At 60.1% G+C, this 43,700-nt stretch carries 27 protein-coding genes; 16 read left to right on the top strand and 11 right to left on the bottom strand.

The features are described from left to right. Positions 1 to 422 precede the first annotated feature (422 nt). The 3 genes from DW49_RS0106525 to DW49_RS0106515 form a co-directional block, all read right to left on the bottom strand. The gene (locus DW49_RS0106525) at positions 423 to 1,322 is read right to left on the bottom strand and encodes a hydroxymethylglutaryl-CoA lyase (protein ID WP_005617991.1); all 900 of its coding nucleotides are present in this window, start codon (positions 1,320 to 1,322) and stop codon (positions 423 to 425) included. A gap of 30 nt (positions 1,323 to 1,352) precedes the next feature. Continuing rightward, on the bottom strand, positions 1,353 to 1,745 hold the full coding sequence (locus DW49_RS0106520) for a MerR family transcriptional regulator (RefSeq protein WP_004396282.1): 393 nt from the start codon (positions 1,743 to 1,745) through the stop codon (positions 1,353 to 1,355). A gap of 167 nt (positions 1,746 to 1,912) precedes the next feature. After that, complete coding sequence (locus DW49_RS0106515; RefSeq protein ID WP_005617993.1) at positions 1,913 to 2,842, bottom strand: LysR family transcriptional regulator; 930 nt, start codon at positions 2,840 to 2,842, stop codon at positions 1,913 to 1,915. Between the two features lie 185 nt (positions 2,843 to 3,027). Here DW49_RS0106515 and DW49_RS0106510 point away from each other — a divergent pair, with 185 nt between their 5' ends. Further along, complete coding sequence (locus DW49_RS0106510) at positions 3,028 to 4,257, top strand: acyl-CoA dehydrogenase (RefSeq protein WP_005617995.1); 1,230 nt, start codon at positions 3,028 to 3,030, stop codon at positions 4,255 to 4,257. Positions 4,258 to 4,286: 29 nt separating this feature from the next. Here DW49_RS0106510 and DW49_RS0106505 read toward each other — a convergent pair whose 3' ends face one another. Both DW49_RS0106505 and xthA read right to left on the bottom strand, forming a co-directional pair. Then, positions 4,287 to 5,630 carry a substrate-binding domain-containing protein gene (locus DW49_RS0106505; protein ID WP_024419726.1) on the bottom strand — a complete coding sequence of 448 codons (1,344 nt, stop codon included), beginning with the start codon at positions 5,628 to 5,630 and terminating at the stop codon, positions 4,287 to 4,289. A 130-nt stretch (positions 5,631 to 5,760) separates the two neighbouring features. Continuing rightward, complete coding sequence (xthA, locus tag DW49_RS0106500) at positions 5,761 to 6,573, bottom strand: exodeoxyribonuclease III (RefSeq protein WP_005617997.1); 813 nt, start codon at positions 6,571 to 6,573, stop codon at positions 5,761 to 5,763. A 190-nt stretch (positions 6,574 to 6,763) separates the two neighbouring features. On the opposite strand from xthA, the gene DW49_RS0106495 reads away from it, so the two are divergent. From DW49_RS0106495 to DW49_RS0106445, 11 genes are all read left to right on the top strand, one after another. Continuing rightward, complete coding sequence (locus DW49_RS0106495; RefSeq protein WP_024419727.1) at positions 6,764 to 7,435, top strand: GNAT family N-acetyltransferase; 672 nt, start codon at positions 6,764 to 6,766, stop codon at positions 7,433 to 7,435. A 59-nt stretch (positions 7,436 to 7,494) separates the two neighbouring features. Beyond that, positions 7,495 to 9,219, top strand: a complete 1,725-nt coding sequence (locus DW49_RS0106490) for an autotransporter assembly complex protein TamA (RefSeq protein WP_005618001.1) — start codon at positions 7,495 to 7,497, stop codon at positions 9,217 to 9,219. A gap of 5 nt (positions 9,220 to 9,224) precedes the next feature. Continuing rightward, a complete protein-coding gene (locus tag DW49_RS0106485; protein ID WP_005618003.1) occupies positions 9,225 to 12,905 on the top strand; it encodes a translocation/assembly module TamB domain-containing protein in 3,681 nt (1,226 codons plus the stop codon). A 105-nt stretch (positions 12,906 to 13,010) separates the two neighbouring features. Next, complete coding sequence (locus DW49_RS0106480; protein WP_005618005.1) at positions 13,011 to 13,928, top strand: LysR family transcriptional regulator; 918 nt, start codon at positions 13,011 to 13,013, stop codon at positions 13,926 to 13,928. A 90-nt stretch (positions 13,929 to 14,018) separates the two neighbouring features. Continuing rightward, complete coding sequence (tpx, locus tag DW49_RS0106475) at positions 14,019 to 14,519, top strand: thiol peroxidase (protein WP_005618006.1); 501 nt, start codon at positions 14,019 to 14,021, stop codon at positions 14,517 to 14,519. A gap of 152 nt (positions 14,520 to 14,671) precedes the next feature. Then, entirely contained in the window at positions 14,672 to 15,973 is a 1,302-nt protein-coding gene (locus DW49_RS0106470) for an MdtA/MuxA family multidrug efflux RND transporter periplasmic adaptor subunit (RefSeq protein ID WP_024419729.1), read from the top strand. After that, the gene (locus DW49_RS0106465; protein ID WP_024419730.1) at positions 15,970 to 19,080 is read left to right on the top strand and encodes an MdtB/MuxB family multidrug efflux RND transporter permease subunit; all 3,111 of its coding nucleotides are present in this window, start codon (positions 15,970 to 15,972) and stop codon (positions 19,078 to 19,080) included. The genes DW49_RS0106470 and DW49_RS0106465 overlap by 4 nt, the downstream gene beginning before the upstream one ends. Then, positions 19,077 to 22,184 (top strand): efflux RND transporter permease subunit, encoded by a 3,108-nt coding sequence (locus tag DW49_RS0106460; protein WP_005618011.1) that lies wholly within the window; start codon positions 19,077 to 19,079, stop codon positions 22,182 to 22,184. The genes DW49_RS0106465 and DW49_RS0106460 overlap by 4 nt, the downstream gene beginning before the upstream one ends. Further along, positions 22,181 to 23,653, top strand: coding sequence for an efflux transporter outer membrane subunit (locus DW49_RS0106455; RefSeq protein WP_005618013.1), 1,473 nt, complete (start codon positions 22,181 to 22,183; stop codon positions 23,651 to 23,653). Before DW49_RS0106460 ends, DW49_RS0106455 begins: the two co-directional genes overlap by 4 nt. Before the next feature lie 168 nt (positions 23,654 to 23,821). Next, complete coding sequence (locus DW49_RS0106450) at positions 23,822 to 25,933, top strand: putative bifunctional diguanylate cyclase/phosphodiesterase (RefSeq protein ID WP_024419731.1); 2,112 nt, start codon at positions 23,822 to 23,824, stop codon at positions 25,931 to 25,933. Positions 25,934 to 26,045: 112 nt separating this feature from the next. Then, complete coding sequence (locus tag DW49_RS0106445) at positions 26,046 to 26,792, top strand: SDR family oxidoreductase (protein WP_017701406.1); 747 nt, start codon at positions 26,046 to 26,048, stop codon at positions 26,790 to 26,792. Positions 26,793 to 26,839: 47 nt separating this feature from the next. Here the strand turns inward: DW49_RS0106445 and DW49_RS1000000133055 are convergent, their stop codons facing one another. Both DW49_RS1000000133055 and DW49_RS0106435 read right to left on the bottom strand, forming a co-directional pair. Then, positions 26,840 to 26,995 carry a hypothetical protein gene (locus tag DW49_RS1000000133055; protein WP_005618016.1) on the bottom strand — a complete coding sequence of 52 codons (156 nt, stop codon included), beginning with the start codon at positions 26,993 to 26,995 and terminating at the stop codon, positions 26,840 to 26,842. Positions 26,996 to 27,064: 69 nt separating this feature from the next. Next, positions 27,065 to 27,250, bottom strand: coding sequence for a hypothetical protein (locus tag DW49_RS0106435; protein WP_005737676.1), 186 nt, complete (start codon positions 27,248 to 27,250; stop codon positions 27,065 to 27,067). 329 nt (positions 27,251 to 27,579) lie between these two features. Between DW49_RS0106435 and DW49_RS0106430 the strand changes: the two genes are divergently transcribed. Genes DW49_RS0106430 through glgB form a run of 3 tightly spaced genes read left to right on the top strand, consistent with a single transcriptional unit; the run spans position 27,580 to position 35,166 of the window. Next, positions 27,580 to 29,598, top strand: a complete 2,019-nt coding sequence (locus DW49_RS0106430; RefSeq protein ID WP_005618017.1) for an alpha-1,4-glucan--maltose-1-phosphate maltosyltransferase — start codon at positions 27,580 to 27,582, stop codon at positions 29,596 to 29,598. A gap of 19 nt (positions 29,599 to 29,617) precedes the next feature. Next, positions 29,618 to 32,944, top strand: a complete 3,327-nt coding sequence (gene treS / locus DW49_RS0106425) for a maltose alpha-D-glucosyltransferase (RefSeq protein WP_005618018.1) — start codon at positions 29,618 to 29,620, stop codon at positions 32,942 to 32,944. Next, complete coding sequence (glgB, locus tag DW49_RS0106420; RefSeq protein WP_024421139.1) at positions 32,941 to 35,166, top strand: 1,4-alpha-glucan branching protein GlgB; 2,226 nt, start codon at positions 32,941 to 32,943, stop codon at positions 35,164 to 35,166. Before treS ends, glgB begins: the two co-directional genes overlap by 4 nt. A 40-nt stretch (positions 35,167 to 35,206) precedes the next feature. Here glgB and DW49_RS0106415 read toward each other — a convergent pair whose 3' ends face one another. Both DW49_RS0106415 and DW49_RS0106410 read right to left on the bottom strand, forming a co-directional pair. Beyond that, positions 35,207 to 37,846: an autotransporter family protein gene (locus tag DW49_RS0106415; RefSeq protein WP_024419733.1), complete on the bottom strand. Its 2,640-nt coding sequence runs from the start codon at positions 37,844 to 37,846 to the stop codon at positions 35,207 to 35,209. Between the two features lie 297 nt (positions 37,847 to 38,143). After that, the gene (locus DW49_RS0106410) at positions 38,144 to 39,337 is read right to left on the bottom strand and encodes an MFS transporter (protein ID WP_005618021.1); all 1,194 of its coding nucleotides are present in this window, start codon (positions 39,335 to 39,337) and stop codon (positions 38,144 to 38,146) included. Between the two features lie 227 nt (positions 39,338 to 39,564). Between DW49_RS0106410 and DW49_RS0106405 the strand changes: the two genes are divergently transcribed. Then, positions 39,565 to 40,698: a lactonase family protein gene (locus DW49_RS0106405; RefSeq protein ID WP_005618023.1), complete on the top strand. Its 1,134-nt coding sequence runs from the start codon at positions 39,565 to 39,567 to the stop codon at positions 40,696 to 40,698. A 62-nt stretch (positions 40,699 to 40,760) separates the two neighbouring features. Here the strand turns inward: DW49_RS0106405 and DW49_RS0106400 are convergent, their stop codons facing one another. Both DW49_RS0106400 and DW49_RS0106395 read right to left on the bottom strand, forming a co-directional pair. Next, on the bottom strand, positions 40,761 to 42,350 hold the full coding sequence (locus DW49_RS0106400; RefSeq protein WP_005737669.1) for an ABC-F family ATPase: 1,590 nt from the start codon (positions 42,348 to 42,350) through the stop codon (positions 40,761 to 40,763). A gap of 371 nt (positions 42,351 to 42,721) precedes the next feature. Continuing rightward, positions 42,722 to 43,585: a hypothetical protein gene (locus DW49_RS0106395; protein ID WP_005618028.1), complete on the bottom strand. Its 864-nt coding sequence runs from the start codon at positions 43,583 to 43,585 to the stop codon at positions 42,722 to 42,724. Between the last annotated feature and the right edge of the window lie 115 nt (positions 43,586 to 43,700).

The raw sequence follows: 43,700 nt of genomic DNA, 5'->3' as shown, positions 1-43,700 counted from the left end.
TGTCCAAGTGGACGTGGGGCAGGTGTCCAAGTGAGCTTGGAATGAGTGTCCAAATGATCGTGGGCTGAGTGTCCAAGTGTCGTGGAATCCGCAGGGCAAGTGGTTCAGAAAAGCTATCCACTTCAAAAAAATCTGTTAGCTACGTCTCTGTCCGTGTTGTTCTTGTTATGTCAGAGCCGGTACGTATTGTTTTTATTGGTGTGCTGCGTGCTTTTATTCTTGTTGTACAAGAGATATAGCAGGACCCGTGCCAGTTTTTCAGAAAGCCCGCAAACACGAGGTTTTCCGGGTTTTTGCTGGCACCGAACCGTCTGGTTTAGGCGTCGATTGTTTCCGTGTTACCCGTTTGCCTCGACAACCTGCGGGGGAGAGTAACACTCTGTGACAAGTTGTCGCACCCTGTTACCGACCGGTGACGTTTGTCACGCTGACAGCCGAGCCTTGGCCACGCGCGACCCATTACTGCGTTGCAATACGTCACAGATACGCTGACCGGCCTTGATGACCAGATCCAGGTCTACGCCTGTTTCGATGCCCAGGCCTTGCAGCATGTACAGCACGTCTTCGGTGGCGACATTGCCACTCGCGCCCTTGGCATAAGGGCAGCCGCCAAGGCCCGCGACAGAGCTGTCGAAGATCTGCACACCTTCTTCAAGGCTGGCGTAGATGTTCACCAGCGCCTGGCCATAGGTGTCGTGAAAATGCCCGGCCAGCTTGCTACGCGGGATCTGCGCAGCCACGGCGTTGATCAGCGCCCGGGTGGCCCCCGGTGTGCCGGTGCCGATGGTATCGCCCAACGAAATTTCATAGCAGCCCATTGCATAAAGCTCGTTGGCAACGGCGGCCACCTGTTCAGGTGCAACAGTCCCTTCGTAAGGGCAGCCCAGCACGCAGGACACGTAACCCCTGACCCGCACACCGTGCAGGCGCGCCGCTGCCATGATCGGCGCGAAGCGCGCCAGGCTTTCGCTGATCGAACAATTGAGGTTGCGCTGCGAGAACCCCTCGGTTGCTGCCGCAAACACCGCAACTTCTCTGACGCCAGCCGCCAGCGCGTCTTCAAAGCCACGCAGATTGGGCGCCAGGGCCGAGTAGATGACACCCTCGCGGCGCTGAATCTGCTCGAACACCTTGGCGGACCCCGCCATCTGCGGAACCCATTTGGGCGAGACAAAGCTGCCGACCTCGATGTGCATCAGGCCCGCAGCCGTCAGCTCATCCACCAATCGCACCTTGTCTGCGATGCTGATGGGCTGCGCTTCATTCTGCAGGCCGTCACGCGGGCCGACTTCGACGATATTCACCTTTTGCGCAAGGGGCATGGCAGGGGCCTTGTAGTCAGTACGAATGGGTCAGTGTGAGGTGGCAGCGGTCTTGTCGAGTTCAGCCCGGCAGCGCTCTTCAGCGGTGTCCAGCTCCAACTGCATCTGCTGGATGTCGAGCAACTGCTGCTCCAGCTGCCCGCGGCGCTCGGCGATCTTGCCGAGCATGGTCTGCAACTGCTTTTGATTGCCGCCGCTGGGGTCGTACAGCGAAATAAGCTCCTTGCACTCGGCCAGCGAGAAGCCGATACGTTTGCCGCGCAGGATCAGTTTCAAGGTGACTTTGTCACGGGCCAGGTAGATACGTTCCAGCCCCTTGCGTTCAGGGCTGAGCATGCCTTGCTCTTCGTAAAAGCGAATGGCGCGAGTGGTGATGTCCAGCTCACGGGCAAGCTCGGAAATGCTGTAGGTCTGACTGCTCATGGCGTGGCTCGGCGGCTGGATACACCCCGCTAAGCTAAAGCTTGCTTTACGTAAGCGTCAAGCGATCCGGATCACGTCAACACCCCGGTAGTCGTATCTTAGAGGCTAGAAACAACTTTAAGTTTGTTAATTAAATTGATTTATATCAATTGCTTAAAGGAGAAATATCATACTGTTTCTATGCTGTTTTCCCGAGCAATCACCCGCTGGGATAGCTCGATGATCTGCTCGCGCATCCAGCGGTTGGCCGGGTCCTGGTCGGTGCTTTCGTGCCAGTAGAGGTGAGTCTCAACCGAAGGCACATCGTTGATCGGCAGGTATACATAGTGCAGGTCGTTGCGTCGGGCGAAGCGTTCCGGGATGGTCATGACCATGTCGGTCTGCTGCAGTACCTGCGTCGCCATCAGGTAATGCTGCGAGCGCAGCGCGATGCGGCGCTGGATGCCCATCTTGCCCAGCGACAGGTCGACGAGGCCCAGCCCGCTGCGACGGCTGGAAATATGAATATGGGCCTGCGCCAGATAATCATCCAGGGTCAGCGCCTGTTTGTTGGCCAGAGGATGGCCCTTGCGCATGGCACACACGTAGAGGTCCTCCAGCAGCTTGACGTGGCGCACCTGCGGGTCGGTGTTGAGCGGCGCATCCACGGCGAAGTCGAGGCGGCCGGCAGCCAGTTCCTTGGTGGTTTCACGGCGTTTGGACAGAAAGCTCTCGATGGTGACCGCCGGCGCAAGACGCCGCAGACGCTGGAACAGTACCGGCAGGATGACCGCCTCGGTCAGGTCGGTCATGCTGATGCGGTAATTCTTGTTGGCCTGCAACGGATTGAAAATCCGGCTTTCCTGCACCGACACCCTGAGCAACGACAGGGCGTTGCGCACCGGGCCGATGATGTTCTGCGCCATCGGTGTCGGGACCATACCCTGTGCCGTTCGCACAAACAGCGGGTCGTTGAAGGTTTCGCGCAAGCGCGCCAGTGCGTTGGACACGGCGGGCTGGGTAATGCCGACGATCTGCCCGGCGCGGGTCAGGTTGGCTTCGGTGTAGATGGCGTCGAAGACAATGAAAAGGTTGAGATCGACCTTGCTCAGGTTCATCGATGGAGCGCCTCGTGCTGTTGTTGTGATGGGCTTTTCGGCGGGCTTGAGAATACCGCAGCGTGGGTGAATCATATATCGGTTATGAATGTTTATACACGCTGAGAATAGATTAGATAAATGGCCTGAGGTTCTTTAGCATCCCTTTCATGACTACGACAACCTGATCGAGAAGGTAGCGGCCCATGGATTTCGCGTATTCCCCGAAGGTGCAGGCACTGCGTGAGCGCGTCACCGCGTTCATGGACGCATACGTTTATCCGGCCGAAGCGGTTTTCGAGCAGCAAGTGGCCGAGGGCGATCGCTGGCAGCCCACGGCCGTCATGGAAGAACTCAAGACTCGCGCCAGGGCCGAGGGGCTGTGGAACCTGTTTTTGCCGGAGTCCGAGCGGGGTGCCGGGCTGACCAACCTGGAATACGCGCCGCTGGCGGAAATCATGGGCCGTTCGCTGCTCGGGCCGGAACCGTTCAATTGCTCGGCGCCCGACACCGGTAACATGGAGGTATTGGTCCGTTACGCCAACGAGGAGCAGAAAACCCGCTGGCTGGAGCCGCTGCTGCGCGGCGAGATTCGCTCTGCATTTGCCATGACCGAACCTGACGTGGCGTCATCGGACGCCACCAACATGGCGGCTCGCGCCGACCGTGAGGGTGACGAATGGGTGATCAATGGCCGCAAGTGGTGGACCTCTGGTGCGTGCGATCCACGCTGCAAGATCCTGATATTCATGGGCCTGACCAACCCCGACGGGCCGCGCCATCAGCAGCACTCGATGATTCTGGTGCCGGTCGACACGCCGGGTGTGAAAATCGTCCGGCCGCTGCCAGTGTTCGGCTACGACGATGCGCCGCATGGCCATGCCGAAGTGCTCTTCGACAACGTTCGTGTACCGTTCGAGAACGTGCTGCTGGGTGAAGGCAGAGGCTTTGAAATTGCGCAGGGTCGACTGGGCCCGGGGCGCATCCATCACTGCATGCGCTCGGTCGGCATGGCTGAGCGGGCGCTCGAGCTGATGTGCAAGCGTTCCATCGACCGCATTGCGTTCGGTAAACCGCTGGCGAGTCTGGGCGGTAATATCGACAAAATCGCGGACTCGCGCATGGAAATCGACATGGCCCGTTTGTTGACGTTGAAAGCGGCCTACATGATGGACACCGTCGGTAACAAAGTCGCTAAAAGCGAAATCGCGCAAATCAAGGTGGTGGCGCCCAACGTCGCCCTGAAGGTCATCGACCGGGCGATTCAGATGCATGGCGGGGCCGGGGTTTCCAATGACTTCCCGCTGGCTTACATGTATGCCATGCAGCGCACCTTGCGCCTGGCGGACGGCCCGGATGAGGTGCATCGCGCCGCCATCGGCAAGTTTGAACTGGGCAAGTACCTGCCCGCAGACATGCTTCGCAGCAGGTACTGAGCACGGCGGTTACGGCTTCCAGACCTCGACTACTGCACCCAGACCTCGACGCGGCGGTTCTTGATCCGGCCGTCGTCGATGTCGTTGGTTGCGACGGGCATTTCGTCGCCCAGGCCAAGGATGTCGCGAAAGGTCACGCCGCTTTTTATCAGCTCGCGACGCACCGCCATGGCGCGCAGCCGGGAGAGCAGGGCCGCGCGTGCCGGATCGCTCTTGGCGTCACCGAAGCCGACCAGTGTCACCTGCTGGTTCAGCTTGCCGCTGGCTTTCAGGTACTCGGCGACGCGCTTGAGGTCTTGCTGCGCCTTGTTGTCCAGCCTGGCGCTACCCTGTGCAAAACGAAAATTGACCGAGAGGCGCTCGGCCTTGCGCGCCAGCGCCTGATAATCCGCAGGCATCTGTGCCGTCGGCGGCACCTTGAGCGCCTGCACGGTCTGCGAGACAAACCCGCTCTGCGCCACAATGGCCTGACCCTCGGCACTTTGCGTGAAGCGCACCAGCGCTTGCGCCCAGCGCTGGTGAGCCGCCGGCGGCACATACAGGTACAGACGGCGTGACAGCGGATAATCCTCGGTGGCAATCAGGCTTATGGTCGGCAGCATGGGCCGCGAGTCACCGTCGGCTATCGCCACCGCCTTGGCGCGCCTGACCGATGGCAGGCCACTGAAACCGATACCATTGAGGTCTTTGCTGACCTCGTCGGAAAGTTGCTCGCCGGACTCGAAGCGTAGCGCTGTGGCGGAGAGGTTCTTGCCGTATTTGGCAAGCACCAGTTCCTTGAAGGTTTCGTAGGTGCCGGACTTTTCATCGCGAGCGTAGATGTGAATCGCACCTGGATTGCCGCCCAGTTCGCTCCAGTCCTTGATTTCGCCGCTGAAAATGCGCGCCAGTTGCAGGGTGTCCAATTGCCGCAGCGGGTTGCCCGGATGCAGGATCACGGCAACGCCATCGATAGCAATGACTTGCTCGCCAACAGCGCTTTTCAGGTCGCCGAAACTGCTCAATTCCTTCGCCTCCTGGTCTTTGATTGGTCGGGAGGAGGCGGCAATGTCCGCGTTACCGGCTTTAAGGGCCGCGAAACCGGTGCCCGAGCCGTGGGCGGCGACCTCGACGCTGACCAACTGGCCTGTCGCGCTGGTGCCGACGACGCGTTGTTCATTGGTCACGTTGCCGGCAACGGTCTGCACCGCTTGCAAGCCTTGCTGGCGCATCAGCCCTTCAGCCAGCGCCGGCCCCAACTGAGCATTGATGGTATTGGAGCCCTGAATGCGCAAGGCAGGCCCATCGCCGGCAGGCGTTGGCAGGGCCGCCAGAACGGCAAGGGGCAGGGTGGCGCTCGACAGGATCAGCGCCGTTAGCAGAGCGCGCAGCATCAGCGTCACCATGAATCACGGAAAGGTGACGGGAGAATAAGTCAGAAAGATTGCCGGAATATGACGGTTGCTCGACCGTTGCGCCCGTCTTTGCACGCAATGCAGACGGGGCGCGCAACGGCAGGCCTTGTCAGCTCAATTCAAGCCAGATCGGCGCATGGTCAGAGGGTTTTTCCATGCCGCGCAAATCGTAATCCACGCCGGCTGCCTTGATTCGCGGCTGCAGGCCGGTCGAGGTCATGATCAGGTCGATGCGCAGGCCGCGTTTGGGTTCATCCTCAAAACCGCGGCTGCGATAGTCGAACCAGCTGAAGCGGTCGCTGACCTCTGGATACAGATACCGGAAGCTGTCCACCAGCCCCCAGTTTTTCAGGCGTTCCATCCACTCGCGCTCTTCGGGCAGGAAGCTGCATTTGCCGGTTTTCAGCCAGCGTTTGGCATTGTCGGCACCAATACCGATGTCGCAATCCTGGGGAGAGATGTTCACGTCGCCCATGACAATCAGCGGCTGCTCATTACTGAAGTGGCCTTCCAGCAGCGCCTGGAGGTTCTCGTAGAAACGCTGTTTGGCCGGAAACTTGGTCGGGTGGTCGCGGCTTTCGCCCTGCGGGAAGTAGCCATTCATGATCGTCACCGGCTGGCCATTGCTGTCAGCGTAGGTGCCCCAGATGAAGCGCTTCTGGGATTCCTCGTCGTCACCTTCAAAACCCTTGTGCAGGGCCAGTGGTGGATTGCGCGAGAGCAGAGCGACGCCGTAATGGCCTTTCTGACCGTGAAAGTGCACGTGATAGCCGAGCGCTTCGACGTCCGCGAGAGGGAATTGCTCGTCCGAGACCTTGGTTTCCTGCAGGCCGATCACGTCAGGCTGGTGTTTGTCGATCAGCGCCGCCAACTGATGCGGTCGAGCGCGCAGACCATTGATGTTGAACGAGACGATTTTCATAAAACAGCGGTCCTGAGCAAAAACAAACGGCGATGCTAGCCGACCTGCCGGTTGAGGACCAGCCTTGCGTCAGGTGCGTGCCAAACGGATGGTTGGACAATTTATTGGAACTGTTATCAATGGCCATCACTCGAAAGCCTGCTTGCAAAAACCGCTGCGCCAGACGCATTCCGTTAACACGAGGCCCTTTATGTCCCTACCTGCTGCCATCACGGGCGAAATCCGCCAACTCGACAGTGGTTACTCCCGTGAAACCCGTGCCTTGCTGTTCAGGGCCTATCGGCACGACCCGACGTTCGCTTATCTGTTCAATGCCGAACGCGAAGGGTACGAGCAACGTGTACTGGCGACCATTCGCCAACTGGTCAAACAACACTTTCTGCAGAACCAGCCTGCCTTGGGCCTGTTTCTGGAAGATCGTCTGGTGGGTGTCGCGCTGATCGCGCCGCCACTGCGTCGTCTTGGCGTCACCGAGAGCTGGGCCTGGCGCTTGCGCATGGTCATGGACACCGGCCTGGGCTGCACTCAGCGGTATCTGGCTTACTACAATGCCGTGCTGGCATGCCTGCCTTCCGAAACTGTCCATGTGCTGCCGCTCATCGGGCTGGACCCGGAGTTTCAGGGCCAGAAACTGGGCCAGGACCTGAGCGAGCAATTGCTTGCAGCGCTGCACGACTGGTGCGCCGTGGACGAAAATTCGCAAGGTATCGTCGTTGATACCGGGAACCCTCGTTATCTCGAGTTCTATAAACGACAGGGCTATGAGGAAATCGGAGAGATAGCGGTAGGACCCGTCCGAGAGCACGTGTTTTTTCACCCAAACCCTCAGGTTTCACTGCCGGTGCCTGACGTAACGTTTTGAATCTCCGACTATTCGTGGGCTTCCAGTGCAGCCCGTCGATCGTGTTAGCATCCACGCCCATGAAGCTTTTCAGACTATTCAGCAGCCTGTTTCTGATGACCGTCAGTGCTGCGGCGCTTGCCCAGGCCCGCCTTGACGTCAGGATCAAGCCCGCCAACCCGGACCTCAAGACCAATGTCGAAGGGTATGTAGGCGATCTCGGCGATCGTGATGCCAAGGCGCTGCGCAATTTCAGTCTGGGCGCCGAGCAGCAGGCCGAGAAAGCCGCGCAGGCGCTCGGCTACTATCAGGCGCAGATCGACAGCGAGATCAAGGACGGTGAAGACCTGCGCCTGATCATCAATATTCAGCCGGGTGAGCCCATTCACCTGCGCAATGTGGTCATCCGCGTCGATGGCCCGGCGGCGTCGCTCCAGGCGTTCAAGGTGCCGAAAAGTGATGCGCTGAAGACCGGTGCGGTGCTCAACCATGGCAACTACGAGGACGCCAAGCGCCTGATCCAGAATCAGGCGTCTCGCTATGGCTTTTTCAGCGGTCGTTTCACCCGCCAGCGTCTGGCTATCGACCCGCGGGCCGGGGTTGCCGACATCGAACTGGTGTATGACAGCGGTCCGCGCTATTCACTGGGCAAAGTCATGTTCAGCGGTAACACACCGTTCGATGAAGACCTGCTCAAGCGCATGGTGCCGTTCAAGGAAAATACCCCTTACGACTCACAGATGATCGCCGAACTGACTCAGGCCATGCAGGCCAGCGGCTATTTTGAAGGCGTGCGGGTGGACGCTGCACCGACTGCGGCCGAAAATCAGGTCATTCCGGTGACAGTCCAGCTGGAAACCCGCAAGCCCCGCACCATGGGGCTCGGCCTTGGCTATTCCACTGACGTTGGGCCGCGCGGCAAGGCCAACTGGACCCGGCACTGGGCCAATCCGCAAGGCCACAGCTACGGCTTCGAATCGGAGATTTCCGCGCCACGGCAAAACGTCGGGTTGTGGTACGACGTGCCGCTCGATCCACCGCTGACCGACAAATTGCGTTACGCCGGTGGTTATCAATATGAAGAGATTGCCGGCACCGACAGCCTCAGCAAGCTGCTCACCGCAGGCCCCGAATGGCACAGCAAGCTGCCCAGCGGCTGGGAGCGGGTCATTTCCCTTAAATGGCAGCGTGAAGAGTACCGCCTGGGTGACGACGAGGGCTTGAGCACGTTGTTGATGCCGGGCATCAGCTACTCGTACCTGCGCAGCGACAATCGTATCGACCCGCATCAGGGCTACCGTCTGCAATTCGACACGCAAGTAGCCAAAGAGGGCCTGTTGTCGGACGCCAACCTGGTGCATGCCAATGTGTTGCTCAAAGGCTTGACGACCGTCGCCCAGAACCACCGCTTTCTTGGCCGTGTGCAGTTCGGCGGCAACCTCACAGACGGTTACACCTCGATTCCACCGTCGTTGCGCTTTTTTGCCGGTGGCGATCAGAGCGTGCGCGGTTATGACTACCAGAAGCTTTCACCGACCAATTCCGACGGCGACCGCATTGGCGGGCGTTACATGTTTGCCGGGAGCGTCGAGTACCAGTACTCGATTGCCGAAAAGTGGCGACTGGCGACGTTTGTCGATCAAGGCAACTCGTTCAACACCCTGGACAAACCGGACCTTAAGACAGGGGTCGGTTTCGGCGTGCGCTGGGTATCACCGGTAGGCCCGCTGCGTCTCGATCTGGCCCACGCGCTGGACGATGACGGCGGCATTCGCCTGCACTTCTCGATGGGGCCGGAACTGTGAACAGGATGAACATCAAGCGCACCGCGAAGATTGTCGGGGTGAGCCTGATCGCATTATTGCTGCTGGTGATCGTCAGTGTTTCGCTGCTGCTCGGCACTCAGGCCGGCAGCCGCTGGGCGCTGGCGCGCGTGCCGGGCCTGCAACTGGAAAACTTTCAGGGCCGGCTGGGCGGGCAGTGGAACGCTGAGCGGTTGGTGTGGCAGCAGGGCGAAGACCGTGTCGAGGTGCAAGCTGTCGCCTTTGCCTGGACGCCAGCCTGCCTGCTGAAAATGACCCTGTGCATCGACCGCTTGCACGCCGGTCAAGTGCTGTTGCGCTTTCCCCCAAGCGGTGCGCCGAGCGACGAAGGCCCTGTCAATTTACCCGCGCTCAAGCTGCCGCTCGCGCTGCAACTGGGCGATGTACAACTGGGCAGCCTGCAACTCGATGGCGTCGAGCAATTGCGCGACCTCAAGCTGGCGGCACACTGGACCGCCGCAGGTTTGCAGATCGACAGCGCGCACCTGCAACGCGATGCGCTGATTCTGGACCTCAATGGCCTGCTGAAGCCGGAAGGCGACTGGCCACTGACCGCAAAAGGGCAATTGCAGCTTCCGCCGCAGGACGGCCAGCCGTGGACGCTGGCCCTGGATATTCAGGGCGACGTGCTCAAGACCCTGCAGCTCAAGGCTGACAGCAGCGGTTACCTGTCCGGTGTATTGAGTGGCGAGCTGCAGCCGCTGGCAGAGCACCAGCCAGCCCGGTTGAAGCTGACGGCCGAGCACTTCAAACCCAGCGCCGCCTTGCCCGACACCCTGCAACTGGACCAGTTGCTGCTGACCGCCGAGGGCAATCTCGACTCGGGCTACCTGATCAACGGCTCGGCCAGTCTGCCTGCGGAAAAAGGCCCTGTGGCCCTTGCGTTGCAGGGGCGCGTAGATGCCAACGGGGCAAGCATTGCTGCGCTGGACCTCGCCGCCGACGATCAACAGCGTTTAGCCATCAATGGCAAATTGAACTGGCAGAACGGTTTTTCGGCCGATGCGAACATCGACTGGCTGGACTTCCCCTGGCAGCGTCTGTACCCCGTGGCGTCCGAACCTCAAGTGGCGTTGCACGCCTTCAAGGGCGAGGTTTCCTACACTGACGGCAATTATCTGGGCAATTTCAACGCCAGCCTCAAAGGGCCTGCCGGCGCGTTTACAGTGGTCAGCCCGTTCAGTGGCAACCTGCAAGCGATCCACCTGCCGCAGCTGGAAGTGGTTGCGGGGCAGGGCAAGGCCAGCGGTCACCTGGACCTGCAATTCGCTGACGGTATCGGCTGGGACACGGCGCTGGACCTGAGCGCGCTGGACCCTTCGTTCTGGGTCGCCGAGCTGCCCGGCACGCTGGCAGGTCCGTTGCGCAGCAAGGGCCAGTTCAGAAACGAGCAGCTTGAACTCAACGCAGACCTGGATTTGAAAGGGCGCTTGCGGGGTCAGCCAGCTGTGTTGCAGGCCAAGGCTGACGGTCGCGATCAGCAGTGGACTGTCAGCAGCCTGAATATTCGCCTGGGTGATAACCGTATCCAGGGCACCGGCAGCCTGCAGGAGCGCTTGAAAGGTCAACTTGACCTCGATCTGCCGCGGCTGGGCCAGTTGTGGCCACGTTTGCAGGGGCAGGTCAAAGGCCGGCTGGATCTGGCCGGAACACTACAAACGCCGCAGGGCCAACTGGCCTTGCAGGGCAGCCAGCTCGCGTTGCAGGACAATCGTCTGCAAAACCTTGCGCTCACTGCCCGGCTGGATCAGGCGCAACGTGCGACCCTCAATGTGAAAGGCGTCGGTATTCAGGCTGGCGACACTGCGCTGGGTACCCTGCTGATCGATGCTCAGGGCACGCTCAAGGCGCAGCAGTTGAAGCTGGATCTTCAAGGCCCGCTGCTCAAACTGGCCATCGCACTTGACGGCGGGCTGGACAACGGCAATTGGCGTGGCCGACTGGCCAGCGGTACGGTGCAGAGCGGCGGGCAGAACTGGCGCTTGCAACAGCCAGCGAAAATCGAACGGCTGGCCGACGGCAGGCTGAGTTTCGGCGCGCATTGCTGGCTGTCCGGGGCCGCCAGTCTGTGCGGTGGCGATCAGCGTCTGATGCCTGACCCACGTCTGCGCTACCAACTGAAGAATTTCCCGCTCGACAGTCTGGCGCAATGGATGCCGAAGGACTTCGCCTGGAAGGGCACATTGAATGCCGACGTTCAGCTTGATATACCGGCGGCAGGCCCCAGCGGCCAGATCAGTATTGACGCAGGAGGCGGCACATTACGGGTTCGTAACAACGACCAGTGGCTGGATTTCCCCTACCAGACGTTGAAGCTCGCCAGCACCCTGACACCCAAGCGCATCAACTCGCGTCTGGATTTTGAAGGCGGCAAACTGGGCCGCTTGCTGTTGAATGCGCAGATTGATCCACTGGCCAAGGACAAGCCCCTCGCGGGCGACTTCAATCTGTCCGGCCTGGACATCTCCGTGGCACGGCCGTTTGCGCCGATGGTGCAGAAGCTCAACGGGCGCTTGAACGGCAGTGGTCGACTGTCCGGCAGTTTGCTGGCACCGCTGGTCAATGGCAGCGTGACCCTGGAGGGTGGCGAAGTGGCGGGTGCCGAATTGCCGATGGAGCTGCACGACCTCAAGGTCCAAGCGTTGATTGCCGGCGAAAGCGTGCAGATCAACGGCGGCTGGAAAAGCGGCAGTACCGGACAGGGCGCCATCGGCGGTCAGGTCGCCTGGGGTCAGAGCCTGCTGGTCGATGTGAGCCTCAAGGGCTCGCGCCTGCCGATCAATGTCGAACCCTACGCGGCGGTAGAGGCAGCGCCTGACCTGAAGATTTCCATGCAGGGCGAGCGGCTGGCCATCTCCGGCAAGGTGCTGGTACCCAAGGGCGCGATCACCGTGCGTGAGCTGCCGCCGTCTACTGTCAAACTGTCGGGCGACACCGTGATTGTCGGGCAGCAGACCGAGGAGGGCGCTCCACCGCTGGCCGTGGCCATGGACATCAATGTCGAAGTCGGCCAGGAAAAACTCAGCTTCAGCGGCTTCGGGCTGACCGCCAATCTGGTCGGTCGTGTGCACATTGGCGACAATCTGGATACCCGTGGCGAACTGAACCTCAATGACGGCCGTTACCGTGCCTACGGGCAACGGCTGACGATTCGCAAGGCACGCCTGCTGTTCGCCGGCCCAGTGGACCAGCCTTATCTGGACATCGAGGCTATCCGCCAGACCGACGACGTGATTGCCGGTATCCGACTGACCGGCAGTGCCGAGCAGCCCACCACCGAAGTGTTTTCCGAACCGGCCATGAGCCAGGAGCAGGCGCTCTCCTACCTGGTCATGGGCAGGCCGTTGAGCACTTCCGGTGAAGACAACAACATGGTTGCCCAGGCTGCGCTGGCGCTGGGTGTGGCAGGCAGCTCATCGACCACCGGCAAGTTGGCCGATAACCTCGGCATCAAGGACTTCGAGCTGGACACCTCAGGCACCGGCGACAAGACCAATGTGGTGGCCAGCGGCAAAATCACCGAAAAACTCAGCCTGCGCTATGGGGTGGGTGTGTTTGAACCTGCCAATACCATTGCGTTGCGTTACCTGCTGAGCAAGCGTGTATACCTTGAGGCGGCCAGCGGGGTTGCCAGTTCGCTGGATATTTTCTATAAAAGGGACTTCTGAGCACTGGCCAGCTGCTGTGATGGCACCGGCCTGTTTTCAACCGGTTTAACCTGTTAAAACAGTGTGACCCTTCACACGCTCTCTCTATTCAGGCTGCCGGTAATCATGGATCGATTCAACGCCATGCGCGTGTTCACCCGTATCGTCGAGCTGGGCGGCTTTGCCAGGGCCGCCGACAGCCTGCACATGCCTCGCGCCTCAGTGACCATTCTGATCAAGCAGCTCGAAGCTCATCTGGGCGTCCAGCTTTTGCAGCGCACCACGCGTCAGGTCAGCACCACACCCGACGGCAAGGCGTATTACCTGCGTTGCGTGAGCCTGCTGGCCGATCTGGATGACGCCGAGGCTGCATTTTCATCAACCGGCGCCGAGCCCAAGGGCTTGCTGCGCGTCGACCTGCCGGTCAGTCTGGGGCGCATGGTGGTCATTCCTGCGTTGCCTGAATTCACCCGGCGCTACCCGCAAGTGCGGCTGGAGATCGGCATGAGTGACAGGCCGGTCGATCTGATTCGCGAGGGCGTGGACTGCGTGCTGCGCGCAGGTGCTGCACTGGACGAGGTGCTGGTCGCCAGACCGTTGGGCAGCCTGACCCAGATCACCTGCGCCAGTCGCGAGTACCTGCAACAGCACGGTACGCCGCTGCAACTGGAGGACCTTGCGCACCATCAGGTCATCGAATATTTTTCGGCCAGCACCAGCAAACGCTATGGTCTGGAGTTTGTGGGGGAAGGCGGGGCGCCTGATCACGGCCTGGCCTGTTCGATCTCGGTCAACAGCGCCGATGGCTACGTGGCTGCCTGCGAGGCCGGCTTCGGCCTGATACAAGTGCCGCGCTACCACATTGCCGGGCAATTGCGCAGCGGCACGCTGGTCGAGGTGCTGCGCAGGCACCGTCCACCGCCATTGGCGCTGACGGCGCTTTATCCGCCGCACAGGCAGCTGTCACGACGCGTCAGGGTGTTCGTCGATTGGCTGGTGGAATTGTGTGACCACCCTGATATCCGGGACAGGCTGGTTTCCTGAGCAAATTCGGAATTATCCGATATAGGCCGCGGCACGCTTTCGTGGTTAACTTCCGGCTCTTTATATTCATTTCAAGAAGGAACGTGTTTCATGGCTCAAGTGACCCTTAAAGGCGGCCCCGTTCAAGTCAATGGCACCCTGCCTGAAGTCGGCAGCAAAGCCGCAGCTTTTACGCTGGTGGACGAAGGTCTTGCCGACAAGACCCTGGCTGACTTCGCTGGCAAGCGCAAGGTGCTGAACATCTTCCCAAGCGTCGATACGCCGACCTGCGCAACATCGGTACGTAAGTTCAACGCCCAGGCCAACGAGCTGAACAACGCCGTTGTGCTGTGCATCTCCGCCGACCTGCCGTTCGCCCAGGCGCGCTTCTGCGGCTCCGAAGGTCTGGAAAACGTCAAGAACCTGTCTTCGTTCCGCAGCGCCGATTTCAGCGAGCATTATGGCGTTGCCGTTGCCGACGGTCCGTTGAAAGGCCTGACCGCTCGCGCAGTGGTTGTTCTGGACGAAAACGACACTGTGCTGCACAGCGAACTGGTATCGGAAATTGCCGAAGAGCCAAATTACGACGCTGCACTGGCTGTACTGAAGTAACTTTCTGCAACACTTCGACGGTCTGAATCTGTTCAGGCCGTTTTTTATTTGTGCTTCATACGGTTATCGAAAGTAAGCGCTTGGTAAAGGCGCTTTGCTTGTCACACATCTGTGCTTATTGTTCAGCCTTCTGAAAGAAGCCCCCACCTGTAATGGTTGATTTATTCATGCAATCGTCTGGCTCCCGTAAATCCCGCCGCTGGTTGATCAGTGTGTTGATCCTGTTGGTCATTGTCGTCCTGTGCTGGTGGTTCTGGCCTGCGTCCACGCCCGGCAAAGGGGCCGAGAGCAAGCGGGCGAGCGCCAGTGGCATGGGCCGGCCGGGCTTTGGTGGGTCGGCTATCGCCGTGCCGGTGCGTGTGGCTCCGGCCACAGAGGGCGAATTTCCCATTTTTTACAAGGCGCTCGGCACGGTCACGGCGACCAATACCATCAATGTGCGTAGCCGGGTGGCGGGCGAACTGGTCAAGCTTTATTTCCAGGAAGGCCAGAAGGTCAAGGCCGGTGATCTGTTGGCGGAAATCGACCCGCGCAGCTATCAGGTCGCCTTGCAGCAGGCCGAGGGCACGCTGGCAACCAATCAGGCGCTGCTCAAAAATGCCCAGCTCGATGTGCAGCGTTATCGCGGTCTGTTTGCCGAGGACAGTATCGCCAAACAGACGCTGGACACCGCCGAGTCGCTGGTGAGCCAGTATCAGGGCACCATCAAGACCAATCAGGCCGCTGTGGCTGACGCGAAACTGAGCCTGGACTTCACGCGGATCCGCGCGCCTATTGCCGGTCGCGTCGGCCTCAAACAACTGGACGTCGGCAATCTGGTTGCCGCCAATGACACCACCGCGCTGGTGGTGATTACCCAGACCCAGCCGATCTCGGTTGCTTTCACGCTGCCGGAAAAAGACCTGTCGGCGGTTATTTCCCGCTATCGCACCGGGGATAAGCTGCCCGTCGAAGCCTGGGACCGTGGCGATACGAAAATGCAGGCGACCGGCGTTCTTGCCAGCCTCGACAACCAGATCGACGTGGCCACCGGCACACTGAAATTCAAGGCCCGTTTCGAGAACAGCGACGAAATTCTGTTCCCCAATCAGTTCGTCAACGTGCGTCTGCGCGCCGATACCCTGAAACAGGCGATTCTGGTCCCGACTGCCGCTGTGCAGTTCGGCACTGACGGCACCTTTGGCTATGTGCTGGACGGCGACAAGAAGGTCAAACTCAAACTGCTGAAAACCGGTCCGAGCGACGAGACGTCTACGGTGATCACCGAAGGCCTGGCTGCCGGTGAGCGGGTCGTGCTTGAGGGCACTGATCGCCTTCGTGATGGCGCCGAAGTCGAGGTCGTCAACGACAGCAAGGACGTACCGGCAGGTCCGGGGCAGAAGTTGCAGGGCAAGCCTGACAGCAAGACAGACAAGTCGGCCGTACTTGGCAAGGTGGAAAAACCAAACGTATGAACATGTCGCGCCTGTTCATCCTGCGTCCGGTCGCCACCACGCTGAGCATGCTGGCGATCGTGCTGGCGGGGCTGATCGCTTACACCCTGCTGCCGGTCTCGGCTCTGCCTCAGGTCGACTACCCGACCATCCGCGTGATGACGCTGTACCCCGGCGCCAGCCCGCAAGTGATGACCAGTTCGGTGACCGCGCCGCTTGAGCGCCAGTTCGGGCAGATGCCCGGGCTGACCCAGATGGCCTCCACCAGCTCCGGCGGCGCGTCGGTGATTACCCTGCGTTTCAGCCTCGAAATCAATATGGACGTTGCCGAGCAGCAAGTGCAGGCGGCGATCAACGCCGCCACCAACCTGCTGCCGACCGACCTCCCGGCGCCGCCGGTATACAACAAGGTCAACCCGGCCGACACGCCGGTGCTGACGCTCGCCATTACCTCGAAAACCATGTTGCTGCCCAGGCTCAATGATCTGGTCGATACACGGATGGCGCAGAAGATCTCGCAAATCAGCGGCGTCGGCATGGTCAGCATCGCCGGCGGACAGCGTCAGGCGGTGAGGATCAAGGTCAATCCGGAGGCGCTGGCTGCCAACAGCCTCAACCTGGCGGATGTGCGCACCTTGATCAGCGCCTCCAACGTCAATCAGCCCAAGGGTAACTTCGACGGCCCGACCCGTGTTTCGATGCTGGATGCCAATGATCAACTGCGCTCTCCAGAGGAATACGCCAATCTGATCCTGGCCTACAAAAACGGCGCGCCGTTGCGCCTGAAAGACGTGGCCCAGATCGTTGACGGTGCCGAAAACGAGCGTCTGGCAGCCTGGGCCAATCGCAATCAGGCGGTGTTGCTGAACATTCAGCGTCAGCCGGGTGCCAACGTGATTGATGTGGTGGACCGCATCAAGGCCCTGCTGCCGGGCATCACCGACAACCTTCCGGCCGGGCTCGATGTGGTGGTGCTGACTGACCGCACGCAGACCATTCGGGCGTCCGTCACTGACGTTCAGCACGAGCTGCTGATTGCTATCGTGCTGGTGGTACTGGTCACGTTCCTGTTTCTGCGACGTTTCAGCGCCACGATCATCCCCTCGATTGCGGTGCCGCTGTCGCTGGTAGGCACATTCGGGGTCATGTACCTGGCCGGTTTCTCGATCAACAACCTGACCTTGATGGCGTTGACCATTGCCACCGGCTTCGTTGTCGACGACGCCATCGTGATGCTGGAAAACATCTCCCGGCATATCGAAGAGGGTGAAACCCCCTTGCAGGCCGCGCTCAAGGGCGCAAAACAGATCGGTTTCACGCTGATTTCCCTGACCCTGTCGCTGATTGCGGTGCTGATCCCGCTGCTGTTCATGGCCGACGTAGTGGGGCGTCTGTTCCGCGAGTTCGCGATCACCCTGGCGGTCGCCATCCTGATCTCGCTGGTGGTATCGCTGACCCTGACCCCGATGATGTGCGCGCGTCTGCTCAAGCGAGAGCCGAAAGAGGAAGATCAGAGCCGTTTCTACCGGGCCAGCGGTGCGTGGATCGACTGGCTGATCGATATCTATGCAGGCCGGTTGCGCTGGGTGCTCAAGCATCAGCCGCTGACCCTGCTGGTCGCGCTGGCGACGCTGGTGTTGACCGTGCTGCTGTATATCGCGGTGCCCAAGGGCTTCTTTCCGGTGCAGGACACGGGAGTGATTCAGGGTATTTCCGAAGCACCACAGTCGGTTTCGTTCGCCGCCATGAGCAAGCGCCAACAAGCGCTCGCCGACATCATTCTCAAGGACCCGGCGGTGGTCAGCCTGTCGTCCTATATCGGTGTCGATGGCGACAACGCAACGCTCAACAGTGGCCGGTTGCTGATCAACCTCAAGCCGCACCGGGAGCGCGACCTGACCGCGACCGAAGTCATCCAGCGCCTGCAACCGGAGGTCGACAAGCTTTCGGACATCCGCCTGTTCATGCAGCCGGTACAGGATTTGACCATCGAAGACCGGGTCAGCCGTACCCAGTATCAGTTCAGCATGTCATCGCCCGACGCCGAGCTGCTGACGCTGTGGAGCGAAAAGCTGGTAGACGCGCTTGGCAAGCGGGCTGAACTGACCGATGTGGCCAGCGACCTGCAGGACAAGGGCCTGCAGGTGTACCTGAACATTGATCGCGATGCGGCCAGTCGGGTCGGTGTCACAGTGGCCAATATCACCGATGCCCTGTACGACGCCTTCGGGCAGCGGCAGATTTCCACCATCTACACCCAGGCCAGCCAGTACCGGGTGGTCTTGCAGGCTGCGTCCGGCAGTGACTTGGGTCCGGCGGCGCTGGAGCAGATCCACGTCAAGACCACCGATGGCGCGCAGGTGAAACTGTCGAGTCTGGCGCGCATCGAGCAGCGTCAGGCACAACTGGCCATTACTCACCTGGGGCAGTTTCCGGCGGTCATGATGTCGTTCAACCTGGCCCCAGGTGTCGCTTTGGGCAAGGCCGTGCAGGTGATCGAGCAGGTCCAGCAGGAAATCGGCATGCCGATTGGCGTGCAGACGCAATTCCAGGGCGCTGCCGAAGCGTTTCAGGCGTCGTTGTCCAGCACGCTGCTGCTGATTCTGGCGGCAGTGGTGACCATGTACATCGTGCTGGGCGTACTCTACGAGAGTTACATTCACCCGATCACCATCCTCTCGACACTGCCGTCGGCGGCGGTCGGTGCCTTGCTGGCGTTGCTGATCAGTGGCAACGATCTGGGCATGATCGCGATCATCGGCATTATTCTGCTGATCGGCATCGTCAAGAAAAACGCCATCATGATGATCGACTTCGCCCTGGACGCCGAACGCAACCGCGGCGTCGCACCCGAAACGGCCATTTACGAAGCGGCGCTGCTGCGCTTCCGGCCGATCCTGATGACCACGCTGGCCGCGTTATTCGGTGCTTTTCCACTGATGCTGGCGAGCGGTTCCGGTGCCGAATTGCGTCAGCCGTTGGGCCTGGTAATGGTCGGTGGTCTGTTGCTCAGCCAGGTGCTGACGCTGTTTACCACGCCGGTCATCTATCTGTACTTCGATCGTCTGGGCAGGCGCTGGAGCCGCAAGCCGGCTGCCCCGGATCGCATCGAACGGGCTGACGCATGAACCTCTCTGCGCCCTTTATCCGTCGTCCGGTCGCCACCGTTCTGCTGAGCCTGGCGATCATGCTGCTGGGCGCGGTCAGCTTTCGCCTGCTGCCGGTCGCACCTCTGCCGAACATGGATTTCCCGGTCATCGTGGTGTCGGCAAGCCTGGCCGGGGCCAGCCCGGAGGTCATGGCGTCTACCGTGGCGACGCCGCTGGAACGTTCGTTGGGCAGCATTGCCGGGGTCAACACCATGACCAGCAATTCAAGCCAAGGCACCACGCGGATCATTCTGCAGTTCGATCTGAACCGCGACATCAATGGCGCGGCGCGGGAAGTGCAAGCGGCCATCAATGCGTCACGCAACCTGCTGCCCAGCGGCATGCGCAGCATGCCGACCTACAAGAAGGTCAACCCGTCCCAGGCACCGATCATGGTCCTGTCGATGACGTCGACCGTGCTGGAAAAAGGCCAGCTTTACGATTTGGCCTCCACCATTCTGTCGCAGAGCCTGTCGCAGGTTTCCGGGGTCGGCGAGGTGCAGATTGGCGGCAGCTCGCTGCCCGCGGTGCGTATCGAGCTCGAACCACAGATGCTGTCCCAGTACGGCGTGTCGCTTGACGATGTACGTACCGCGATCACCAATGCCAACGTGCGACGGCCCAAGGGCTTCGTCGAGGACGACCAGCACAACTGGCAGGTTCAGGCCAACGATCAGCTGGAAAACGCCGAGGATTACGCGCCGCTGATCATCCGCTATCAGGACGGCGCAACGTTGCGTCTCAAGGATGTCGCCAAGGTCAGCGATGCAGTGGAAGACCGCTACAACAGCGGCTTTTACAACAATGATCGTGCGGTACTGCTGGTCGTCAACCGCCAGGCCGGTGCCAACATCATTGAAACCGTGGCGCAGATCAAGGCGCAGTTGCCGGCCCTGCGCGCAGTGCTGCCGGCGAGCGTGAGCCTGAACATTGCGATGGACCGTTCGCCAGTGATCAAGGCGACCCTGCACGAAGCTGAAATGACCCTGCTGATCGCCGTGGTTCTGGTGGTGATGGTGGTGTTCCTGTTTCTCGGCAGCTTCCGTGCCTCGCTGATTCCCACCCTGGCGGTGCCGGTATCGCTGGTTGGTACGTTTGCGATCATGCACCTGTTCGGCTTTTCCCTGAACAACCTGTCGCTGATGGCACTGATCCTCGCCACCGGGCTGGTGGTGGACGACGCCATCGTGGTGCTGGAAAACATCTCCAGGCACATCCATAACGGCCTCGACCCCATGAAAGCGGCGTTTCTGGGTGCCAAAGAGGTGGGCTTTACCTTGCTGTCGATGAACGTCTCGCTGGTGGCGGTGTTCATTTCCATCCTGTTCATGGGCGGTCTGGTAGAAAGTTTGTTTCGCGAGTTTTCCATCACTCTGTCGGTGTCCATTGTCGTCTCGCTGATCGTATCCCTGACCCTCACCCCGATGTTATGCGCACGCTGGCTCAAGCCCCACGATGCCGAGAAGGACAATGCCTTTCAGCGCTGGAGCGAGCGGGTCAACGACCGCATGGTTGCCGCCTATGATCGTTCGCTGGGCTGGGTCCTGCGGCACCGGCGGCTGACGGTGCTCAGTTTGTTGGTGACCGTCATCGTCAATGTCGCGCTGTACGTGGTGGTGCCCAAGACTTTTCTGCCGCAGCAGGACACCGGGCAACTGATGGGTTTTGTGCGCGGTGACGACGGCCTGTCGTTCTCGGTCATGCAGCCGAAAATGGAGATCTTTCGCCGCACGGTGCTGGCAGACCCCGCCGTGGAAAGCGTCGCAGGGTTTATCGGCGGCAGCGGTGGCACCAACAACGCCTTCATGATCGTGCGCCTCAAACCGATTGCCGAGCGCAAGCTGTCGGCGGAAAAAGTGGTCGAGCGCCTGCGCAAGAACATGCCGCACGTGCCGGGCGGCAGGCTGTTTCTTGCCCCGGATCAGGACCTGCAACTGGGCGGAGGCCGCGAGCAGACCAGCTCGCAGTATCAGTACATCGTGCAGAGCGCTGACCTGGCCAGCCTGCGCTTGTGGTATCCGAAGATTGTCGCGGCGCTAAAATCGATCCCGGAACTGACCGCCATCGATGCTCGGGAAGGGCGCGGCGCGCAGCAAGTGACGCTGGTGGTCGATCGCGACACGGCCAAGCGCCTGGGCATCGACATGAATATGGTCACGGCGGTGCTCAATAATGCCTACAGCCAGCGTCAGGTTTCGACCATCTACGACAGCCTTAACCAGTACAAAGTGGTGATGGAGGTCAATCCGAAATACGCTCAGGACCCGGTCACGCTGGAGCAGGTCCAGGTGATTACCGCCGACGGGCAGCGTGTGCCGCTGTCGAGCATCGCGCATTACGAGCGCAGCCTGGCGAACGACCGGGTGTCCCATGACGGTCAGTTCGCTGCTGAAGACATCTCGTTCGACCTGGCCGAGGGTGCCAGCCTCGACAAGGCGACGGTCGCTATCGAGCGCGCGATTGCCGCCATCGGCTTGCCATCCGACATCATTTCCAAGATGGCCGGGACGGCCAACGCCTTCGCATCGACCCAGAAAGGCCAGCCGTGGATGATTCTCGGCTCGTTGCTGGCGGTGTACCTGGTGCTGGGGATTCTCTATGAAAGTTACATTCACCCGCTGACGATTCTGTCGACCTTGCCCTCGGCAGGTGTCGGGGCATTGCTGACCATCTATGTGCTGGGCAGCGAATTCAGCCTGATTTCCCTGTTGGGGCTGTTCCTGTTGATCGGGGTGGTGAAGAAGAACGCAATCATGATGATCGACCTGGCGCTGCACCTGGAGCGTGAGCAGGGCATGACACCCGAGGAGTCGATCCGCAGCGCGTGCCTGCAACGCCTGCGGCCTATTCTGATGACCACCATGGCGGCGATTCTCGGTGCATTGCCGCTGCTGCTGAGCACTGCCGAAGGTGCCGAGATGCGCAAGCCATTGGGCCTGACCATCATCGGCGGCCTGATTTTCAGCCAGGTCCTGACCCTTTACACCACCCCGGTGGTTTACCTTTATCTCGACCGCCTGCGCCATCGTTTCAATAACTGGCGCGGCGTGCGTACCGATGCTGCTCTGGAAACTTCGCTATGACCCAACGCCTGGCCTTCACATCCCGCCCGCTGGGGCTGCTTCGTCCGCTCGGGCTGGGGCTCTGTATCTCCCTGCTCAGTGCTTGTGCCGTCGGGCCGGATTACCAGAAGCCCTCATCGGCAGCGCCTGAACAGTTCAAGGCCGCTGCGGGCTGGCGCGCAGCCACGCCCAGCGACGCGATGGCCAAGGGCGCATGGTGGGAGGTGTACGGCGACGCCCAGTTGAATACGCTGGTAGAACGGCTCAATACCTCCAACCAGACGGTCGCTCAATACGATGCGCAGTACCGACAGGCACAGGCCCTGGTGCGCAGCTCGCGTGGCGCATTCTTTCCGACGCTGGACCTGACCACCGGCAAGACCCGCTCAGGGCAGGGCGTTGGCACCTCCAGTAGCGGTACGTCCAACACCGGCGCATCGGGTATTCGCAACAGTTACAACGCGCAACTGGGTGTCAGTTGGGAAGCCGATGTCTGGGGCAAGCTGCGTCGCGGTCTCGAGGCCGACACGGCCAATGCTCAGGCAAGCCTGGCGGATCTGGCGGCCATGCGCTTGAGCCTGCAATCGGAGCTGGTGCAGAACTACATGCAGTTGCGGGTGATCGACGAGCAGAAACGCTTGCTGGAATCCACCGTGGACGCCTACCAGCGCTCGCTGACCCTGACGCGCAATCAATACCGCGCCGGTATTGCCGGAACAGACGCGGTGGCTCAGGCGCAGACACAACTGAAAAGCACTCAGGCCGACCTGATCGACCTGGTCTGGCAACGTGCGCAATTCGAGAATGCCATTGCCGTGCTGATGGGCGTGGCGCCCGCAGACTTCAATCTGCCGGCCACCACCTCGATTCCACAATTGCCGCAGATTCCGCCCGGGGTGCCTTCGCAATTGCTGGAGCGTCGGCCTGACATCGCCGCTGCAGAACGCTCGGTCATGGGCGCCAACGCCAATATCGGCGTTGCCAAGGCGGCGTACTACCCGGACTTCACGTTGAGCATGAGCGGCGGCTACAACAGCAGCACCTTCGCCAACTGGATCAGCCTGCCCAACCGTTTCTGGTCGGTAGGCCCGCAACTGGCACTGACCCTGTTCGACGGCGGCAGGCGTTCGGCCGAGGTCGATCGCACCGAGGCACTGTACGACCAGACGGTCGCGCAGTACCGGCAGACCGTGCTCAATGGTTTCCAGGAAGTCGAGAATTACCTCATCCAGCTCAAAGTCTACGAAGAGGAGGCCGCCGTGCGTCAGGAAGCGCTTGTCGCGGCGCGTGACTCGCTGCGCCTGACCAACAATCAGTACAAGGCCGGGTTGATCGGTTACCTGGACGTGGTCAATGTGCAGGCCACCGCGCTGAGCAATGAGCGCACGGTCCTGAATGTGCTGCAAAGCCGCTTGATCGCCAGCGTTCAACTGATTGCCGCACTGGGCGGAGGCTGGAACGCCGAGACGGGTCTGACGCTCCGGGAGTAGATCTTTCAGGGGTTCCAGCAGATTCTTTACTGGAGTACCCCTGATAAACGCAGGATTGCTGGCTCGTTGCCATCTTCCCGATCAAGCACCGCGACATTTCGTGGCTATTGCGTACAATCACGCGCAGAAGATCGGCAGGGACGCGCTCATTGGGCTCCAGGTGCGTTTATGTTGATTGGCAGTTACACCCCCTCGCTTGTCATGATCTCTGTTCTCGTCGCGATTATTGCTTCGTACACGGCTCTGGATCTGACCGGCCGTATCATTTCGGCCAAGGGCCGTGCGGTCTATGTATGGATCGCAGGCGGTGCGCTGGCACTGGGCATTGGCGGCTGGTCGACGCATTTCATTGGCATGCTGGCGTTTGTGCTGCCTATCGACGTCGCCTACGACGTGCCCCTCACGCTTCTGTCGTTATTGATTGCAGTGCTGTCTTCAGGGTTTGCCCTGTTGCTGGTCACCCAGCCGCGTCTGCCCGCGTTGCAACTGAGTCTGGGCGCGTCATTGCTGGGGCTCGGCATCAGCGCCATGCATTACACCGGCATGGCGGCCATGCGCATGCAGCCCGGCATCGAGTACGCGCCCTGGCGGGTGTTTCTTTCCCTGCTGATTGCCATTGCCGCCGCTGCAGCGGCGATATGGATAGCGTTCCATCTTCGCCAGCAGCGCCCCAGGGTATATCTGGCTCGCGCGTGTGCGGCAGGGTTGCTGGGCGTGGCCATCGTCGGCATGCACTACACCGGCATGGCGGCGGCGAGCTTTGCCGAGGGTAGTTACTGCGGTGCGCTGGCGGGCGGGCTGAGCAGCAACGGGCTGGACCGAATCGTGCTGGTGGCCAGCCTGTCGGTGCTGAGTATCACGCTGTTCTGCTGCATTCTCGATTCCCACCTCGAAACGCGTACTGCAGTGCTCGCCAATTCGCTGGTGGAAGCCAATCATGAGCTTACCCATCGGGCGCTGCACGACAGCCTGACCGGCCTGCCGAACCGCACGTTGCTGACCGATCGCATCGAGCAGACCATGAACAAGGTCCGCGAGAACGGCGGCTGCTTCGCGTTGATGTTCATGGACCTTGATGGCTTCAAACCGGTGAACGATGCCTTCGGTCATCACACCGGGGACCTGCTGTTGCGTCATGTCGCCCTGCGTCTTCGTCAGAACCTGCACCTGCATGACACACTGGCGCGGGTCGGCGGCGACGAGTTCGTTCTGCTGGTCGAGCTTCAGGACCAGCAGGATGCACTGGCTGTCGCAACGCGGCAGGTCAACGAGATCGGCAATCCCTTCACCATCGGCGAGCATCAGTTGCAGATATCGTTGAGCATCGGCATCTGCATGTATCCGGGCAACGGCACCACGCAACACGAACTGCTGGTCAACGCCGACGCCGCGATGTACCACACCAAGGCAGCCGGCAAGAACGGTTACAGTTTTTTTGATGTGTCGATGAACAGCAACGCGCGCAATCAGTTGCAGCTGTCGCAGGACCTGCGTTCAGCCATCAAGCACAAGCACTTCTGTCTGTACTATCAGCCCAAATTCGACGCCCTGACCGGGCTGCCGGTCGGTGCGGAAGCGCTATTACGCTGGAATCACCCGACGCAGGGCCTTCTGGGGCCTGACCTGTTCATTGCCCTGGCCGAGAAAACCGGGCTGATCATTCAGATCGGCGAGTGGGTGTTGAACGAAGCCTGTCGGCAAATGCGCGAGTGGTACACCCAGGGTTACCCGCACTGGCGCATTGCGGTCAATCTTTCGGCCTTGCAGTTCTGTCACAGCGGGCTGGTCACGGCGGTCGCCGATACGTTGGCCCGGCACCAGCTCCCGGCCAACTGCCTGACCCTGGAGATCACCGAAACAACCGCCATGCACGATGCAGATGCGAGTCTGGCGGTGTTGCGAAGGCTTTCGGAGATGGGCGTGGACCTGTCGATCGACGACTTCGGCACCGGTTATTCCAGCCTGATGTACCTCAAGCGCCTGCCCGCCAATGAAATCAAGATCGATCGCGGTTTTGTCCGCGATCTGGAGCACGATACCGCCGATGCCGCCATCGTTTCGGCTATCGTTGCCGTGGGCCAGGCATTGAACCTGCGAATTGTCGCCGAAGGGGTGGAAACTGCTGTTCAACAGCGTTTTTTGACCCATCTGGGGTGCCACTCCCTGCAAGGCTTTCTGCTCGGGCATCCGCTGCCTGCGCAACAGTTTCTCGAGGACATCCGCACGGCGGAAGTCAAAGCGGTGCTGGATGCATCCGACGCCGGACAACTGGCGATCTGAAACGCTTCGATGGCGCTGGACCACAAAGGCTGGCACGATCAGAGACGTCTGGTTACGCTGCGGGCATGACCTGCACCTTGATGTCGATTTTTGGATAAATACGAGACAGCCCATGGATAAAGTCCTCATCATCACCGGTGGTTCACGCGGGATCGGCGCCGCCACTGCGCGTCTGGCTGCTTCCCAGGGATATCTGATCTGTATCAACTATCTGTCTGATCGTGCGGCGGCGGAAAAAACCGCTGCGCAGGTCAGGGCGCTGGGCGCTCAGGCGATCACGGTGCAGGCGGATGTCAGCAACGAGGACGAGATCATGCGCCTGTTCGCCAGGGTCGATTCCGATCTGGGGCGAGTCACCCATCTGGTCAACAATGCCGGCACCTTGTCTCAGGCTTCACGCGTCGAGGACATGTCGGAATTTCGCATGCTGAAAATGATGATGACCAACGTCGTCGGCCCCATGCTGTGCAGCAAACACGCCTTGTTACGCATGTTGCCGCGTCATGGCGGGCATGGGGGCAGCATCGTCAATGTGTCGTCACTGGCGGCGCGGCTGGGTTCGGCAGGCGAGTACGTGGATTACGCCGCGTCAAAGGGCGCGCTGGACACCTTCACCATCGGGCTTTCCAAGGAAGTCGCTGGCGAGAACATTCGCGTCAATGCCGTCAGGCCGGGATTTATCTTCACGGACATCCATGCCCTGAGCGGTGACCCGTTCCGCGTCAGCAAACTGGAAGGCGCGCTGCCCATGGGCCGTGGCGGCACACCCGAAGAGGTGGCCGAAGCCATTCTCTGGCTGCTGTCAGACAACGCATCGTATGCCACGGGCACATTCATTGACCTGGCGGGCGGGCGCTGAAGACGTCCAGCCGCTCAGGACGTCTTCAATTGCAGCCGTAGCGTGCGTCACACCGTAACAGGCGGCGCGTTGGCGGGCGGGTCACCTACCGGCGTTTCATTGGGCGGCGGCGTCGATGGCGGATCCTGCTCGGGTATCGGCTCGGGCAGGGCAGGTTCATCGATGTTCGGATCGGGCACTTCGACCGGATTGGGTAGCGTCATGGTTGCAGCCTCCTTATTGACCCCTGTCTTGCCGGGCACTGATTAGGACTGCCTGCCGTGATTGATGATTCAATCGATTTGTTTCTTCGGGCGGTGATGTTCAGATAGCTCGTCAGCCAACCGCTCAGACGGTTCCTCAGACGGCCCTTCAACTACTTCTGGCGACACCAGATCGCTGCCGAACTCAGAATGCCGGTGTTTTCTGTCGCACACCTCGAAATTCATGAGTTGGTAATTGCAGGGCTTCAGCATCATGGTGCGTTCCTCAGGATGCGCCGACACTTAATCAGTGTGCTGCAATGCGTTGAAGACCGCGTGATAGAAGCTTGTCAGGGGATGATTCCTGCATGCACTTGGGAATTCGATTACACGCTCACCTCAACTATTTTCCGCTGGGCTATGCTCTGACGCGCCCACCGCACAACCTCAAAACCTTTGAACTTTACCTTCAATGACCGCTCGGAACCTAGGCAGCTGAATTCGACGAGTCTTCTGCATTTTGCGAACGTCCGCTGCCATACCGTCTATTTTTCCATTGCATGGAATGCACAGGAGCGTCCCTGGGGCGTGAGGAGTGATGCTCGATGAATGAACAGCCATACGGTCCGGATTCCCTGGCCACCGATGTACCGCACCCAACCCAACCCTTGTCACTGACCCAGGCGCTGCAATTGCCCCGCATCGTGATCGAAGACACGTTGCCGGTGATTGACGGTGGGTTGTTTGCGGCCAAGGCGATCATCGGGCAACCGGTCACCGTGACCAGCAAGGTCTACGCCGATGGGCATGACAAGATGGCGGTGAACATTCGCTGGCGCGCTGCCGACGAAGAAAACTGGCACAGCGCGCCGATGCACGAGCTGGGCAATGACAGCTGGATCGGTGAATTCACCCCGACAGCTGTCAGCCGTTACGTATTTCGCCTGGAAGCCTGGATTGACCAGTTCGGCAGCTACCGTTATGAACTGGAAAAGAAGTTCGGCGCAGGTGTGTCAATCGATCTGGAACTGGAAGAAGGGCGCATTCATCTGGTGCATGCCGCAGAGCGCAGCCAGGGTGAGCAGCGTAAACAGCTTGAAGGTCTGGCGGCTCAGCTTGCCAACGGCGACAACGACGAGAAAGTCGCGCTGCTCTTGCACAGCGACACCGCCAATCTGATGAAGCAGGCTGATAACCAGGCGTTTTTGAGCCGTAGCGTGGAGTTCCCTCTGGATGTGGAGCGTGAGCTGGCGCAATTCGCCAGCTGGTACGAGCTGTTTCCGCGCTCGATTACGGATGACAAGGCCCGTCACGGCACCTTCAATGACGTCCACTCGCGCTTGCCGATGATTCGCGACATGGGCTTCGACGTGTTGTACTTCCCGCCGATTCACCCGATCGGTCGTGCGCATCGCAAGGGGCCGAACAATTCCCTGACCGCAGGGCCGGATGATCCGGGCAGCCCGTATGCCATCGGCAGCGAAGATGGCGGCCATGAGGCCATTCATCCGCAACTGGGCAGCCGCGAAGACTTCCGCAATCTGGTCAAGGCTGCTGCTGAACACGGCCTGGAAATCGCTCTGGATTTCGCCATTCAGTGTTCGCAGGACCACCCGTGGCTCAAGCAGCATCCGGGCTGGTTCTCGTGGCGTCCGGACGGCACGATTCGTTATGCGGAAAACCCGCCGAAAAAGTACCAGGACATCGTCAACGTTGATTTCTACGCGCCCGATGCGATCCCGGGCCTGTGGCTGGAGCTGCGTGACATCGTGCTCGGCTGGGTCAAGGAAGGCGTGAAAATTTTCCGTGTCGACAACCCGCACACCAAACCGTTGCCGTTCTGGCAGTGGATGATCGGTGAGGTGCGCAGTCAGCACCCTGAGGTGATGTTCCTGGCGGAAGCGTTCACCAAACCGGCGATGATGGCGCGCCTGGGCAAGGTCGGTTACACCCAGAGCTACACCTATTTCACCTGGCGCAACAGCAAGGCCGAGCTGTCGGAGTATTTCACCGAGCTGAACGCAGTGCTTTGGCGCGATTGCTACCGCCCGAATTTCTTCGTCAATACACCGGACATCAACCCGCGCTTCCTGCATGAGTCGGGTCGCCCGGGCTTTTTGATCCGCGCGGCGCTGGCAACCATGGGTTCCGGCCTGTGGGGCATGTATTCCGGCTTTGAATTGTGCGAAGCAGCACCGATTCCGGGCAAGGAAGAGTATCTGGATTCAGAGAAGTACGAGGTTCGCGTTCGGGACTACGCGGCACCCGGCAATATCATCGCCGAGATCGCCCAGCTCAATCGCATCCGCAGGCAGAATCCTGCGTTGCAGACGCACTTGGGGCTGAAGCTTTACACCGCGTGGAACGACAATATTTTGTACTTCGGCAAGCGCTCGGCGGATGGCAGCAACTTCATTCTGGTGGCCATCAACCTGGACCCGTTCAACGCACAGGAAGCGGATTTCGAGCTGCCGCTGTGGGAAATGGGCCTGGCGGATGACGCCGCGACGTCTGGCGAAGACCTGATGACCGGGCACCGCTGGACCTGGTACGGCAAGTATCAACACACCCGTCTTGACCCGTCGCAACCTTTTGGAATCTGGCGTATCCAGGCCGCGCACTAATACTCCCAAGGAGTCAGCAATGGCTAAGAAGCCCGATGCCGCGACATTCATCAAAGACCCGCTCTGGTACAAGGATGCGGTGATCTATCAGGTTCATGTGAAGTCGTTTTTCGATGCCAACAATGATGGCATCGGCGACTTCGCCGGCCTGATCGAAAAGCTCGACTATATTGCCGCGCTGGGGGTCAACACGATCTGGCTGTTGCCGTTTTACCCGTCTCCGCGCCGCGACGACGGCTACGACATTTCCGAGTACCGCGACGTCCACAGCGATTACGGCACCATGGCCGACGCCAAGCGCTTCATCGCCCAGGCGCACAAACGCGGCCTGCGGGTGATCAGCGAACTGGTCATCAATCACACCTCCGACCAGCATCCGTGGTTTCAGAAGGCGCGCAACGCCAAGCCTGGCTCCAAGGCCCGTGATTTCTATGTGTGGTCGGACACCGACCAGAAGTACGACGGCACGCGCATCATCTTTCTCGACACCGAGACGTCCAATTGGACCTGGGACCCGGTCGCCGGCCAGTATTTCTGGCACCGGTTCTACTCGCACCAGCCGGACCTGAACTTCGACAACCCGCACGTGCTGGATGCGGTGCTGGAAGTGATGCGCTTCTGGCTGGACCTGGGTATCGATGGTTTGCGTCTGGATGCTATTCCGTACCTGATCGAACGCGATGGCACCAACAACGAGAACCTGCCGGAAACCCATCAGGTGCTCAAGCGTATTCGCGCCGAGATCGATGCCAATTACCCGGACCGCATGCTGCTCGCCGAGGCCAATCAATGGCCGGAAGACACGCAGCTGTATTTTGGCGACAGCAAGGGGCCGGACGGTGACGAATGTCACATGGCGTTTCACTTTCCGCTGATGCCGCGCATGTACATGGCGCTGGCGCAGGAAGACCGTTTTCCGATCACTGACATTTTGCGCCAGACGCCGGAAATCCCGGAAAACTGCCAGTGGGCGATTTTCCTGCGCAACCACGATGAACTGACCCTGGAAATGGTCACGGATCGTGAGCGTGATTATCTGTGGAATTACTACGCTGCCGATCGCCGTGCGCGGATCAACCTCGGGATCCGTCGGCGCCTCGCGCCGCTGGTCGAGCGTGACCGCCGCCGCGTCGAGCTGCTGAACAGCATGCTGCTGTCGATGCCCGGTACACCGACGTTGTATTACGGTGACGAAATCGGCATGGGCGACAACATCTATCTGGGTGACCGCGACGGTGTGCGCACGCCGATGCAGTGGTCGATTGACCGCAATGGCGGTTTCTCGCGTGCCGATCCGGCAAGCCTGGTGCTGCCACCGATCATGGACCCGATGTACGGCTTCCAGTCGGTCAACGTCGAAAGCCAGGAGCGCGACCCGCATTCGTTGCTCAACTGGAACCGACGTATGCTTGCCGTGCGCAAACAGCAGAAGGCGTTCGGTCGCGGTACGCTGAAAATGCTCTCGCCGTCCAATCGGCGCATTCTGGCCTACACCCGTGAGTACACCGCGCCAGACGGTCACAGTGAAGTGGTGCTGTGTGTGGCCAACGTGTCCAGCGCGGCCCAAGCGGCCGAGCTGGATCTGTCAGGCTATGCCGGCACGGTCCCGGTGGAAATGCTCGGTGGCAGCGCCTTTCCCCCCATCGGCCAGTTGAATTACCTGCTGACACTGCCGCCGTACGGCTTTTACTGGTTTCTATTGGCTACGGAGAATCAAATGCCCAGCTGGCACGTTGAACCGGCGCAAAGCATGCCGGACTTTCCGACCCTGGTGCTCAAGAAGCGTCTTGAAGAGCTGCTCGAAGAGCCGCTGCGCAGCACCATGGAAGACACTTCGCTGACGGTCTATCTGCCCAAGCGCCGCTGGTTTGCGGGAAAAGACAAGGCCATCGAGAAGGTCAACATCGCCTATGCAGTGCGTTTCGGTGACGACGCACACCCGGTGCTGCTCAGTGAAATAGAAGTGACCGCTGGCGGGCAGACTGATCGCTATCAACTGCCGTTCGGCCTGCTGGGCGAAGACGACATCAGCAGCGCATTGCCGCAACAGCTGGCACTGGCCCGTGTGCGTCGTAGCCGCGATGTCGGGCTGATCACCGATGCCTTCACCCTGGAAACCTTTATTCGTGCCGTCATTCAGGGCATGCAGTCGGACACGGTCATCCCGTGTGCTGACGGCGAACTGCGTTTCGAGCAGAGTTCGCAGCTTGCGCCGCTGGGCCTGACCCATGAGTCCGAGGTTCGTTATCTGTCTGCCGAGCAGTCCAACAGCTCGGTGGTGGTCGGCAGCAGCCTGGTGCTCAAGCTGATTCGCAAAGTCAGCGCCGGCACGCACCCGGAGCTGGAAATGGGGGCATTTCTGACCCATGCCGGTTTCAAGAATATCTCGCCATTGCTGGGTTCACTGGTGCGCGTCGGCAACGACGGTCAGCCGAATCTGTTGATGATTGCCCAAGGCTATCTGAGCAATCAGGGCGATGCGTGGGAATGGACGCAGAACAACCTGGAACGTGCGGTGCGCGACGAGTTGGCGCATGGCGTGTCCGGTCAGGAACAGCATTACAACGCCTTGCTTGAACTGGCGGACTTTTCGCGCAGCCTCGGTCAGCGACTGGGTGAAATGCACCAGATTCTGGCGTCGCCGACCGATAACGCAGATTTTGCGGTCGAAGTTACCAGCGCTCAAGACAGCAAAGCGTCCGCCACCAGCGTCAACGCTCAGCTTGAGCGCGCCTTGCAGCTGCTTGAACAGCGCAAGGGTGATCTGGACAAGGATGATCAGCAACTGGTCAGCGACCTGCTCGCGCACCGCAAGCAGATTCGCCAGCGTGTCGAAGGCCTTGCCAAACGCTCGGCCGGTGGCCTGCGCATTCGTGTGCACGGTGACCTGCACCTGGGCCAAGTGCTGGTCGTGAAGGGTGATGCCTACCTGATCGACTTTGAAGGCGAACCCGCCCGTGCGCTTGAAGAGCGACGCGCCAAACACAGCCCGTTCAAGGACGTCAGTGGCGTACTGCGTTCATTCGACTACGCTGCCGCGATGGCCGTGCGCAGTGCGCAAAGCGTCGATACCTCGCCGCAAGCCGCAGCCGCCCGCAAACAGGTCGCCGAGACGTATCTGTCGCAGGCCCGCGAAGCGTTTATCGACGGCTATCGCTTGGCCACCGCTGGCATCGCGCATGCCTGGAAAGATGCAAAAGGGGAGGACGCCGCACTGGAACTGTTCACCCTCGAAAAAGCTGCTTATGAAGTGATCTACGAAGCCGAGAATCGTCCAGCCTGGTTGGCCGTTCCCTTGCAAGGCTTGCGTGGGTTGCTGCAACCGTCTGATGGAGAACCGATATGAATGCGCCTGACAAAACCGGCACGGACCGCCGTGCGGTTCCCGCTGCTGTGGACCTTGATGCGCTGATTCGTGCAGAACACCGTGACCCGTTTTCGATTCTTGGCCCGCATGACGATGGCAAAGGTGGGCAATATGTTCGTGCCTATCTGCCCGCAGCGCTGAGCGTACGCCTGCTGGCCCGGGATGACGGCCGCGAACTGGCCGAACTGCACATGAGCGACGTGCCTGGGTTTTTCGTCGGTCATCTTGAGCAGCCACAGCCATATCTGTTGAAAATCAACTGGGCGGGCGGCGAACAGATTACCGAAGACCCCTACAGCTACTGTCCGCTGCTGGGCGAAATGGACCTTTACCTGTTTGCCGAAGGCAATCACCGCGATCTGAGCAGTTGCCTGGGCGCGCAAGTGACCAGCGTTGACGGTGTAGCGGGTGTGCGCTTTGCGGTCTGGGCACCGAATGCCCGCCGGGTTTCCGTGGTCGGCAGCTTCAATGGCTGGGATGGCCGTCGCCACCCGATGCGTCTGCGTCACCCGACCGGCGTGTGGGAGATCTTTGTTCCGCGTCTGCAACCGGGCGAGGTCTACAAGTACGAGATTCTGGGTGCTCACGGGATTTTGCCGCTCAAGAGCGACCCGATGGCCTTGGCCACCACGCTGCCGCCCGATACGGCGTCGAAGATTTCTGCGCCATTGAAGTTCGAGTGGCATGACCAGGACTGGCTGCAATCCCGGGCCGGACGTCACGACGTTGCTGCGCCATTGTCGATTTATGAGCTGCATGCCGGTTCGTGGCAGATGGAACAGAACGATGAAGGCCAATGGCGTCAGTACAACTGGCGTGAGCTGGCTGACCGCCTGATTCCGTACGTCAAGGAGCTGGGTTTCACGCACATCGAGCTGATGCCGATCATGGAGCACCCATTCGGTGGGTCATGGGGCTATCAATTGCTCGCCCAGTTCGCGCCGACCGCCCGCTACGGTTCGCCTGAAGATTTCGCCGCGTTCGTGGATGCCTGTCACCAGGCGGAAATCGGCGTCATCCTCGACTGGGTGCCCGCGCATTTCCCGACCGATACCCACGGGCTAGCACAATTCGACGGCACGGCGCTGTACGAATACGCCGACCCCAAGGAAGGCTTTCATCAGGATTGGGACACGCTGATCTACAACCTGGGGCGGACCGAAGTGCATGGCTTCATGCTGGCCTCGGCGCTGCACTGGCTCAAGCATTACCACATCGACGGTCTGCGCGTGGATGCAGTGGCGTCGATGCTGTACCGCGACTATTCGCGCAAGGCGGGCGAGTGGGTGCCCAACCGCTTTGGCGGCCGCGAGAACCTGGAGGCCATCGACTTCCTCCGTCATCTCAATGACGTGGTTGCGCTGGAAGCGCCAGGCACCATGGTCATCGCCGAAGAATCGACGGCCTGGCCGGGTGTCAGCGAATCGACGCAAAAGGGTGGTCTGGGCTTCAACTACAAGTGGAACATGGGCTGGATGCATGATTCGCTGCAATACATGGAAGAAGACCCGATCAACCGCGAGCATCATCACGGCAAGCTGAGTTTCAGCCTCGTGTACGCGTGGTCCGAGCGCTTTGTGCTGCCGATTTCCCACGATGAGGTGGTGCACGGCAAGCATTCGCTGATCGACAAGATGCCGGGTGATCGCTGGCAGAAATTTGCCAACTTGCGCGCCTATCTGGCGTTCATGTGGACGCATCCGGGTAAAAAGCTGCTGTTCATGGGCTGCGAATTCGGCCAGTGGCGTGAATGGAACCACGACCAGCAACTGGACTGGTACCTGATGCAATACGCCGAACACGTGGGTGTGAAGAAGCTGGTCGGTGACTTGAACCGCATTTACCGCGAAGAGAAGGCCCTGCACCAGCGCGATGCCGATCCGACCGGTTTCCAATGGTTGATTGGTGACGACAAGGCCAACAGCGTGTTTGCCTACTTGCGCTGGAGCAATGATGGCGAACCGCTGCTGGTGGTCGCCAACATGACGCCGGTACCGCGTGAAGGCTATCGCGTGGGCGTGCCGTTGCAGGGCGCGTGGACAGAACTGCTGAACAGCGATGCAGAAACCTATGCCGGCTCCAACATCGGTAACGGTGGGGAAGTGATCAGCGAAGACGAGCCGGTTCATGGCATGTCGGCTTCTCTGACACTGAATCTGCCGCCACTGGCCGTGCTGATTCTAAAGCCCAAAAAAAACTGATGAAGCCTATGCCTCATCACGTTCCACAGTGACAAACGCATCACCACGCCAGCCTTACGCCCAGGCTGGCGTTTACTCCGCTTGAATCGTGGTTATTCAGATCACTGTTGTAGTCAGCGCTCCAGTACACACTGGTGTCGCTGGCGACCTTGATAACCATTCCTCCGCCCAGGCTGCCCGTCGTTGATCGATGGGCTGTCTTGACGCGTTCTGTGTGATCGAATGTCACCGTGTCATGCCCGCCCGCATTGCGCCACAGGTTTACCCGAAGGTAAGGCTCGATGGGCATGCCTGCCAGTGCGTAGCGGCCCTTGAATCGTATGCCCAGTCGCCCGGTGTTGTAGGGCTGGCTGTCAAAACCCACGTGTGAAATACCGTCATGCTGATCGTCAAGGTCAATGCGCTGATGAATGATTTGTACCTGCGGTTCGGCGACCCATCGCGGCGACAGCGTAAACGGGTGACCGGCTTCCACAGAAAGGCTCAGGGCATGGCCTTGCGTGTCGATGCGCAGGCCCCGGTCGGAGCGGCTATCGCCATCCAGGCGCGTGCTCATCACCAGCGCATCGACGTAGTTTCCGGTGGGCGAGGAGAGCGTCCAGTAGGCCCCGACGCTATCGCCCCGCAGTTTGATCCGCCCGGTGTGCCGCTCATGGAACCCGCCCGCAAAGCCCTGCACCTTGCCGTCCAGACTGTTTTGGGCGACAAACAGGCCGACGCGCAGGGTCTGCTGCCCATCAAGTGACCAGGCATACACGTCATGGCCAATCTGATAGCCCTTGAGCGATGCGTCCAGGCCGGGGCTTACCGTTCCTGACCACTGTTGTTTAAAGTCACTGCCGAACACTCGCGCCCAGCCAGCCGGCGCTGCACCGGATTGTGCCAACAGGCTCTGATCGCCCTGACGCTCATGGAAGGTGCCCAGCGAGGTCATCGCCAGCATCGCCGCGGCGGGCGTGACAATTGCGTAATTGGCGACTTCCGGTCGGTACAGCGGGATAGGAGCCGCGCCGCGAATCGGCTCCGGCAGCGATGGCGTGCCGATTGCCGCTACGGGAAGAGTGGTTGCCGGAAGTTGTGCAGGCGTAGGTATGGGGTCAGTTGGAGGCGGTTGTGCCGGGGGCACGGTCGGTTCGTTTGGCTCAGGTGGAATCGAGGGTGGTGTCGGTTCGGGTGCCGGTTCGGGCGCAGGTTCCGGCAGCGGTGTAGGTATGGGCCCAGGAACAGGAACAGGTTCGCTTGGGGGTGGCGTTTCGGGCAAAGGCGGTGCGATCACCGCCGAGCGCAGAAACCAGCTGTTTTCGCTGCCTGCCGTGGTGCCGCCCTTGAACAGGTAATAGTCATAGGCCCCCACGGACAACGAGTTCTGCAACGAAAATGCCGTCGCCTCGCTGGTAGCTCCTCGGGTCGCCTGCACCACCTCGATGCCGTTGCCTTGGGTAAGCGCACCCAGGCCATTGATATTGCTCACCAGCATGCGGGTCGTACCGCCGATGGTGCCCTGTGACACCACCAGTTTATCGCTGGGCGAGGTTTCGTCTCCCAGTGTCGATTGCAGCAATAACCGGCCAGCCCGGCCGAAGTAGTTGCCGTTCACGGTAAGGGTATCGGTCACCGAGCTGCCGCTGGCGGTCAGGTCCAGCGTTCCTGCGTTGTCGAGGGTTGCGCGGGACGCGGTGTTGAACGCAGTGATGCTGCCGGAGGTTGAACGCAGCGTGCTGCTGTCATCGACAGTGAGGGTGCCGGTATTACTGACGCTGTCGCCGAGGGTCAGCGCCTCGGTCATGTCCATCTGCGATCCATTCAACAGGTTGACGGTTTCCCACTGGGTGTAGTGATCTGGCCGGGACACCACGGTGTTGCCAAACGTCAGTACATCATCGCCAGGGCCGCCGTCGAGCAGGGGGTTGCTGCTGGTCAGGTACTCGCTGAGATTGTACAACTGTGCGGTATCGTTGCCATCGGCCATCAACACGCTGCTGCGCACGTAGCCGTTGTTGAGCCAATCAAAGCTGTCGTTACCGAAGCTTGCGCGTATTTCTCCACGAACTTCACCGCCACTGACGGTTATCCGGTCGTCACCGCCACTGACGCTGATGGCGCCACCAATACTGCCGCCCGACACCGTAATAGTGTCCCGGCCGAACCCGGCGACCAGATTGTTGATAATGCTGCCGCCAGAAAGCTCGAAGACGTTATTGTCCAGTTTCATGTCAACCCGGCCGATGCTGCCGCCGGTCATCACTGCCCGGTCGCCATCCTCGAAGGCGCGGAGGATTGTGCCTCCGGTCATCAGAAAGGTGTCCAGCCCGTCACCCTGAGCGAGCGAACCGAGCGTGCCGCCACTCATGACAAAATCGTCGGGGTTCGCGCCCTGGCTGATCTCGCCGGTGATCTCACCGCTTGAAAGGATGAATGTGTCGCTGCCCGCCCCCTGATTGACGTTGCCCAGTATCCGGCCCGACCCCATGTCGATGCTGTCCGCTTGCGCGCCGTAGGTAATGGTGCCGATGACGGTGCCCGTGCCGCCCGCTGGGAATACCAGCGTGTGACGGGTCGTGCTCACGTCGGTAAACGGGCCGCTGTTGCCACTGTCGCAGACCTGAACGGCGTTGCCGGGCGTGGGCGCCAGGTTGCAGGCGCCTTCGGCAGGGTGCGGGAAGATTGCCAGAATGATCACTGGCAGGGCTTTGCGGGTATGGCTCAGAGGATGGCGGCGAATTCTGATGACGGCTCTCCCGGTCATGCGGACAGAGAGGCCATTGAAAAGGGGGGTAAAGCGCCGGACTGCCGCGCAGGTGACGTCGCATTCACGCGGGCGACGGCTGCTTCACGAGCCTGTTTAGAGGCTTGCAACATCAAGTCAAGAACCCATTGGCAGGGCCGTCAAGAACTTGACCGACCGGCGGCTTTATTTCAGCTTTAGCTACTAACTATTGGAACAATAAGCGAAAAGCTTATACCGAAAACCTGCTGTTCAAGCGGTTTTCGCCTGCTGACTGGCCCGGCGTGACAACCAGAGCGTCAGGCCCAGCGCGCATACCGACAGCACTGCCGCATAGAAAAAGATCCAGTCATAACCTTGCCCCAGGGCAATAGCGCCCATCACTGGGCCTGCGATGGCCAGGGCCAGGTCGAAGAACACGGCATAGGCACTCAGGCCTGCGCCACGGCTGGGCGTCGGCACACGTTTGATGGCTTCCACGCCGAGCGCCGGGTACACCAGCGACAGCCCGACACCTGTCAGTCCGGCCCCTGCCAGTGCAAAACCGATGTTGGGCGCGAGCCAGAGCATGACCAGACCGCAAATCTCCACGGCCATGCACAGGATGGCGGCGTTGTATCCACCAAGCCGATTGATGGCACCGATGAACAGCAGGCGGGCGAGGATAAAACACACGCCAAACATGCTTAAACAATAAGCCGCGCCTTGCCAGCCACGGCTCAGGTAGAACAGCGTAATGAACGTGGTCAGCGTGCCATAGCCGATTGACGACAAGGTCAGACCGAGCCCGTACGGTGCGATGCGGCCGAACACCGACCAGTAGGGCAGGCGCTCGCCAGCAATTATGGGCACCGACGGCTTGTTGCGGATCAGCATCAGCGCCAGGCCTGCCATCACTATCAGGGCCAAACCCAGGCTGTTGAAGCCAACCGCGTCGATGACCACCACCCCCAGCGGTGCGCCGATGGCGATTGCGCCATAGGAGGCAATGCCGTTCCAGGAGATCGAGCGGGCCGTGTGTTCTGCACCGACCTTGCCGATGCACCAACTGATGGTGCCAACCCCGATCAGCCCCTGAGACACACCGAGAAACAGCCGCGCCACGATCAGAATCGACAGGCTGAGCGTCGCAAAATCCTCAAGCAGGGTTGCCAGCAGGGTCATGACACCGCTGATACCGATGCCCCACAGCCCGAACACGATGGAGCGTTTGCTGCCCAACGAGTCTGTCGCCCGGCCGGCAAAGGGCCGGCTGAGCAGGGTGGCGAGGTACTGCGAGGCAATGGCCAGGCCGGCAATCAGCGGGCTGAAACCCAACTGATCATGGACGTAACCGGGCAGTACCGCGATAGGCAGACCAATGCACAGGAAGGCGATGAACGTGTAGAAGACGATGGAGACGATTTGCAGGGTAATCGTCGTGGAACCGGGTTGCGCGACAGGCATTGGACTCTTCGCTGGCAGGCGGTGGGAGTGCCTCATCATGGCTCGGGCTGTCGGGAAATGAAAGCAGGCTAACGTTTTTATGCGGACTGTTTATCACGCAGTCGCTGTTATCTGAATATGGTCATAGGATGACTGATCACACCTGTATTTACGCCGCTACTCGTCACACCGCTCATATCACAAGACTCGCCCCACGGATTCACCCCACAACAATAAAAAGGTTCACCATGAGAAAAGTTCTGTTGCTGGCCGCTGCAGTTGGATGTTCGTTCGGTCTGCCTGTGCAGGCATCTACCTTCGCTTATATTTCCAGCCCCGCAGATGGGCTCATCTCCCAATATCGCCTGGATGAGCAGAGCGGGGCGCTTAGCCTGGTCGAACAGACCAAGGCCGGTGATCAGGTCAACCCGATGGCCATTTCGCCGGACGGCAAGGCACTGTTCGCGGCACTTCGTTCCAAGCCTTATCAGGTGCTGAGTTTCAGCATAGAACCTGCAACCGGGCACCTCAAGCCGTTGAGTCAGGCACCCTTGGCGGAGAGTCTGGCGTACCTGTCGACCGATCGCAGCGGGCGCTTCCTGTTCGGTGCCTCGTACGGCGCGGACCTGCTCAGTGTTCAGCCCATCGATGCACAACACCGTCCCAGCGACAGTATCGAAACCTACAAGACCGGCATGCACGCGCATTCGGTACGCACCGATCCGAGCAATCGCTTTGTCTACGCGGGCAATCTGGGGGTTGATCGTGTCTTGCAATACCGGCTTGAGCCCAAGGACGGCAAGCTCGTGCCTATCGGTGAAGGCTTTGTGGCCGTTCCCGAAAATACCGGCCCGCGCCACCTCGCATTCTCGTCCGATGGCCGGTTTCTGTATGTGGTCGGCGAGATGAGCGGCACCGTTACCGCCTTTTCGATCAACGAAAAGAGCGGCGCGTTGAAGCAGGTGAGCCAGGCAGACGGTATTCCCGCACGCCTGAAGCTTGCGCCCGGGCAGGCTCGCGATGCGCGCAACAACGACCTCAAGGATGACCCGACGCCGCGCATCTGGGCCGCAGACATACGCCTCGCACCGGACGGCAAGTGGCTGTTCATCAGTGAGCGCACAACCAGCAGCGTGTCGGTGTTCAAGGTTGATTCGGCCAAAGGCAGTGTGACGTTCGTTGAAAACTACCCGGTCGAGGAAAAACAGCCGCGCAACATTGCCGTATCACCCAACGGGCGCTGGTTACTGGTCAGTGGAGAGAAAAGCGACAAGGTCGGCAGTTACGCCATCGGGGCGAGCGGTGCCCTCAAGCGGGTCAGCGAAGCGCCCTCTGGCAAGGGTGCTCTATGGATTGAAATGCTCAGCCAGCCGGAAAAGTAGGCTGCAATCAAAAAAGCCCTGTCACAGGACAGGGCTTTTTGGGTACTGCAAGCCGGCAAGGCTTAGAACGTAACGCCCTGACTGCGCAGGTAGTCATCGTAGGTGCCGCTGAAGTCGACCACGCCGCTAGGGCTGAGTTCGATGATGCGGGTTGCCAGCGAAGACACGAACTCGCGGTCGTGGCTGACGAAGATCAGCGTGCCGGGGTAGTTCTCCAGCGCCAGGTTCAGCGCTTCGATGGATTCCATGTCCAGGTGGTTGGTAGGTTCATCCATGATCAGCACGTTCGGCTTTTGCAGGATCAGTTTGCCGAACAGCATGCGGCCCTGTTCACCACCGGAAATCACTTTTACCGACTTGAGGATCTCGTCGTTGGAGAACAGCATGCGGCCCAGGGTGCCGCGCACCACTTGCTCGCCGCCCTGAGTCCACTGGCCCATCCAGTCGAACAGGTTGCAGTCGTCTTCGAAGTCGTGAGCGTGGTCCTGAGCGTAATAGCCCAGCTCCGCAGCGTCGGTCCACTTGACAGTGCCGGCATCCGGGGTCAGTTCGTTGACCAGGGTGCGCAGCAGGGTGGTCTTGCCAATACCGTTCGGGCCGATGATCGCAACGCGTTCGCCCGCTTCGACCTGGAAGCTGAAGTCTTTAAAGAGTGTCTTGCCGTCAAAGCCTTTGGCCATGCGATCGACAATGACTGCCTGACGGTGCAGCTTCTTGGTTTGTTCGAAACGGATGAACGGGCTCACACGGCTCGAAGGCTTGACCTCGGCCAGCTGGATCTTGTCGATCGCCTTGGCGCGGGACGTGGCCTGCTTGGCTTTCGAGGCGTTGGCCGAGAAGCGGCTGACGAACGATTGCAGTTCGGAAATCTGCGCTTTCTTCTTGGCGTTATCCGAAAGCAACTGCTCGCGCGACTGGGTCGCTACGGTCATGTACTCGTCGTAGTTGCCCGGGAACAGGCGCAACTCGCCGTAATCCAGGTCAGCCATGTGCGTGCACACGCTGTTCAGGAAGTGACGGTCGTGGGAGATGATGATCATCAGGCTGTTACGCTGGGTCAGGATGTTTTCCAGCCAGCGAATGGTGTTGATGTCCAGGTGGTTGGTCGGTTCGTCGAGCAACAGCACTTCCGGATCGGAGAACAGTGCCTGCGCCAGCAGAACGCGCAGTTTCCAGCCGGGCGACACTTCGCTCATCGGGCCGGTGTGCTGCTCGATGCCGATACCCAGGCCCAGCAGCAGTTCACCGGCACGGGATTCGGCGGTGTAACCGTCCATTTCGGCGAATTCGGTTTCCAGCTCGGCAACGGCCATGCCGTCGTCTTCGCTCATTTCCGGCAGCGAGTAGATGCGGTCGCGCTCGGCCTTGACCTTCCACAGCTCCTCGTGGCCCATGATCACCGTGTCGAGCACAGTGAATTCTTCATAGGCGAACTGATCCTGGCGCAGCTTGCCCAGACGCACGTTCGGCTCCAGCATCACCTGGCCACCCGAAGGCTCGAGATCGCCGCCGAGGATTTTCATGAACGTGGATTTCCCGCAGCCGTTCGCGCCGATCAGGCCGTAACGGTTACCGGCACCAAACTTGACCGAGACGTTCTCGAACAAGGGTTTGGCGCCGAACTGCATCGTGATGTTAGCTGTGGAGATCAATTACTTTACCTATCAATAACTTGGGCAATAACTTGAGGAGCGCTGGTGTCAGCAGGTGTCGTGTCCGAGACCCGACCGGAGCTGTTCAGCTTGCTCCGCCTGAGCATGAGCTGATCCAACGGGCATACGTCTACAGCAACAGCAGTCTGCCGTGACTGCGTTGCCGGGATATGAATGTGGGGGTTCATGCCAGACATTGGCGCGCATTGTCGCATAGGTAGGGCGGCAGGGGTATGGCGGGCAGCGCCGGATTAGCGAGTTTGCGGGGTTACCCGCCACCAGCAGCCCGTCGGGGTGACGCCTCCCGGCATTACTGCGTGTCAAGGGGCGACGCGTTTGTCGGATCGGGGCGGCACAAACAAGATGACTGTTTAATGACCGATTACTGCGTCTCGCACCGTATTGCTACGTGCAGCACGCACTATATGACGCGTTTCATCAATACTTAATCGGGGAATGACTTCATGTGGGACTCGCGAGTTTTCAGACAGATTGAATACCTCGAAATCAGCGCTGACTACATGCTTTGCCATCAATTCCAAAGACGGAAGAATCCGCGATTCGTAGTGCTGATCCAGTCCGCAGGGCGAGCATTTATCGGTAGGCGATTCATAGAAGCGACCGGCAGACTGGTTCAAATCAAAACCGACGAGAAACACTTTCTCGAAACCCAGGTGATAGGACAGTTGCAGTGCCAGGTACATGACCGTACGCGCATCGAAGAAGCCCAGTTCAAGGTTCTTGCTGAAGCCTATGTCTCGGCTTCGGCTGCTCCACAGCGAGAGCTTTCTGACCAGTGCTTCTTCTCTTGAGCAAAGGGCTGCCACTGTCGACGATCTCGGGGATTTCTTCAGCGCATAGGCGCGTCCGGCAGGCTTTGGGAGGCCGGACTGGAACTGGTCTTCCCAGAGACCGACATTTTCGCTGCCGCGCAGGGCGGCGGCAAAGAGTTCGGGTTGCTGATTGGGGAAGTCCCGGTCAGAGCACACATAGAAGAATGGCTTGATGCCGGTTCCGGAAAACATCGAGAACGCACCGTTCATGGTGATCATGGGGACTTCGGAAAACTCCCCGATCGGGAAGTCTTTGGCCGAGCTGCCTGAGCCGATCAGGAAAACCGGGCCTTTGCGGGTAGCTTTGCACCTGCTGAAATCAAGCACGCGCGTCGGGTTCAGGGCGTGGTTTTCGACTGCTTTGCGGCGGTAACCGGTGGCAGTTATAGATTGACTAGTCATGACTACCCTGTGAGCACTAGTGTACTGTTTTCGAAAAAATCAGCCACCAACTAACGGAAAATTCAAATCTTATCAATAGCTTAGCTTGCAGGTTATGGGTAACTTATTTCGAAAA

The sequence above is a fragment of the Pseudomonas avellanae BPIC 631 genome (genome assembly GCF_000444135.1).
GTDB lineage: Bacteria > Pseudomonadota > Gammaproteobacteria > Pseudomonadales > Pseudomonadaceae > Aquipseudomonas > Aquipseudomonas avellanae.
The sequence above is the reverse complement of the archived record's forward strand: the minus strand, read 5'-3'. Positions and strand labels throughout refer to the sequence as shown.

Bases quoted from the DNA above. Each gene is read 5' to 3' on its own strand.
- DW49_RS0106525 (WP_005617991.1), bottom strand. From the start codon at position 1,322: ATGCCCCTTGCGCAAAAGGTGAATATCGTCGAAGTCGGCCCGCGTGAC.
- DW49_RS0106520 (WP_004396282.1), bottom strand. From the start codon at position 1,745: ATGAGCAGTCAGACCTACAGCATTTCCGAGCTTGCCCGTGAGCTGGAC.
- DW49_RS0106515 (WP_005617993.1), bottom strand. From the start codon at position 2,842: ATGAACCTGAGCAAGGTCGATCTCAACCTTTTCATTGTCTTCGACGCC.
- DW49_RS0106510 (WP_005617995.1), top strand. From the start codon at position 3,028: ATGGATTTCGCGTATTCCCCGAAGGTGCAGGCACTGCGTGAGCGCGTC.
- DW49_RS0106505 (WP_024419726.1), bottom strand. From the start codon at position 5,630: ATGCTGCGCGCTCTGCTAACGGCGCTGATCCTGTCGAGCGCCACCCTG.
- xthA (WP_005617997.1), bottom strand. From the start codon at position 6,573: ATGAAAATCGTCTCGTTCAACATCAATGGTCTGCGCGCTCGACCGCAT.
- DW49_RS0106495 (WP_024419727.1), top strand. From the start codon at position 6,764: ATGTCCCTACCTGCTGCCATCACGGGCGAAATCCGCCAACTCGACAGT.
- DW49_RS0106490 (WP_005618001.1), top strand. From the start codon at position 7,495: ATGAAGCTTTTCAGACTATTCAGCAGCCTGTTTCTGATGACCGTCAGT.
- DW49_RS0106485 (WP_005618003.1), top strand. From the start codon at position 9,225: ATGAACATCAAGCGCACCGCGAAGATTGTCGGGGTGAGCCTGATCGCA.
- DW49_RS0106480 (WP_005618005.1), top strand. From the start codon at position 13,011: ATGGATCGATTCAACGCCATGCGCGTGTTCACCCGTATCGTCGAGCTG.
- tpx (WP_005618006.1), top strand. From the start codon at position 14,019: ATGGCTCAAGTGACCCTTAAAGGCGGCCCCGTTCAAGTCAATGGCACC.
- DW49_RS0106470 (WP_024419729.1), top strand. From the start codon at position 14,672: ATGGTTGATTTATTCATGCAATCGTCTGGCTCCCGTAAATCCCGCCGC.
- DW49_RS0106465 (WP_024419730.1), top strand. From the start codon at position 15,970: ATGAACATGTCGCGCCTGTTCATCCTGCGTCCGGTCGCCACCACGCTG.
- DW49_RS0106460 (WP_005618011.1), top strand. From the start codon at position 19,077: ATGAACCTCTCTGCGCCCTTTATCCGTCGTCCGGTCGCCACCGTTCTG.
- DW49_RS0106455 (WP_005618013.1), top strand. From the start codon at position 22,181: ATGACCCAACGCCTGGCCTTCACATCCCGCCCGCTGGGGCTGCTTCGT.
- DW49_RS0106450 (WP_024419731.1), top strand. From the start codon at position 23,822: ATGTTGATTGGCAGTTACACCCCCTCGCTTGTCATGATCTCTGTTCTC.
- DW49_RS0106445 (WP_017701406.1), top strand. From the start codon at position 26,046: ATGGATAAAGTCCTCATCATCACCGGTGGTTCACGCGGGATCGGCGCC.
- DW49_RS1000000133055 (WP_005618016.1), bottom strand. From the start codon at position 26,995: ATGACGCTACCCAATCCGGTCGAAGTGCCCGATCCGAACATCGATGAA.
- DW49_RS0106435 (WP_005737676.1), bottom strand. From the start codon at position 27,250: ATGATGCTGAAGCCCTGCAATTACCAACTCATGAATTTCGAGGTGTGC.
- DW49_RS0106430 (WP_005618017.1), top strand. From the start codon at position 27,580: ATGAATGAACAGCCATACGGTCCGGATTCCCTGGCCACCGATGTACCG.
- treS (WP_005618018.1), top strand. From the start codon at position 29,618: ATGGCTAAGAAGCCCGATGCCGCGACATTCATCAAAGACCCGCTCTGG.
- glgB (WP_024421139.1), top strand. From the start codon at position 32,941: ATGAATGCGCCTGACAAAACCGGCACGGACCGCCGTGCGGTTCCCGCT.
- DW49_RS0106410 (WP_005618021.1), bottom strand. From the start codon at position 39,337: ATGCCTGTCGCGCAACCCGGTTCCACGACGATTACCCTGCAAATCGTC.
- DW49_RS0106405 (WP_005618023.1), top strand. From the start codon at position 39,565: ATGAGAAAAGTTCTGTTGCTGGCCGCTGCAGTTGGATGTTCGTTCGGT.
- DW49_RS0106395 (WP_005618028.1), bottom strand. From the start codon at position 43,585: ATGACTAGTCAATCTATAACTGCCACCGGTTACCGCCGCAAAGCAGTC.